A 57,671-nucleotide genomic window follows, 5' to 3' on the forward strand; every position below is an offset into this window, starting at 1 on the left:
AGGGAGAGATTGAGCCGGTTAAAGGTCAAACTGTTACCAATGGTGGATAAGTCATGTTGAACGGCAGGCGAGAAGATGCGGACATTCACGACCGCATCCTTTTGCCACCTATCCAATACGCTTGAATTTGAAAAAAGATTATTGTAAAAAATCATCTAACAATGAATAAATAAATTAAAATGAATACTTACTTGAGTTACCGTAAGATTTTGAGAGGAAATGAAATGATGAGAAAATTATTAAAGTTTATGCTAATTGCTATAGCGACGATCGCGCTGCTCATTGTCATTTTCGTTGCTACGGTATATACCGTTAACGTCGTAGCCAGTAATTCCGAACAAAAGCAAATCCAGCCGTACGGTCAGACGGTTATGGTAGACGGTAAGAAGATGAATGTTCTTATACAAGGCTCCGGTACGCAGACGATTGTATTGTTGCCTGGCTTTGGTACAGCCGCGCCTGCGCTTGATTTTCAGCCATTGATCGCGCAATTGTCTCCGTATTACCGGGTGGTTGTGGTGGAACCGTTTGGTTATGGATTAAGCGATGTGACAGACAAGCCACGTACGGTGGAACAGATTACAAATGAGATTCATGCAGCGTTATCACAGTTGAAGATTCGTAAATATGTACTGATGGGTCATTCGATTGCTGGTATTTATGGATTGGATTATGTGAATAAGTATCCGAAGGAAGTGATAGCATTTGCAGGGATTGATACCAGCTTCCCGACACAACCGACGGACGTGATGGACACCCAAACGTTAAGCTTATTGCAGACATCCGGCTTTTACCGCTTCATCGTCAAGCTGAACCCTGCTCAGATCATGACACCGAATGTAGATGAGTCGACAAAACAACAGATTAAAATGATTACTCTGAAAAATATGATGAATGCAAATATTCAAAGTGAAGCACAGCTACTACCTACAAATTTCAAATCGGTACAAAGTCTACAATTCCCTCAAAACTTGCCAGTGATCTTCTTCCTCGTCCAAAATGATCCAGAGATCAAAGACTGGATTCCACAGCATGAAGCACAGATTCAATCTTCCAAGTATGCGAAGATTGTCCCACTGGAAGGAACGCATTATTTGCACTATACGCAGTCGAAGACGATTGCAGCGGATTTGAGAGATTTTTTGAATGGAATTCATCTGCATTTTTAAATAAAATCAAATATTTAGCATAAGGGCATTTGTGAAATAAAAAAATGAATACAAGGAAGACATGTTATACTATCATGCATTCTCCTTATATTCATTCATTTAGATCAAAAGTTATTTTACAGCATAAGGTTTAACAATAATGTAACTCAGATTAGCATTACCTATCAATTTTCTTGTTTTGTTAATAGATTCACCTGAATTAACTTGATGATGTTTGTCTCTTCCATCATTATATATTTCTGCCTGAGAATTTCCATTCGCAAGCATATATACAGAATGAACATCTTCTTTTCCTTGTTTAATTGAATGACCTGTAGTGTTTTTAGCAGTATAAGTCAAGCTACCCTTCCAAATATTATTTTTAGGATCAACAGAAGAAATATTTATTTTATAGGACGTAACTGCAAAAGCGCTCTGATCTTCTTCTAGATTGGCTCTATCCTGTGTTTCTTGAGTTAATTGTGGAGTGCTTTTCATATAATTTGAACCTTTTAATTCAATTAACTTAGTATTCGAATTGTAATTTCCAGTTACATCTAGATATTGAAGTATTACTTTGAGAGGTACAAATAGAGAATTCATTTTTTGTACAGGAACCGTATCCATTTTTTTAGAGTTTTTATCTACGACTATATTTTTTGAGTTGGCAGTAACCATTAGATTGTGTCCATTTAAATTAATAGTTGCTGTTTTGGAACTGCCATCATATGATACATCAGCTCCAAGCAAGTCACTTAATGAACGCAATGGAACAAGCAAGCGGCTATTTTCATCAACATATGGAGAAGTAGGATAGGTAAACAGAATGTAATATTGATTTATTTTCAGTATAGGTGGCGATGAGATGTTTACTGTAGCTTGAGCATGACCTTCTTTAGGAAAACTAAATACTGTTAATAAAAAAATTAAGACTAAAAGTCTGAGTACTTTCATGAAGTCATCTCCTTAGAAGTTTTATTTTATAACGCGATAGACAATACAAATGTTACATTATGAAATGTCATTGTTGAGCTTATAGCTGAATGTTTACTGTTTCCTCACCTTGATTTACATAGGATGTTTGTACCTTTGTACTATGTATTGCTAGTCTATTTAAAACAAAATAGTATTGTGAAAGAGTGATAAATATCCTTATACTATATCGTTTTCGAATTTACCGGACGACTTAAAAAAGTTATTAATTCTCTATTCAGTTGCTTATTATAATAGATACAATTGAGCCAAGCGCAAAGTTCATCAGCACCAATAATTATATCTACAAGCTTGGCGGTGCTCGTCTGGCAGAATACGAGTTATAGTCCACTCGTTAGTATGCAATCGGTTCCTTTATTTGTATGAAAATATAAATATACAGCAACAATGTATTGTACTTGAAATGAGAATATGCAATATTTAGAGAGACACGTTTGGCTTGCAAAATCCCTGTCATATCAAGGAACGGGACAGTCCGGATATCAAACTATTCAAAGGGAGTTATGCAATGAGAAAATGGCATCACAAAATCCTGTCCCTGGTTCTCGCAGCAGGTCTGCTAGCAACCTCTGCTCCAGCGCTGGCATCCGCAGCCCAGCCGCTGACAGTCAAAGTAAATGACAAAAAAGTAGAGTATCGTACCGGTAGCGGCGCACCGACGGTTCAGCAGAAAACAACGCTTGTACCGCTGCGCTCCACGCTGAAAGCGATGGGCATCACCCTGTCCAGCGCATCCGGCAATAGCATCACTGCCATCGTTAATGGCAAAAGCGTCACCGTCAAAAGCAAGCTGACGAAGATCAACGGCGTCGTCTATGTGCCCATCCGTACATTTGGCGAATTGACGGGCTATACGGTTAGCTGGAATGCCAAGACGCGTACGATTCAGCTGACGTCTGCTCCAGCTGTGCCTGTAACGACTGAACCAATCACGACACAGCCGGTAGACAGCGCAACGACCGCACCGACTGACAGTACAGCGACACCAACTACACCAGCAGCTTCCACAGCGCCGACAGACAGCAGCTCCGCTCCGGCAGCTACAACCGAAACAGCGGATACGGGTGGACGCGGCTTCATGTGGGAAGTGCAAGCGAATGGTAACACCGTCTATCTTGTCGGTTCCATGCACATCGCTAATGATAGCTTTTACCCGCTGCGCAAAGAATACGAAGAAGCATTCTCGCAAGCGGATTATCTCGGCGTCGAAGTGGATGTGACGAAGACGACAGACGAGCAATTTTTCGAGCAAATTAGACAGATGGGCACGTATCAGGATGGCAGCACGCTCCCTAATCATATCGCTGCGGATACATACGCCAAACTCGGCAAATACCTTCAGGCAAACGGCATCAAGTCCGGTGACATGGATCGCTTCAAGCCATGGGTCGTGGAAATGTTCATCGACTCTGCGGCGACAGCCAACTCCAGCTACGAAGCCGCAAGCGGCATTGATCGGTACTTCCTCAAGCAGGCGGCAGAACGCAACGTACCGGTGATTGAGCTAGAATCCGGTGAATCGCAACTGAGTATGCTGAACAACTTCTCTCCTGAATTGCAGGATGCTCTGCTGTATTTTGCCCTTCGCGATCTCGAGGAGAACGACAACGGCAAGCAGGACGAAGCGATCGACAACATGGCAGAAACGTGGAAAACTGGTAATGAAGCGGAACTGTTGAAGATGACAACCAGCTCCGCCGATATTCCCGAATACCACAAAGCGATGCTGGTTGACCGCAATATCGGCATGGCAAACAAAATCGACGGCTATCTGAAAAGCGGCGGCAACAAGCAATACTTTATCGTTGTCGGTGCTGCTCACTATCTGAGCGATGACGGTATTCTCCACCTGTTGGAGAAAAAGGGCTATACCGTCGTACGCAAATAGAACCAGCTTTTCCCCTCAGAATGATAACCCTATACTGTGTTAACCTACACAAAGATAACAATTGGTATTCCTAACAAAACAACAATAGTCCGTACCCACCATACTGCGATGCTGCTGTCAGCAAGCCACTAACGTGATCACAAAAAACCGCCTGTCTCTTTTGGAGAACAGGCGGTTTTTGTATGATGTACATACTATAACAGAACGTTGATCGGAGATCTCAGATTCATTGGCATGAGATCAGGAAGAGGTATTGCCGTTGACTCGATCTAGTAGCTGGGCAAGTTGTGCTTGATCGTAGGCGTCATTGATGACTTTCCATTCGCCGCTAACCTGTTGCAGTTGCAGCGTGCCCTTGGATGGAATCTTCTCCTTATCACCGACAGCAATATTCATCTCGTAGGCGATTTCCATAATACCCTTAACCTTGAATACCGGATCGGCAGTCAATTTCAGATCGGTAGTAGTCACATTGGATTGGGACTGTGTAGCGAGTCGTTGTGGCAAAATAAGCACCCGGCTCATTGCTTGTTTACTCAGGAATTCTGCTGAAGCATACGGCTCCAACCGATCGTATTGCTGTTGAAAAACTTCTGGTAGTGATGCTTCGTTCACACTTTCCTCATTGTTGGTATCAAGATTCAGCTTGCTATAGTCAGTGACTTGATACTCGGCTTGTTTGTACTGCTTGGCAACATCTGTAGCTGCTTGAACCTGCTCGTCAGTAGCTGTTTCCCCCTGTTTGGCTGTCGGTGTTGTTTGCTCAGTCTGTCCGGCTTCATTATTCGTGGTGGCTGCGGCATTTGTCTCCGCGGTAGTAGGACTGGATGTTTCATTGGTGCTGGCTGGACTGCTTTGTTGGCTGCATCCGAGCAAGGAACCGCTCATGACCAGTGTCAGCAGCAGCAGAGTATATTTCTTCATATGTAGATAACCTCCTTTGATGTTGTGACAGGGTAGTGATGTTAAATTTACCATTAAAAGGCTTAGTTATGCAAATTTGAACATGCAAAAGGCGCCATTTTCCTTATGCTGCAAGGAAAATGCGCCTTTGAGAGGAGAGCTATTCTAGACTGAACTGATCGACGTATTTGTATATGCTTTGATTGTACTGTGTAATGATTTTGGTCGCCAGTTTGATCTTAGTATTGATCGTATATTTTTGTTTGGCGGTTGGGGTAGCTGTGTTCAAATAGTTGGCGAATAGTTTGAAGCCTTCTAGCTGAATGTTGGCGCCTTTGAGAAATTTCTCGTGTAGCGCAATCAGTTCAGGTTGCTGAGGCTTGGCTTTTTTGATCATGTTGATAAATTTGGTGTAATTGGGGATAGCGATAGTTTTGATATTTTTGTACGCTTGTTTACGGGTAGCTTGGGTGAAGGCGGTATTTTCGTTGTAGGTTGATAGTCCGATTTCACCGTATGCTGTGGCTTTGTTGGTCACTTTAAAATAAGCTACATAGTCGTCATAGGCATCCAGTAATTCTGGATCGACTACCGTGCGGAAGTCTTCCAAGTATTCATACACGTCGGCTTCTGACTCGAATACTTCGTCAGCAGAATAGACTTCTGCATGAGCGTTCTGCGGCATAGCGGGCAGCAAGGCAGCTAGCAGCAATAGACTGCATAGCAGGGACAGGACAGATTTGGAATTCATGTGTTTTCGCTCCTTTGAATCGTATGTAAAATAACATGCTTTATCTTTATCGGCAATCCAAGTCGAAATTGGAATATTTCTGGTATATTTTCTGTGGTGGTCATTCTGTCAGCAGGCGGATACAATGGAGACAGAGACTGTCCATGCGTATGTATCCCATGCACAAGAAGCGGGCAGTATATGTTATTACGAACAGGGAGAATGAATAATTGTGTATCGGACAATCGCCAAAACGCTGAAACGGCAAACGTATGACCGGATTGCCGTGCAGGATGACGTTTCCAAAATTGAATTGATGAAAGACATTGATATTACGAGCAGTAGCTTGAACCGGGTACTGGATGAGTTGCTGCATGAAGGCTGGATTGTAGAATCTGGTTTAGGGCAATCGACTGGCGGGCGTAAGCCTGTGTTGTACCGGATTCAGCCGCATAACCGCTATCTGTTCGGACTGGACATTTCGCGCAAATATTCAGTGCTCGGACTGTACGATCTGCGGATGAATCCGCTATTCAGTCATCGCTGGCTCATGGATGAGCAGATGACGCCAGAGCAGCTGGTGGAGGAAGTAGCAGGGCAGATTCAGCAGGTGCTAGCAGAGCGACATCTATCCAAGCGCCGTATTCTCGGTATCGGCATTGGCGCTGTCGGACCGCTAGATTATGAGCAAGGGATGATTCGCAATCCGCTGTATTTTACCGCTTCAGGCTGGCAAGATGTTCCGATCTGTCACCTGCTTACGGAGAAGACCGAGATTCCGGCGCTGCTGGACAATGGGATCAATACCGCACTGCTCGGTGAATACTGGGCGACTCGTGAGGATTCTCCGCAGCATTTGTTATATGTGAATGCTGGCGTTGGGATTCGCGCGGCATATCTGTCGGATGGGCGTATCATGCGAGGTGCTTCCGACAAGGAAGGCTCCATCGGGCAAATGGTTGTGCAAGCAGGCGGTGCAAGGCTGCATGAGCGCGGTAATTATGGCGCACTGGAAGCTTATGCTTCGATTCAAGCATTAGAGCAGCAGACTCGCCAGCGCGCTCGTATGGGGCTGGAATGGTCGGCTTTTGCCGATGTGGATGTAGATGAAGCTGCCGAGGGCAAGAACGATCTGCCGTTTGACCAGATGGTTCGTCAGTTGCAGGAAGGGGAACCCTTTTTACAGGAATTGTTCCACCGTTCAGCAGGGTATATGGGCATCGGGTTAGGCAATCTGATCAATACGTTGCAGCCAGAGCGAGTCATTGTAGGCGGTGCGCTGATTCATGCAGCACCAGGTTATTACGAAACGGCAATCGCTGTTGCTAGAAAACAAATCTACGGCGAATCAGCAACACATCCGCAATTCTCGCGTGGACATTTACAAGATAAAGCGGTGTCTGTAGGCGCAGCAGTGATGGTATTGGAACGGATGGAGATGTAAGTAGCATCTATATTGCATGTATCGCATAGGAAAAATCGTACAGGAAAAAAACAGCCCGGTATCGGCGTTCATCTTCACTGGAGATTGGAGAGATGTGCGCCTGATACCGGGCTGTTATGCTGTTAATATTCAATATTTCATAGCTATTAATATTCAGTATTTCATATTGGATATGCTATTACTGTTCGAATTTGGCAGAATATTTCTCTACGGCAGCTTTGTAGGCGTTCAGTTCATTCATGCCTGCGGTGATTTTCTGATTCGCCTGACTCAATACGGATACATTCAGCTTGCTGCTGGATACGTATTTTTTGAATAGATTCAGTGCTTCCAGTTGCAGCGTAGCAGCTTTGATGTATTTGTTATGGATTTTTGCCAGCTCGGCGTTCGCAGGCTTGATCTGCTTCAGACCTGCGACGAATTTGGTATAGCTTGGAATGACAGTATACGTCATCGCGGCGTATGCTTGTTTGCGGTTAGCGGACGTAATGTAGCGATAGTCGTTGTATGTATCAACGGCTTTGTCTTCGTAAGTCGCGATCGCCGTCAGGGCATCGCCGTAATCCAGCAAGCCCTGTGCTTCTGCGCGCAGTGCCGGAGCGACCTCGCTCAGCAGATCTTCTGTATCTTCGCTAACATCTTCACTGGCATTGTCTGTACTTGGCGCAGTTGTACTGCTATTGGATGCCGCGTAAGTGGAAGCAGCATGGAACGGTGTAGCTGCACCAAATAGACAAGTCAGGGCAAGCGTAAGCAATAATTTCTTTTTCATAATAAGACTAAGCTCCTTTGCAATTCTATTGAATTTCTTTAGATGAAATCATCGCTTACATCGCTGCTGGAATCGTCGCTCGTGCTGGAATCTAAGCTGCTATCGTCCAGTACGTCAAAGCGGGTAATATAATCATCCAGCTCACTGTAAAATTGGTCGATCAATGCGCCGCCGCTATCAAGCTTCGCTTCGGCTTTTTTGAGCAGGGTTTTGTTCAGTGTGGTGCTGGATACGTACTTTTTGTACAGCATGAATCCTTCCAGCTCGGCATAAGCACCTTTGACATATTTGGCATGCATGGCAGCCAGCTTGGCATTTTGCGGTTTGACTTGTTTCAGACCGGCGACGAATTTGGTGTAGTTGGGTACGACAGTGTACGTCATCAGGCGGTATTCTTCCTTACGGTTGGCGGCGCTAACATAGTCGTTTTTGTTATATGCGCTCCATGCTTTGTCTTCATACGTCAGCAGCGGGTCCATGGCATCAGCATAATTTACAAATTCATTTGCTTCCGCTTCCAGTGCCGGATCGATCGTATCCAGACTGCCGTCATCGCTATACGTATCGTCTTCCACATCGCCGGATGTGCTATCGTCGTTGTTCAGATCCATAGAATACGAACCGTCTGGCGACTCATCGGTGGATGCGGCTGCGACCGTACCGACAGGCAACGCGGCGAAGCCTACCAATACAGCAGTTAGTAGCAAAGTTAACCATGGTTTTTGTTTCATTGTTCATAACCCCTCTATTATGTATTTAATAGATTTTTTTTACAATTTAACACGGGAAGCAAGTAAAGGAAAGAACTAAAAACAGACGACTCTGATAAAATGGCAAATACATTTTATCTTCCACTACACTTTAATTGCGATTTGATGAATTTTCTTGACCGTTCTTCGACTACATCCATGTCATGAAGGCGTCATAGCGATTGTGGTATATATTTAACCCGTCATAGAAGGATTGCACCGTATCATTCACGGTTAATGGTACAGAGAGCTTCTTACCAAATTATACAGAGAATGAGGCGATACTCTATGACATCAAGCTTCGATCTGATTGTAATCGGAACAGGCAGTGCAGGCGCTTCGGTAGCGCAAGCATGCCGCCAAGAGGGCTGGAACGTAGCCATCGTGGATGAACGTGAATATGGCGGCACCTGTGCCCTGCGTGGCTGTGATCCCAAAAAAGTACTAGTAGGTGCCGCGGAACTAGTTGACCGCACCGCCCGACTACAAGGCAAGGGCATGACTGATAGAGCCAATATAAACTGGAATGACCTGATGGCGTTCAAGCGTACATTCACCGACCACATTCCCGGTGCTCATGAGCAAAAGCTCCAAGATGCTGGCATCCATACATGGCACGGACAGGCGCATTTTGCCGGTGAGGATCTGATTGAGATCAACGGTGAGACGTTTCAAGCAAAGCATATTCTGATCGCTACCGGTGCAGCACCCGCACCACTGGATGTAGAAGGGGAAGAGCATCTGGCGAATAGCGATGATTTTCTGAATCTGGAGCAATTACCGGAGAGCATCGTTTTTGTTGGTGGCGGTTACATTTCGTTTGAATTTGCCCATATTGCTGCTCGTGCAGGAGCAGAAGTACACATCATACACAATAATCATCACCCTCTCAAAGGCTTTGATCCTGATCTAGTTGACGAGTTAGTTGAACATTCGCGAACAGTGGGCATCCATATTCATCTGAATGTATCCTTGCAACAGATCAAGCTGCTAGCAGATGAGGCAGACAAGAAGCGCTATCAACTCACTGCTGCTTACAAACAGGAAGATGGGCAGATCGACGACAAGCGTTCGCTGTTGGAGCTGGAATGCGGTCTGAGCGTACATGGTGCTGGACGTGCGCCGAATATCCAGCAGCTACAGTTGGAACAGGGCGGTGTTGATTATAGTAAAAAGGGCATCGCAGTGAATGAATATCTACAGAGTACGAGTAATCCGCGCGTCTATGCAGCAGGAGACTGTGCTGATTCGCCCGGCTTGCCGTTAACGCCACTTGCCGGATTGGAAGCGAAGACGGTTGCTCATAATCTGCTAAATGGCAACAGTCAGACGACAGACTATACGGAGATGCCAAGTGTAGCTTTTACGATTCCAAGCATTGCGGCAGTCGGTCTGTCGGAAGAAGAAGCCCGTAAACAGATCAGCCATGTGGAAGTCCGTCATATGGATATGTCTTCATGGTATACGTACAAGCGGACGAATGAACAGGCAGCTAGTGTAAAACTCATTCTGGATACGGAGCAACGTACTATTCTTGGTGCGCATGTACTTAGCGGGGAAGCCGGCGATCTGATCAACCATTTTGCAGTCGCGATTCGGCTCAAGCTAACAGTAGACGATCTGAAAAAAGTCACCTTTGCATATCCAACCATCGCTTCGGATCTTGGATATATGCTGAAGCTGTAGATTGAATCATAAGTAGATTGAGTAGTAAATCGTCATTTGGATTTTGTAGCTGCATATAGAGCGGAGCAGTACAATTGTAAGCATGTCGGTGTATCTAAATCTATAGCTATCCGTATGTATCCATGTATAAAAGTATATGCCCGGCAAAACTACATGACGCAACATCCAGATGATGCAAGATCCATAGAATGCAACATCATAACAATACAAATCACCCCCAGCCTCTATGGTTGGGGGTGATTGGATTACATACTATTCAACTGATCGTTGTGCATACCTTTGGCGAATACATAGTATTCACGTTCCATCATACACAGTCTATTCAGAGCGACCGCCTGTTTTTACTTTGCGGTTTTGCATACGGTTGATAATAATACCCAGTGCGATCAGTGCCGCACCACTCAGCCAGTATGGCATACTGCTTGATTCACCCGTTTGCGGCAACATTGGTTGCTGCTGCGGTGTCGGATTTGGCTCCGTTGTTCCCGTCGGAATCGGTTCATCCGGTACAGGAACTTCCGGTGTTGTATCTGGGTTGCCAGACGGAGTCGGCGTTGTATCCGGCGGTGTTGTACCTTGCGGTACAGGTTCGTCTGGAATCGACACATCCGGTGTACCACCAGTATTCGTCGGCTGCTCCGGCTGGGACGGTGGTGTCGTACCCTGCGGAATTGGCTCATCATCTACCGGAACAGGCTGCTCCGTTGTAGGTGGCGTATTGCTGCTCGGTGGTGTTGTGCCTGGGTTAGATGGTGTATTCCCCGGTGTATCATCATCGTCATCCGGGTTGGATGGATTAGATGGTGTACCTGGATTACTTGGATTTTCTGGATTGCTTGGTGTTCCCGGTGTACCAGGATTCTCTGGCGTACCCGGTGTCGTTTGTTTTGTATTCGTAATCGTTACAAGCGGAACATTGCCGGATTGTTGATTGTCTGCATTAATCGTTACCGCATGGATCGTATCATCTGCGGTATATCCTTCAGGTGCTTGAATCTCTTGCAAATTGTACTTGCCATACAACAGGCGAGTAAACAGAGCGCGACCTTGGGAGTCAGTCGTAATCGTAATCGCTGGACGACTGCCCGCTGCATCTTGCAAACGGAACACAGCGCCTGCGAGTGAGACGGTATCGTCGGACGCATCGACTTTGTGAACGATCAGATTACCGACAACCCCGGTTCCTGTACCGGAAGCACTGGATGTACGTACGATAATGTCTTTGCTCGTTTCTACTGTGCCAGTCGTAATGCCATCACCGACAAATTGAACGCTATTGCTCAGCTTATCACGGTCATTAGCATTGATCAGCGTAGAGTACTCCAGAATATAAGCGGACGAGATCGGTTTCAGGAATGCCAGTTCGAACTTCTCTGGTGTACCGGAAGTGACAGTCAGTTTATAATCCGTACCTTCTACGAGTTCGGTACTCTTGGTCAGCTTACCATCCTCAGAAGGAACGGTGCTGAACAGGTGGAAGGAATCGGTCATCAGAATCTGATTGGCGGTCGGCTGGTCGATGATTTTGGCGTTTTCCACATAGGATTGACCACGGTTGATCTGAACCGTCCAGTTGACCTTATCGTTATCTTGAACACCGGTTTTGTATACATATTCGCCGCCGTTGGGAATGCTCACAACGGAAGCCCACGGATAACTGTTCTCGTTCGCCTTCAATACCGCATCATTGCGTACAGTCGGTGGAATGACTTTACCAGTGAGCGTAGTTTTGAACGTAATCCAGTAAGCGGAATTGATCGGATTGTTGAATTTGACTTGCAACGCTCCGCCATCGCTTCCTGATGCTGGCGTAGTAGCTGTATAAGCGGAAGGATCAACGGCAACGCCGCGACTTACGCCATTCCAATAGCCCAGCACATTCATGTGATACACACCCAGCGAACCGTCCACATACGTTTGACCGGCTCCGAGCGTATCATTCAAAATAGCATTGGTTAATGTTTTGTTGTTGTAATTAGCTTTGATTGTCCAAGTGATTTCTTTGGTCACTGGATTGTAGACGCCCTCTTTGGCACCATTATTCACAGTCAGATTATCCGGCCAGAAACGAGCTTCAGCTGCAATCGTACGGTATTTACCGTTTTCCAGCCAATAGAGCGCACCGATATTCTGGTAGGATACTTCGGATTTGTTTTTCTTCCAATCCGCATCAAAAGTCGTGCGGTAGACGATGATCAGTTGTTCTTTGACGGATTCTTTGAAATCAATTCGGAAGCCAGCACGCGCATCATTCACAGTCAGCGTGTACAGACTCGACGGATATACACTGCCATCCGCGCGGGTGATTTTCAAAGTATCCGGCAGGAATTGCAGACCGCCGTTCGGGAATTGATCCTCAATCAGCGCACCTTCCAACGGCTGATCTTTCGTGTTCAGCGTCAGTTTCCATGTTGCATCTTTGCGAACGTAGTTGGCATCAGTCAACGCTTTGGTGAACAAGGCACCTTGTACACGCTGGTTAACACCGACACTTACACCACCTGCTGTTACAATATTGCTAATATTCTCGTTGCGTACGACCTGATCGACCGGACGGGTCTGATACTTGATCGTATACGAGGAGTTGATATCGCTTAGGAATTGCAGATCAAAGCCGGTACGTCCGTTTGTCGGTGTAATCGTCTTGATCTTGTAATCTTTGTCGAGTGTGAGCAGATTGCCTTGATTGTCGTATACTTTGAGCGAACCATCGACTACCTGTTGACTGCTGTTGAAGCGGTCTTTAACGATAGCATTGCTTTGCGTAATCGTCTGGTTGTTCAGATTGTACCCAATTGCCCAATCGATTGTTCCTGTGGCAGGATCGTAATTTTCTACCTTTTTGCTCAAAAATTGCTGTTCTACCGTAACCTGTGCTTGCGCTTCGGCATCGCCTTTGCTACTAGTCAGCGTTGCCGTGTTGGAAAAGACCGTGCGTGCATTATCCGTCATATCGGTTACGTATATAATGCGGTAAGCGGAATAGATCGTATTGTCAAAAGACAGCTTAAACTGGGACTCATCCGCACTGAGCGTATAACCGGATGTGATGCGATCTCCGAGTGTAGTCGTACCGTCTACATTCACATTCAGTCCATATACTTGAACGGATACCGTATCGAGCTTCATACCAGCGCCGGTCGGGTCAGTGATAACGGCATTTTCCAGCTTTTCTTTTGTCGTATTCAGATCGATAGTCCAACGAATCTGGGAACTGCTGATGGCTTCACCGCGTTTGCCAATATTGCTGCCTTTATCCGGTTTCAGGTAAACGACAACAAACTGCGAGCTTTCGCCCAGAGGAATGGCAATCTTCACTTCGGTGCTGCCTGTTACTGTTTCCTTGCTAAGTGAGGTACGGAATTGCATCGTACCGTGGATATCGGAATATTCATCTACAGTGGAGTTAAATGTTACAGTTACATGCCCCGACTTGGTTGCATCAAAGCTACCGACTGTCGTATCGCCAAATTGCAGCGGAACATTGTTAATGTCGTTGTACAATTGAAAAGCGGACGGCAGATCGAATTCGAATGTCGAACCGCTAGTGTAGGAACCGTCATTTGGCAATGCCCATTCGTAATTCAGATTGATCGCTTCATCTGGATCAATCGGATCTCCGGGATTGGCTTCACCATCAATTACTTTACCATTTGCATCTGTCAAATACGCGTTGGTCAGGATGTTCTGCTTGGCAGCAGGTGTAGCAGGTTCTGTACCAGTTGTATCTGTAGGTGTCGTTTCGGTTGAACCGTCTGTTGAACCAGCATCGGTTCCACCATACGTATCGGATTGAACCGTCGTAGACGTTGTAGAAGCGGTGCTGTCATCCGTACTGGCGGATGTACTATTTGCAGATGGAGCTGTGCTGCTTTCATCGGCAGCATGAGTAATTCCCGGCATAAAAAGACAGTTCAAAATCAACATGAGTGCGACTGCTAATACACTCACTTTCTTAAATACATTCATACGTAACCTCTTTTCGTATGTAGTTATTCGTACCTAGCGACCGAGCAACAATGAATTTCCATATGGAACGCTGGAAATGGATAATTAAGGAGAGAACGACAATTATATGTACAAGGACTGTATTGATTATACATGATTGTACAAGATAAAATACCGAACTTATTAACGAATTTAATGATTAATTTTATAAAAAGTCATTCTATTCGCATAAGTCCAAAGGACTATACAGACTTAGTATGCCGTATGTACTAATAAAACGGTAGCCTGCTAAGTGAAACATGGTAAAAATTGTTTGGAATCTGCTTGAATGCAAGATAAGCAGCTCCGATTTCGTCTAACTTCGCCCATGACGTTGTTTGGGGAAGAATGATGACTATGAAAGGATGAAACAGGGATGACCACATTATCGATTCTGGATTATTCACCAGTGGACGAGGGCAGTAATGATCAAGAAGCGTTACGTCAAACGGTACAAATGGCGATTGCTGCCGAACAGCTGGGCTATCATCGCTTCTGGGTATCCGAGCATCATCATTTGCCACCGCTTGCCGGCAGCAATCCAGAGATGCTTATGATGCATCTGGCAGACCGTACCCACTCCATTCGTATCGGCTCCGGTGGAGTGATGTTGCCCAATTACAGTGCGTACAAAGTCGCCGAAAATTTCCGTATGCTGGAAGCACTGCATCCCGGTCGCATCGATCTGGGAGCGGGACGGGCTGCTGGAGCTGGTCGAATTGGACGAACTGCATTGAACGAAGGACGGAATGAATCTGTATCGTACGAGCAACAATTGGCTGATCTGATTCACTATTTGCATCAAGACGCAAATGGAGTGGATCGCTTCCCCGGTCTGATCGCAACGCCGCAGATTGATACGCAACCGGAACTATGGCTGCTCGGTACAGGGAATGGCAGTGCAGAGCTGGCAGCAACATATGGCACGGCACTCGCGTTTGCCCATTTCATCCATGCTTCCGATGTTGGACCGCAGGCGGCAAAGCGATATCGACGAGAATTTCAGCCGAGCGAGGTACGCAAGCAACCGTATACGATGGTTGGCATCTTCATCAGTGTGGCAGATACAGAGGAAGAGGCACAGCTTCAGGCGCTCAGCTGGGATTACTGGTTACTGATGTCTGAAAATAAAGGGCTGCGCAAGCCCGGTCTCCTACCTCCAGAGCAGCTGCAATCCCATGTATATACGGAAGAAGAGCAGAATCAGATCACTGCTCGCCGGGAACGTATTCTTATCGGTACGCCGCATAAGGTGCGTGCGCGCATCGAACGTCTGGCAGCGCGTTATGAAGCAGACGAGGTGCTGATCCTGCCGCTTGTCTACGGATTCCATAACCGAATGCGTATGATTCAGCAGCTGGCAAAGGTGTTTGAAATGGGTGAGAATGCAGAGAAGGAGCGGGATTTGCAGGATTTGCTATGAATCAAGTTTGGAGAGCACCGTGTTTGGGGTAAAAGGATCATGTGAGAGGTTCATAAACGATCCCAACAACCAACGGACACTATAGCGAAAGGGGCTTTTCCCAATGATGAATCCATTAAAAATGAGTGCCGCGGCGGCATTGCTATTATCGGGTGTGATTGCAGGTTGCAGCAATGGTAGTCAACCTGATCCGACAGCGCCTGTTCAAAGCGTAAGTGAAGCGGAAACGGATCAAGCTGGTCAAGATAATACAACCGCGCAAACGCTGGAGGGAGACTTCCGTCAGTATTCTAGCGATCCCAACAAATCCGATGCCAGTGCCGATTATAATGTAGTTGGTAAATATGTAGCCGAAAATGGCGATACAATGACACTGGACGTGAATGGGAAGCAACTTAATATTCCGAAAAGCAATTCCTACGAAGCAGCAGCTGACTTGCCCAAATCGACCGATCTGCCGGGTCAAGAAGTGAGTGTGACGCTGAATGCACAAGATAGCACGATTGCGACAGCTCAACTTGCCAAAGATGCGGATGATATGGACAATTCACAGCCTGATATTGTCGGTCAATTCGTCTCTGAGACAGATACTAACGTCGTTATCAAGCAAGGTACTGAAGAGAAATCGTACCAGAAAGCGGCTGACTTTGAAGGTACAGACGGTCCATCCAATGAGCGTACCGTAGGTACAACTGTCAGTCTGGATCTGGACAAAGATGGCAAAGTCATTCGCGTTCGTGGCGAATATCAGGATGGTAGCTCGGTTGGCGATGGCAATTCGGTCAACAACTAACTATTAGCTATGTATATTCTGTTTGCGGAATCGATTCGCGATGCTTGTTTTCACATTTGGATATATGAGATGACAGATCGTAACGAGGCAAAGAAGAATAGATATACGCATATTAAAAAGCTTCGGACAGCAGCATTATAACTGGCTGTCCGAAGCTTTTTTGACGTGCTGTTATAGAATCACGTACCCATCTTTACAAGGCATGCATCCTTATCACTTAGTAGAATCAAGACATAGGGAATGAGCAATGGATTGCTTATTTGTACACTTTCACACGTTCTTCAACAGGTTGGAATGTTTTCTCGCCAGCTGGGGCAGCGGGTGTACCGAATGGCAATTGTGCTACCAGCTGCCATTGTGCCGGAATGTTCCACGTGGATTTTACTTCTTCGTCGATCACTGGATTGTAATGTTGCAGAGTGGCGCCCAGACCTTCGGCTTCCAGTGCAGTCCATACAACCAGTTGCAGCATACCGTTCGCTTGTTGTCCCCACAGTGGGAAGTTGTCTTTGTATGCTTCGAATTGGTTTTGCAGGTTAGTGATAATATCGGTATCTTCGAAGAACAATACAGTACCATAGCCATTTTTGAACAGACCCATTTTTTCTTCGGTCGCTTTGAATACTTCCTCGTTATTCACGATACCGCGCAGTGTTTCGGTTGTGATGTTCCACAGTTTGTCGTGCTGCTCACCGAGCAGTACAACCGCGCGAGCGCTTTGGGAGTTGAAGGAAGACGGTGTATGTTTGATCGCTTCTTCTACGATATGTTGGATCTTGTTATCGTCGATAGGCGACTCTTTACTGATTACATAAACGGAACGACGGTTTTCCAGAGCTTTGAAAAATTCAGCAGACATGAAAAAATCCTCCTCTTTGATATGTAAATGTTTGTTACTTACTTTTTTAATGATACTACATAATTGTTGTGAGTCAAGCACTTTTTGAAAAAGAATAAGTAGGTGTGGTAGTAATCAGACTGACAATATACTGTACAGCAGATTTGGCGGTATGATATAGCAGCCGATCCAGTATTATGGCAAACGTGCTGAAGTTGTAGTGATCGATCCAGTATTGTTGCAAATGTGCTGAAGCTATAGCGACCGATCCAGTGTTGCGGCAAATCTACTGAAGCTATGGCAACTTATTTTCCCGCCAAATAAAAACCTGCTTCTACAGACATATTGTCCGTTAGAAGCAGGTTTCAGTTTGCAGGGAGCTTAGTTGTGTTTATTGTGTTTGCTGTGAGATGTCTTGGCTGATCACACGATTATTCGTACAGTGATTCCAATTCTGCGATCAAGGAGCCGACATAATCGGCGGCGGATTGGATTGGTTCAGGTCCCGACATATCGACACCGGCAAGCTTCATTAACTCCAGCGGGTCTTGTGAACCTCCTGCTTGAAGTGCCTTTAACCAGCGATCAATTGCCGGTTGCCCTTCCTGACGAATGAGCTGCATCGCAGCGGTGGAAGCGGTCAATCCAGCAGCATAAGTATACGGATACAAGCCCATATAATAATGCGGCTGACGCATCCATGTGAGCGTAGCGCCTTCGTCCAATTCCAACGTCTCACCCCAGAACGATTGTAAAATCTGACCCTTGGTAGTCGATAGCCAGTCAGCGGTTAGCGCTTGACCTTGCTCGGCAGCCGCATACACCTGTCGTTGTAGCTCCGCTTCCAGCAGATGAGTAATGAAGTTATGGTAATACGTGCTGAGTAGCTGCTGAATGACCCAACTGCGCAGACGCTTGTCATCTGATCCTTGTAGCAGATGATCTGCAAGCAGCAGCTCGTTCATCGTGGACGGCGCTTCAACGAAGTATGTGGAGCACCAATAGTTGCTGAATGGCTGATGCTCTGCCGCCAGCGCAAAGTGCGCGGCATGTCCTAGCTCATGCGCGAGTGTAAAGGCATTGCGCATATTGTCTGACCATGCCATCAGAATGTACGGATGTTCTCCGTATACCGGCGAGCAGAATGCACCAGTCGATTTGCCGTCATTATCGGCATAGTCGATCCAGCGTCCGGCAAAGGCATCGCGGATGATAGTACTATAATTTTCGCCCATCGGAGCTAGTGCCTGCTGAATCATATCGCTGGCTTCCTCATACGATACAGATGGATTGTACGATGGATCAAGCGGCGCTTTCAGATCGCAGAAGTATAACTTGTCCAGTCCGAGTTTGCGTTTTTTCAGAGCGGCATAGCGCTGCATATGCGGAGACAGTTGTTCCAGCAGCACGTTGTGAATGTTGTGATACATATCCACATTGACTTGTTGAGGTTGCAGCAGCATTTCGGTCACGGAAGTGTACTTGCGCAGACCGGAGAGTACGATCTGCTTTTTCACCTCGGTCGCATACGTTTCAGCAAAGGTGTTGCGGTATTGCTTGAGCGTTTTGGTAAAAGAAGTAAAAGCATTGCGGCGTAGCGTAGTATCAGCGGACACTTCATACGCATTTTCATATAAACGGAACGACACTGGGATGATATTGCCCTCACTGTCCGTGCAATCGTCAAAAGTCATATCGGTCAGCTTGCTGCGCACATAAATGCGATACGGCGCGCCGGTGACTTCACCTAGTGCAGCCAGTGCATTTTCCGTTTCTGGCGCAAGGCGATGCGGACGTGTCTCATCCAGTTGCTGTAACATACGCTCGTACGGTTGCAGTCCAGCTTCTTGTTGTCTGAAGTTTGCAATGACGTCCTGCGGCAAATCCAGTATTTCCGAATCGATCCATGTGATAGCGGCTTGCACGCGGGAGTACAGATCACCTGCTTTGGCAGAACGGGCGATATTGGCAGAGTCGCTACCGTCAGTGGATTGCTGTAGACTGGCATAGCTGTACGCTTTCGAGAGCGCAAGCTCTAGTACCGTTTGCTGCTCCAGACATTGCAGCAGGGTAGCTGCGCTCTCGCCAAGGCGACCGCGGAATTGTTGAATCTGCTTCGTTTGCTGTTCAATCTCGGCTAGAGCATCGTTCCAATCTTGTTCAGTGGCGTATAGATCATTCACATTCCACGTAGCGGGAATCGGCACTTCGGAGCGGCTGAGCGTTTTGGACATGATCGTATTCCTCCTTGAATGATGGTATGTAGGTAAGCATTCATTTGATTCATAGGGCAGGAGCTGGCTTTATCATTGTATGACTGTCTAACTGTTTATAGTCAATTCTATCATGAAAACGTGGCAGCATAATCCTTTTTGTAGTTGCCATGTTACAGCATGATGTCTCATCTCATTAGCTTTTTCTTTTATCGTTACTCATTTCAGCAAGGATGATAAACACAATCCCAGCGATCAAAAAGATCCACGCTCCAACCGTTAGAGGGGTAAGAGAAGTGTCATAAATAGGTAACAATGTACCTGCTCCCAAAATGGAAGCACATATAAAATAAGTGGAATAAAGGAATGCTGCAATGAAACAAAATACACCACCCAGAGTTCTTCTTGACATTTTTGGCACCTCCTTACTGAAAATTGAAATGAACTAATTACACAGTATATATCAAAAATACACGTGTTCAAAATGTGTAGTATGTAAGAAGTAATCATCAGAAGGGAGTGAAGAAATCAAAGAAAGCCGCTCACAGGAGCGGCTAACAAGGGATTGTTTATATGCGTTTACGATTCAAAAGTCATTAGATCGCCTGTACCAAAATCTCGGCAAAGCGTTCCAAAAACTGCTGATCCTGCTCGTCAAAGCGGTTTTTGAGCGGACTGTCGATGTCGATGACACCAAGTAGCTCGCCATCGCGTACTAGCGGCACAACGATCTCACTATTGGAGGCGGCATCGCAGGCGATGTGACCAGGGAATTCGTGCACATCGGCAACTAGCAATGTGCGACGTTCGGATGCGGACGTACCACACACGCCTTTGCCCAGCGGAATACGAATGCAGGCGGGCAATCCTTGGAATGGTCCAAGCACCAGTTCCTTGCCATCATACAGATAGAAGCCTGTCCAGTTCGTATCCTGCAAACATTGCTTCAATAGCGCGGAAGCGTTGGACAGATTGGCGACGCGATCCGGTTCGTCATGGATCAGACTTTTGAGCTGGCTTAGCGCCGTCTCGTATTGCTCCTCACGGGAGCCAGTATATGCTATATTTTCAAACATGAAAGTCACCTTTTTCGGATAGATTTACAGACCTTTCAGCTGTACCCGTGCCAGATTCGACATCTACACCCAGTATACAATTGTTGCCCCTATTTGCAAATGAACATTGCCTAAAATGAAAGGTATCCGTTCAAGCGGTACAGCGTTACTTCAAATGTAAGGTAAAAATTGGTATAAATTTAGCAAACCTGTTTACGTAATAGGCAAGCAGGGTAAGTACAGCTTGAATCATAACGGTTTACAGGGCTAATCTGTTAACAGCGATTACAGTTTGCTTACGCTCTTAGCCAGAACGGCGTACGACCTTTATACATCATTTCATCGACTGGAAGGGGAGAAGGGTATATGCATGCGGAGGTACAAAATTTGTTTATTCGAATCCATATGCTGCATCAGGCGAATCAGCACATGCTGACGATTGCCGATATGCAGCCTATTCTGGAGAACCGTGGGTATCGTGTTGGAGATCGTGAGATCAAGCAGGAGCTTGTGCATCTCACAGCCGAGAATATGCTGACTGTCAGTGGTGATGAGTATCGGATTACCGGCACGGGTATTAGCGAATTGAGGGAAATCCGCAAGCGGTTATCGCTGCTGTGCGGCGAAGTCGTTTCACCTACAGCTCCCGGCAACCTTCCAGAGCGTACGATGTCCAAGCAGGCATCTTCCGCAATCGTTTAATTGTATAAGTACAGTCGGCAAAAAGCCGGTATCCGCTATGATGAGCGAATACCGGCTTTTTGCCGTATACCCATACGCCCAACACGGTATCCCAGACACAATATTCAACATATACATGTGCGCGATATGTATAAATGTAGAGGAATGATTTCTATACAGAACGTCAATCTTGCAGTTGCACAATGGAGACGTGCAGGTTATTCTAAGACGGTTCTAGCATATCGTGAAGCATAATGGAGGAAACGAAATTGAATCAGAAGAAAAAGCCGTTCCTATACCGGATCGACCCGCTGACGAAGATCTTCATGCTGCTGTGCATTTCGATTCTGGCAGTTCATATGAAGCATGCTCTGCCACAGCTGATTTTGTTCGGATTCGTGTGGACGACGGTTGTGATCGGTACAGGGCAGATGGTGAGTCGCCCGCTTGTGCAATTACTGGCAGGCATCGGGATTCCGTACTTTGGATTATCGCTATTGTCGGTACGTGAAGGCGAAGTATGGTGGCAGTGGGGCGCTTTGCAGTTGACGAGTGGCGGACTGGAATATGGCGCGGTGATGACGCTGCGTATATTTATCTTTTGCCTGACTTCGGTGGCACTATCGGTAACGACCGATTATCGTGAGCTGGTCGGTGCGCTCGTATTGAAGTTGAAGGTGCCGTATCGGTTTGCTTATGGGTTAGCGCTGGCATTGACCTTTTTGCCATTGTTGCGAGAGGAAGGCAGATTGGCACTGGCGGCAAGGCGTTTGCGCGGACAACGTATCTCGCGTGGACCGGCAGGATTACTGCATGCACGGGATTATTTGGCAGCTGTATTTACCGGTTCGGTGCGCCGTATTCAATATATTGCTGGTGCAATGGATGGCAAAGGATTTGGCGCATCCGCACATCGTACGTTTTACCGTCCGTTTGTACTGCCATCCTATGCATTGCCACTCATGCTGACCAGCGCAGGAGTTACACTGGCGCTCTGCCTGCTGGTGTAACTTCGGTCTGAAGATGTCGCACTGGCGACTACAATGTAAGAAAAAGATTGACTTATCCATATTGTTAACCTAAATTATATTTTGTGGTTAACAATTAATGAGCAGTAATGAATTAACATTATTGCATCATTGTAAACTGCTGAATACCAACACATAGGGAGCGAAATCATGAGTACAAATGTAAATAGCAATTCATCCAACAGCAAAATGAGCCGTACCTTCCAAGCGTTTACGACGATGGATATCGTGCTGATGGCGCTGCTGGCGACTGCCAATGCGGTCATGACGATGTATCTGGGCGCAGTGAATCAGCTGCTTAGCAGTATTGGCGGTCCGATTCTCACTTCTACAATTGTCGGTCTGTATATGATCTATGGACTGCTGGCTTGTTATATTATCCGTAAACCGGGCACAGCCGTAATTACATATGCGCTGGGCGCGCTAGTACAGAGCTTTGTCGGCGTATCATACGGTATTGCTTCCGCTTTTGCCGCAGCGATCTGTTATATGCTCGTTGCTGAACTGCTGATGGCGATTACTCGTTATCGTCGCTGGTCGACTGGCTGGATGATGCTCATCGGTGGCGCGATGGTGCCAATCTGGTTCGTAGTGGCAGTGCAAATGTTCGGCTATGCCAAATGGGGAATGACCATTCTGTCCATTGCACTCGTCGTGCGTATTCTGAGTGGTGTGCTGTTGTGCGGTCTGTTAACGGTAGTCTTTGCCAAAGCGATTGGTAAAACAGGTCTGCTACGCCGATTCGCCGGATTCAACGGACAACGCTAATGAGCAATAACGACATGGACATGGCGAAACCGGCAGTTGTACTGCGGCAGGTGTCGTATGTGTATGACGGCAGCGAACAAGCGGCGGTGCAACAAATTGATTTGCAAATACAACAGGCACAATGGATTGCGATTGTCGGTGCAAGTGGTAGCGGCAAATCGACCTTGTGTCGCCTGATCAATGGTCAACTGCCACGGCTGGCTGGTGGACAGCGGCAGGGAGAGGTGTGTATTCAGGGTATCGACCCTGCGGAAGCACCGATTGGAGAACTGGCAGCTGCTATAGGTTCGCTTGGACAAGACCCGGATGCTGAGCTGGTCGTCGGTACAGTAGAGGATGAGATCGCATTTGGACCGGAAAATCTCTGTTTGCCGCCGGCGGAGATCGGCTCGCGCATAGAGCGGTTGACGACAACACTGGCATTGGAGCATGTGCGTCATCGCCGTGTTCATCAGCTCTCCGGCGGACAACGCCAGCGTACTGCATTGGCGGCTGTACTGGCGCTGGAACCGCAAATGTTGCTGCTGGATGAACCGGCAGCAAGTCTCGACCCCGCAGGTCGTCAGCAAGTACTTCGTATGATTGGTGATTGGCACGCTGCTGGTGGTACGCTAATTACGGCATCCGCTCGCTGGGATGATAGTGTACAGCGAGCAGATCGTGTCATTGTGCTGGAAAAGGGCAGGATCGTTCTGGAAGGTACACCGACGGAGCTGCTACAACTGCACGGAGAGGATCTGCGTCAGCTGTACATTTTGCCAGCGCTATTAGAAATGGAAGCTGAAAAGGCGGATAAGTCATCTGGCTTCTTCGCGTCTAAATCCGTATCTCCATCGTCGCAACAGTCGTCAGTTCCTTCAGCATATAAGTCGCCAGCGTCACTGCAATCAGAACCGAGTCAACAGCAGCAAGCACCATTAGTATCATCTGAGAAACAACGTTCCTCATCAACTATGTTGCAGCCGATTGTAGATATTCGTCAGCTGGATTACACGTATGCAGGTTCATCCGTGCCAGCATTGCACCATATTTCGCTATCGTTGTATCCGGGGGAAATGGTGCTACTATGTGGCGCCAACGGCTCTGGTAAAACAACACTAACCCGTCTGCTAACAGGTTTACTGACGCCACCGAGCGGACATGTTTTCCGTCATGAGCGAGATAGCGGACGCGAGTTCATTGATACGCGCGCGCAAGATACAGGATATTTGTTTCAGCACCCGGATCATCAGTGGGTAGCGCCAACGGTATGGGACGAATGCATATTCGGCATTCGAGCACAGTTGAATTTGCGTCGTCGGCAACCACTGCCACAGCTATGGGTGGAGCAGGTAGAGCAGAAGTTAGCGCAAGTTGGATTACTGGCAGAACGCGACGCTTCGCCATACAGCCTGAGTGCTGGGCAAAAGCGACTGTTGTCCGCTACCGCTCAATTTTTGCTGGAGCGTCCGTTGTATATTTTGGATGAACCGGGAGCAGCAGTAGACTATTTTACGGTACAGCACATATTGCAGCAGTGCCGTACTGCTATGAAGCGTGGTGCAGCGCTGCTGATTGTTACTCATGAACCGGAATTGTTCAGTAGAGACGCCACACGTATCATTACGCTAGCAGAAGGACGCATCCAGTCTGAACAGCATCTGCATCCAGCAAGCGACTCCTGAAGCAGGGATCACCACCAATATGAAAAGGAAGTACATCTGTCAAGGAACGGCAACGATACACGTGGTAACTCAAGAGAATAACAATATATCGGTACAAACAAAATGCAGTTCCTCTCCGACGAAACGATGTCGCCGTGAGAGGAACTGCATTTTGAGTTATATTCAGACTGATCTTATTTTCGCATAGATGGAGACAAGCGCTCTGCTTCCATACCTAGCTTTTTGAGCAAATAGATCAGTTGTTCTTTTTCCTGCATATTCAGACCGCCCAGTGCGAAGTTCAGGCGTTCTTCGTATTTTGGATAAATCTCGTCCATCATCGCACGACCTTGATCAGTCAGCTCGGCGTAGATGACGCGGCGGTCGGTTGGGCAAGGGTGACGGCGCAGCAGACCACCATGCTCTAGCTTGTCGATGACATACGTAACGTTGCCGCTTTGCAGCAGCAATTTGGCTCCAATTTGTTGAATCGGCTGAGCGCCTTTAAAGTAGAGCACTTCCATGACAGAAAATGCGGTAGAGTTGAAGCCTTCGATTTTGCTTCCGGCAACAGCATGTTCGTTCAGGCTTTTAAAAGCTTTGGCGAAGACGCGGTACAGATGCATGGATTGCTCAGTGTTATTCATAGACATGTTAATCATGATACAGTCATCCTTTCCGGGTGTGGGATACGTAACATCTATGCAAAAGAGTTATAAGAAGTAATCTGGAATCTAATTCAATCTTACCTGCAATTAAAATTAAAAAATGTATCATTTGTCACAATGTCAGCCATTTTAAATATTAAATTTAAGGATTAAATTGCGTTTAAAAAGGTACTTATCTGTTCTAATTTTCACAAGAATAGAAATTGTGGATAAAATGTATACACTGACGGCAATTTCTTTATAATCGTAATATTCATCTGGAATTGTACAAATGAAAAATGATTTCATCTTCATTTGGTAGTGTTCAAATGTAGAAATGGAAAAAAGTCTGTGCGCAAGATGTGTATGACCTGTGGAAAAGTGGATAAATATTGTGGATAAGCATGTGCATAATTTCTCTTTTATCAAAAAGCGGAGATTACAATGCATAAAAAATAGTTGTTATACATAGACAATCAGCAAAAAGGCGAATTATCAGCATTTTATACACATGTTGTTCTGTATAATGTGGTGAACCTGTGTATAGAGTGGAATAATTTTACTGAAATCTATCCTCAGGCTGTGGATAAGGTGTTTATAACTTGTGTGTAAACACTTAATATCTGGTACTAATTTGTGTATAGCATGTTGGTAACTGAAGTTGGTCTTTTACAAAACGTTTACGCAAATATTGCACAAATATCCATTCCTTTTAATACTCCCACGTTAAAGTGGATAAAAAGAAAAGGCAGTCATTAGCGACTGCTCAACAATAAGGAAGTGGAGAAACGATAGTGATGAGAGATAAGTCATTGACCTTGGGAGCAGAGCCGTATCGCAGTCATTTACAACAGATTATCGCCAGCTTTCACGATCATCGCGGGCGTGTACTGATCGCTGCACATCGCGGCGATTGGCGGTTAGCACCGGAAAATTCACTGGCAGCTATTCAGTATTCCATCGTGGCAGGCGCTGATCTGATCGAGATTGATGTACAGCGCACCGCCGACGGACAGCTCGTACTGATGCACGATGAGACGGTGGATCGGATGACGAACGGTAGCGGCAGAGTGGCGGAGATGACGCTGGAACAGCTACGGGCATTGCGCTTGCGTCAGCATCAGGGCGGGCATGATCAGCGGCTGACCAATTATATGATCCCGACGCTGGAAGAGGTGATGATTCTTGCACGCGACAAGGTCATGATCAATCTGGACAAATGCTGGGCATGGCGCGACGATGTATACGCTGTGCTGCTGCGTACAGACACCGTGGCACAGACGGTATTCAAAAGTACGGCTGAACCAGAAGAAGTCCATTCTTTTCTGAATCATAAACCACAGAAGCCGCTGTATATGCACATATTGGACGATAGTAATGAACATCATGTGGAGCGGATCGGAGAATGTTGTGAAATGGTACGCCTGGAAGCGGTAGAGATTTGTTTTGAACAGGAGAACAGTAGGTTACTTCAGCCATCACTGCTGCAAAGGATACAGCAATATGGTTGCCGACTGTGGGTAAATACGATGTGGGATTCATTATGTGGTGGTCACTCTGAGCTACATGGAGCGGAAGGCTGGGAGTGGCAGCTACAGCATGGATTCAATATGATCCAGACTGACAATGCGGTTATGCTGCGTCGTTATTTGGATGAGCAATGACGGCACTCGCTAGTATTTCAAAAGGATCTGAGGCGGAAGTACGCAAGAGAATGATGCGCTGAAGAAAATGGTAGGCAAGCAGCTTCTCTGTTCGGTGTCATACTGCGAGACACATATACTAACAGACGAATATGCTGCCAGCTATCAAGAAGATTGCTGGACCCATACACCAAAATCCCCGGCATTCTGAGTCATCAGTTTGCACGAGGGTTTTGGTGTATGGGTGTATTTCTATATCAATAGACGATCGTCTATCTCCATATTGATAGACAACAAAGCATATGTTTTAACTTGGACGATTATCAATCCAAGGCAACAATAGATAAGATTCTACAATCATCCAACGCTACGATCATCTAACGCTACCATCATTCGATAGTTGGAATCATTTGGCTCTCATTCACTCTTATCGTTAGACTGGTTCAGATTCACTCCGACCAACTGCTTCCGCCGCGTTGCTGCCTGCCGCATGACCAGTTGTAAAGGCAGCCGTAATATTGTAACCGCCCGTATATCCGTGAATATCCAGCACTTCACCGCAGAAGTACAAATGATTCATCAGCTTGGATTCCATCGTCTGCGGATGAATCTCTTTTAGATTCACACCGCCGCCAGTTACAAATGCTTCCTTGATCGACAGCGTACCGTTGATCGCCACTGGGAATGCCTTGATCAGCCGTGCCAGCTCCAGCCATTGCTGCTTCGGAATATTGTGATACGTGATATCCTCAGCGATGTGCGCTTTTTGCAGCAGTAGCGGAATCATGCGCTCTGGTAGATAGCCTTTGAGCACATTTTTGACCGCTTTGCGCGATTCTTGCTCAGCCATCTGCAATGTTTCCCGGTAAATGTCGTCTGCACTCTGCTCCGGTAGCAGATCAATCGTCAATTGCACCGAAGTGACCGGGAACTTTTTGAGCGCTTTGACCACATACTGGCTGCAACGTAGCGCGGCAGGACCAGAAATGCCAAAGTGTGTGAACAGCATATCGCCATCGTGCATGATCAGTTTTTTCCCTTTGGGATTCCAGACAGTCAGCTGCACATTGCGTAGGGACAAGCCTTGCAATTCTTTACTCTGGATAAACGATTCCGGTGATGTGAGCGGCACCTCGGTTGGATACAGCTCGGTAATCGTATGACCTGCCTTTTCCGCCCATGGATAACCGTCGCCTTCGGAACCTGTTTGTGGCACGGATTTGCCGCCAACCGCGATAATGACTGCCCGGCTGCGAATGACTTCACCAGCACGCAGCTTTACGCCGCAGGCAGTGCCTTCATCATATAACACTTCCGCGACCGGGCTATTCACCCGGATATCAACCCCCTGCGCGCGCACTCGGTTCACGAGCGCATCTACTACAGATTTCGCTTTATCGGTGACCGGGAACATGCGCCCATTATCTTCTTCCTTCAGCGCAATTCCTATATTCTCGAAAAATGCCATAATATCGCGGTTGCTGAAGTTTGCCAGCGCGCTGTGCAGAAAGCGTCCGTTGCCCGGAATATATTTGATTAATTCATCGACTTCTTTGGCATTGGTGACATTGCAGCGTCCGCCGCCGGAGATGCCCAGCTTGCGTCCTAATTTGTTTCCTTTATCAATCAGCAGTACGCGCGCGCCATGTTCGCTGGCTGCCACACTCGCCATCAGACCCGCTGATCCGCCGCCGATCACAATAATATCGTATTTCAAACGTAATCGTTCCTTTATATAAAGTAGTAAAATGTATATCTCAGACTACTATACCATGAATCGTGACCGATCGACCGCTGCATTGCAAAAGCAGTACAATAGATTGCAGATTACAACGGATTGAGTAAACTCATCTGATTGCAGTGTTTATAGTTTGGAGAAACAGGGGTATTGTATAGGTGATTTGAAAATGGTGGCACAAAGAACCATATATTGTAATGCTATCCGTGCTGTGCTTTAATCGAAGTACGACAGAGACAGGGGGAGGGGCGCGTCATTATTATTGCGGTCAAGGAAATCCTGCTGCAAATGCTTGCTGTAGGCGCTTCTGTTTTCGTATTCTCCGGTGTGGTGGAACGCAGTGGTGACGATTCTCTGCATCATGGACGGTTGGCATGGCGCGGATACGCTCCAGTGCTCGTCATCTCCTTTGCGCTCAGTATTGTGATCGGCTGGATTCTGGCGGCTTATAGCGCGATTGATAGCCGAATTCCACTCAGTGTGGTGTCGTTGATTGTCGGTGTATTGTACATAGGCGCATGGCGTGGGTTGTGGCTACTGCTGCTCAGTGTATTTATGTATATATTATTTAGTGATAACGTTAACATTAGTGATTTAATGATTCAGACCGGGTTGCTATTGTATCCGATTGCAGGTTTGTGTTATCCGCTCTTTCAGCACTCCACTCTTCGCCGCAAACGGTTGATTGTGATGGTGCTTGTCTTGCTGAGTACGTTTCTGGCGTTGGTTGTTATTGCCCTGCAAATACCGCTATTCCAGCTTGGTATAGGTATCTGGATGTTGATTACGCTCATTGTCGTCGCGGCGGTCATTGCAGGCGATTACTGTACTACCGCGATTGAACAAATTATTGAGAAAAAGCAGTTAAGTCGTCAGATGCTGGATCTATCCAATCGCGTCATTACGGAAGCGGAGAAGCTGCGCCAGATTATGAATGTGGCGCCGATGATGATCACCTCCATTGATGCCAAAGGACAGATCACAGCAATCAATGAAGCGGCATTCACCTTATTGCGCCATTCAGTGCCTGGCTTACAACGTGAGCAAGTGAATGATATTTCGTTTTTTGCATTGGAAGGCGGCGATATTCGAAGCGGGCTGAAAGGCACGATTCGTCTCATTCGGCGGGTTCAACAGAGTCGCAGTAATGAGAGCGAGATTCTGCGGCTGGAATACGGCGTCTTTTATCTGAATGTGGCACCTTTGTTTCATAAGCCGGGTGGCGAATTGAGCGGCTTCGTCATTGTCGGTCAAGATGTTACCGAAGTGGAGCGGCTACGTAATGAGCTGAGTCATGTGGAACAGCTCAGTCTTGTCGGCAAAATGGCTGCCAGCATCACCCACGAGATTCGTAATCCGATGGCTGTCGTACGCGGATTCCTGCAATTGATGCATGAGAAAAGTCCATCGTCGTTAGATCACTATTATATGATCGTTCTCGACGAATTGGATCGCGCCAATAGCATCATTAACGACTTCCTGTCGCTAGCGCAGAACCGAATTGTGGAAAAAGAACCGTTCAGTCTGCACGCGATCATCGAAGAATTGTTACCGCTATTATGGGCAGATGCCAATCTACGCGGACAGACGATTACATTTATACCGGGACAGGATATTCCCCTGCTAGAACTGAACTCCAAGGAGATCAAGCAGTTGGTTCTCAATCTGGCACGTAACGGCATGGAGGCGATGGAGGACAAAGGGGAGTTGACGATTGAAACGGAAGTGACGGATGCCGAAGTGATCATGCATATCCGCGATACCGGACCGGGCATTGCACCGGATAAGATGGACAAGCTGTTTGAGCCATTTTATACGACCAAGACCAAAGGAACAGGCTTGGGGCTGTCGCTCTGTCTTAGCATTGTCGAACGTCACAATGGGCGTATTACCGTCTATTCTGCGGAAGGACGCGGCACGACCTTTTCTGTCATTTTCCTCAGAGCTTCCGAAGAATCACTGCCTTCAGAACCAACTCCGATACCGGATATGGGGTAAAGCGTTGATCCTCTCATTATCGCGGCTCGAACCAAGTCGATAGGGGTAAAATAAACCTGTATTTTCCATGAAATCTACCGGGATACGGTGGTATTCTGATATAACCTGTGTATAATAGAGGTAATGCTTATGAAAAGTAAGGAGTGAACCAATATGTCAATGTCATTTGATCAATATATGAGAGATATGGTACAGCCGATGCGTGATGAGCTGACTAGTATCGGTATCCAAGAACTGCGTACACCGGAAGAAGTGCAAGAGCAACTGGATAATTCCAAAGGTACTGCACTGATCGTTGTGAACTCGGTATGCGGATGCGCAGCCGGTCAATGCCGTCCGGGCGTAGCTCATGCACTGCAAAGCGATGTAAAACCGGATCACCTGTTCACCGTATTCGCTGGTCAGGACAAAGAAGCAACTGCCAAAGCGCGTGAATACTTCGCGCCGTACCAACCGTCTTCCCCATCGATCGCTCTGCTGAAAGATGGCGAGCTGGTGCATTTTATCGAGCGTCACCAGATTGAGAACCATTCCGCTGAGGATATCGCGATTGCACTCAACGACGCATTCGAGAAATATTGCCTGTAATCTCATACGAGAACACAACATCCTGCGCTGTCACATTCATGTGACGGTTGCAGGATGTCCTTGTTTATGGGTATATATAAAGAGAGCAACTTCTGCGTCGGCGATGTTCGGATGCAGAAGGAAGGAAATACGCATATCGGTTGTAGTCCGATCATGTATATTTGAGACTAGTCGAAGGAGTGAATGATGAGTATGAGTCTTCAACAGGACATTATTAACGATTTGAAAGTACAACCAACGATTGAACCGGAAGCTGAAATCCGCAAACGGGTGGATTTTCTAAAAGGATATATTGAGAAATCCGGTTCCCAAGGTCTGCTAATCGCCATTAGCGGCGGGATCGATAGTGCAGTAGCCACCGGTCTGTGCAAACAGGCAACGGATGAACTGACACAATCGACCGGACGCGAATACAAAACCGTCGGCGTCTTCCAGCCGTACGACACCCAATCCGATATCGACGATAGCTACGCGGTCGCACAGGCATTTGACCTGAAATATAAAGTCGAAACCAATGTGCACAAAGCAGTCGATGCGATCGAGCAAACGGTAAACAGCGTAATGCCACAGCTGGAACAAGACCCACTCAGCCCGCAGGCAAAAGGCAATGTCAAAGCGAGAACCCGCATGGTCGTACAATACGCGATTGCCAACTCGCTCAACCTGCTCGTCGTTGGTACAGATCACGCATCCGAAGCGATCACTGGCTTCTTTACCAAATACGGCGATGGCGCGGTCGATATTACACCGCTCAGCTCGCTCGACAAACGTCAGGTTCGTCAATTGGCTTCCCATCTGAATATCCCGCAATCCATTCTCGACAAAGCACCAAGCGCTGGTCTGTGGGAAAATCAAACTGACGAAACCGAACTCGGCATCACCTACGCTGACAACTCCGACTACCTGGAAGGCAAATCGATCGCTCCCGAAGTAGCAGAACGTTTGGAGACGTACTACAAACGTACCGCACACAAACGTGATCCGATCCCAGGTATTTAATGTAAAGCAAGTACAACATCTGACTTAGATGTAATGAAACAAGCGACTTATATCCGATGATGGATTGAGTCGCTTTTTTATAGTGTAAAAAAGAACCTATTCGATAAGCCGAGTAGGTTCTTTTGGTAGGTGGATGTATTTTTGTGTGTAGTGGATTTATGTATAAGGCAAGCCCTGTAAAAGGTACGGTTCAATAGCTACAAAGGCATCTTGCAAATTACGCACAGTGTAGTTATCTCTTCGTGCAGCTCGATGAAATGGAATATGATGCTGATGATGCGGTTCGGTTTGCACACGCAACTCCGGTGGTGTATCAGGATCATCATGCGGATCATTTCCCCAGCTAGTAATGTGCTTGGAGGAAATACCCATACGTGGATACATGATAAACCATTCGTAATTATATCTTTTTATGTAGCCCTGCTCGTTATACGTTTCCACTGCATGCAGGGCGGTAATACCATAAATAGGATGTGGCTTGAGTGGATAATAAGCTTCGATGCGTTTGGGGCGCCTTTTTTCATATGGAACAGGATATGCAATTGCCGGATCGCTATACTGATGAAGCAGATGCTCAAACTGTTCAATCGCGATAGTAAAATCGCTAGGGTTTAAATGCTCCATTTACGTTCGCTCCTGTTTCAATGTAAGCAGTAATTCTTCTTTTTCTTCCAGCAAATCTTTCCAAAGGTTATAATCATTCGCTTCATCCCAATCTTCCAGATCATCGCCATGACAATGCCCAAACTTGGTTATAAAATCCCCATATTTCAATTCCAATTCGGTGATTTCGCTGGATACCTCTTTGAAGCGATCCTGTACGCTCATATTTCTGAGCTGACGTATTTGAAAATTACGTTGCATTTTCAGCATATATAGCGGTTCATGCTTCCATAACTCAACAGCAAATCGTGGGATTTTTTTCTGATTGGATGTATCCAGACATTCTAATCCGTTCTGAATATACTTGTATAATGTGGGCTTGGATACACCAAGCAATTCGCATGTCTCCGCAATGTTAAGCAAATAGGCTTGCTCATAACCAATCATCAATTGCTGTCCGCCTACTTTGTAATACCATTCTTCCAAATCCAGCTTAAGCTTGCCAAAATTACTATCCGTCAATGCTTCCGGTGAATCTAGACGCTGTAGCCATTGCTGCAATTGATCTGCATGATCCTTAGAAAGAATATATTGCGGATCAAGGCGAAGCACATCCAGATCGCCTTTGATATACTGAATATGATCAGCAAATGTCCGCATAAACACTTGAAAAATCGTAAAAAATACCAACGTTGTCTCATTCTCGATCACTGACAGATTTTTGGCTTCAATGGCTTGCTCCAAGCTTGAAGAAAGCTGTTGAAATTGAACACTCATACGACTCACTCCTTTCATACGATTACTCGAAATTCAAATAATCTATGCATACTTTTATAATACATTATTATACTACTTCGATAAATAGTAAATTTACTTTTTTATAAAAGTGTAAATATATATTTACTTCAATTCATAAAATAGGTACGATAAAATATCGAGTCCTGTTTACCGATTTTGGTTTAATACAATACAGGGACATTAGGCAGGAGGACACTTACTTGATTTACGGAATAGGGCATGATGTGCTGGAGATCGCCAGAATGATCAGCTTGCTGCAAGGCAAACAAAAAGACCGCTTCCTCAAACGCGTTCTGACACCCGCCGAGCAAACACTGGCTGAGCAGCGTGGTCCCAGACTATCTGAATTCACTGCCGGTCGCTTCGCCGCCAAAGAAGCCATCACCAAAGCCTTCGGCTGCGGCATCGGCAAAATCATAAGCTTCACCGACATCGAAATTCTACCTAACGCATCCGGCAAACCTCAGGTCACCCTGTCCACCGGAGCATGGCAGCGATTGGACCTACAACAAGATTCCAACACCTACCAGATCCACCTAAGCATCACCCACCAACCCACCCTGGCATCCGCATTCGCCATCGTGGAAAAAACCAACTAGACGTTCAAGCAAAAGTTGAACAAGCAGACCCAACATATAACACGCAACATCTCATATAAAACGATCTGCTGAAATAATCATCTCAAATAATTACTACTCAAAAAGTCAAAAAGACATGTAAGATGTCAAAAGTCTCTAAAGTCTCTAAAGTCTCTAAAATCTCTAAAGTCTCTAAAGTCTTTGAATTTTTTAAAGTATCGCAACTTCTCAAAACACCAAATCAAACACCAAATTCACTACTGCTTCGCACAAAAAGAATGTTGCGCGTTGCACCAAGCGGAGGGGAGGGAATAAGGCATAAGGGCGACTTACAGTGTTTGTGGTTTTCAAACACGAGGTTCAATGAAAAGTGATTTTTGCGTAAGCAAAATATCTTGCCTCTTTGGAGGTGCGGGAATCTTCATGTACTCATAATCCAAAGATTCCCGCGGCTCCACCGGAGTCCGTTCCCTTATCCCTTCCCGGAGCGCTATGTTGCACCAAAGCCCACATTCAAATAAAGGGCGTTCGATGGGAAACACGCCCCCAAAGGAGATTGATGATGTCCAACATAACACCACAACACGAAGCCAAACGTTATTTCAGCCGCGAACTGCTGGCATGGTATGACGAACATAAACGAGACCTGCCATGGCGACGCAGCCGCAATCCGTACCATATCTGGATTTCCGAGATTATGTTGCAACAAACGCGTGTTGCAGCCGTGATTCCGTATTTTCAGCGATTTATCGAGCGCTTTCCAACTGTCGAGTCGCTTGCCGAAGCGCCAGAAGAAGACGTGCTCAAATGCTGGGAAGGACTTGGCTACTACTCGCGCGCCCGTAACATTCAAGCAGCGGCGAAGCAGGTCGTTGAACGCCATAGCGGGATCGTGCCAGATACGCCAGAAGAGATTTCCGCATTAAAAGGAATCGGTCCATACACCGCTGGAGCCGTCCTGAGCATCGCCTACAACGTTCCTGAACCAGCGGTGGACGGGAATGTCATGCGCGTCCTGTCCCGTTATTTTTGCTTGAGTGACGATATTGCCAAAGCATCCACCCGTGTCAAAATGGAAAAGCTCGCTCGCGAATTGATCCCGACCGGACGCGCATCCGACTTTAACCAGGCGCTCATGGAGCTAGGCGCGCTCGTCTGTACGCCCAAGTCACCGCATTGTCTCACCTGCTCGGTCATGAAGCATTGTGAAGGGCGAATCAACGGCATGGAAGAACAATTGCCGATCAAAACCAAAGCCAAACCACCACGCCCAGAGCATCGTCTGATGGCAGTAGTCGAAGGACGCGGCGAGCATGCAGGCAAAGTGCTGATTCGTCAGCGTCCAGCAACCGGTCTGCTGGCACGGATGTGGGAATTGCCCCATGTCCTGTCTTCCGACGCCAAAAAAGCCGGTGCTGGCTCCGATCTGACACAGCCTGCCGCGATGGAACGACTTAACCATGTACTTAAAAATGAAGGCATCGACGTTCGTCCAGATGAGGAATGGATGAGCGCCGAGCATACATTTAGTCATATTCAGTGGTATATGCGCGTCTTCCGCTGTACGGAAGCAGGGCAAATTGATGTGCCGGTAGATGGCAAGGATTGGCACGGTATGGGAGTCATGTCTGGCGAGCAAGTGGAGCAGGGTACACTGGACATCCGTCTGCCGGGTTCGACACCGGAAGTGCGCAGTGCTATTCGTCAACAGCTTGCCACAGGCACCCTTACCGACACATCAGAGCCGCTAGAGCAGGCACAGGTGGCTGAACAGTCTGCCAATTACGATGTTGTACCTAGCACATTGCTAGGCGAAGCAGTGGCATATGATTACCGCTGGATCGGACGCGACGATATGGAAAAGTATGCGTTCCCGAATCTGTTCCTGAAAATTTTGCAGCAGCATTTTGGCATTTCAAAATAGTCCGGCACAACGGTTCGAGGAGCCAATTATCCAAGCGATTCCATACCTAAAGCTAATCATGTCAGCAAGTAAGCAGCCAAGCGAGGCAACCAGATTCGTACGAAATCTATTGAAGCTGAATCCTGAATCCAATCATGCGGAGGGATAAACATGTCGAGAACGATTGCTATGGTCAAAGGCACGATATGGGCGCCGGAGTGGAGTACGTACACCGACCGTCGTACCGGGTTAAAGGTACACCAGCTGACAGATTATCGTGGTCATAGTCGATTGCCGTATTTTACCGAACATCCATTGTATGACGATGGCAAACGGCTGCTGTTTATTTCCGACCGGGATAATAGTGCGAATCTGTTCTCGATACAGCTGGAAACCGGTGAAATGACCCAGTTAACCACGTATGCCAACAACGACGATCTGGACGTAGCGCTCACGCCGGATGAGCAGTATGCGCTCGTATCGGACAAGCGGGTGATTCGTGCGCTGCATTTGACCCATTTTCGCGAAAAAATCAAGTACCGCTGTCCAGAAGGCTATGTGCTGGGCAATGTAACTTGTACTGCTGACAGTCGCACGCTGCTGACGTGTATTACCGAGGATTTGTCACAGCGGATCGATACCGATCTGGGCAACGGGTATGTCGGACATCGCGAGTGGATGGATGCGCAGCCGAACAGCATCATCATTGCAGTCGATCTGAAAAGTGGCATATCACGCGAGGTGTTCCATACCCGTCATTTTGTGACTCATATCAATGCGTCGGCGACTCTGCCGTGGCTAATAACCTTTTGCCATGAAGGACCTTGGCATCTGGTGGATCACCGGATATGGGGATTGGATCTGCGCAGCGGTGACGTTTGGACTATCCGTGAGCGTCATGAACAGGGAGAATCGGTTGGTCATGAGTGCTTTTTGCCGGATGGAGAGCAGATTGGATATCATGGGATTGCAGCGGATGGAACGTGCTTTTTTGGACGTATTCGATACGATAATACTGGCCTGGAGGAGCAGAAGATTCCTTTTTCAACTTGGCACTTGTACCAGAATGAAAGGTTAGTAATAGCGGATGGGCAGGGGGAAGTGGATACGCTGCATTTATGGGAGCGCGATGAAAAGGGGCGCTATGCTGGTTCGTATGAAGTATGCGAGCTGCGATGCAGCTTTCACTCACAAAAGCTGCATGCCCACCCTCGTCTGAGCGATGACGGACGACGATTGTTTTTCAACAGTGATCGTAGCGGATATGGCAACGTATATATGGTGGAGTTACCGGAGGATGTACAGCGATTGCCGCGTTTTGAACCTCTGGATCACTTAGACTAACCATTACATCTGATCATTGTGACCATTCGTGATGGAGAATAGCAATGAATGCGTACAATAGTAGAATATAACAATACAAAAAGACGACCTGCACTATGCAGATCGTCTTTTCTGTATGCGCTGTGCGCGTTATCTATGCTGGAATTACTTCGCAGCAGTGTAACGTGCGTTTACAGCATCCCAGTTTACTACATTCCAGAAAGCACCGATGTAGTCAGGGCGTTTGTTTTGATATTTCAGGTAGTATGCGTGTTCCCATACGTCCAGACCCAGCAGTGGAGTCAGACCTTCGAATACAGGGCTGTCTTGGTTTGGTGTGCTAGTGATTGCCAGTTTGCCGTCTTTGCCGACAACAAGCCATGCCCAACCACTACCAAAACGAGTTGTAGCCGCTTTTGCGAAGTCTTCTTTGAATTTGTCGAAGCCGCCCAGCTCGCTGTCAATAGCAGCTGCCAGTTCGCCTGTTGGTGCGCCGCCAGCGTCAGGACCGATTACTTCCCAGAACAGACTGTGGTTATGGTGACCACCGCCGTTGTTGCGAACCGCTGTGCGGATGCTTTCTGGAACGCTGTCCAGATCGGAGATCAGCTCTTCCAGGCTTTTGCCTTGCAGTTCAGGAGCGCTTTCCAGAGCGGTATTCAAATTGGTTACGTATGTGTTATGGTGACGATCGTGGTGAATCAGCATCGTTTGCTCGTCAATATGTGGTTCCAGAGCGTTATTTGCATAAGGTAGTGCCGGTAATTCAAATGCCATCGTAAAATACCTCCTGAGATTTTGAATTTGAAGCGGAAGTTCCACTCCATATGTAGATAAACATCTTACCCTATATATTAAACCGTATATTTTTGACTAAATCAACATTTATGTTTAGAAAGTCCTAGCCATGCGGAAAAGGCAAGAAAATTTTTTTTATCGGTCTGATGGATATTTATTCAAAACGGAATGAACAGAAGAAGGATCGTATGTTCGTTTATTGACCAAATATAAATATAGGCGAAATCACGTCATTTTCCTTATGGAATGGGTAAATCAGGAAGTTGCGTCATAGATGACTCGCTTTTGTATAGCGCTTTCATAAAGAGATCATGTAATTTTATGGTAAAAGAAAACCTGACGTCATTATGATAAAAAGTATAGTGACAGCCAGAAACTAGTGATATAATCGTTTTTGTCGCTCCTGTGATTTCATATTAAGATATTTGGTTTTGGAGGAATATTTATAATTGGAGCTTTATATTCATAGACATAAGCCCATGTTGCCAGAACTATTCCTGATGAACTGGATATTTGGAATCATTTTTGCTGAAAAACGGAGTTATGAAGCGCTTTCATGAGAAAAGTGATGTAATTGTCAGAAAATTATGGTTTAATTAACACTGAGATTATATTGTGCGATAATATGAGGTTTTTTGCCGAAATTTGGGTACAATATAACAGGGGATTTTACACAAACATCGATGTAGGGCTTGTGGCTGGTATATGCAGATGTCCTTCTTTTTTGTGCTTCCCATATGTAGTGTTAAGGGGTATGTTTGCAAACGTTGCTTGATTAAGCTGATAAAGAGGGAGTTTGGATGATGAATATTCGTTCCTTTAAGCTGAGTGATTTGAACCTTGTCCAGGAGCTGCTCCAGGTAGCTCTGTCCGAAGAGTGTTACGAACACACGATGGGACCTTTTGCCAGACAATTGTCCTGGGATTCCGAACTGATTATTGTTGCGGAGCAGGGAGAAGAGATTATTGGCTTGTTAATTGGTACGATTGATCGCAACTTCGGTTGCTACTACCGTATCGCCGTTCATCCTGATATGAGAGGCAGAGGTATTGGTACCGCGCTGATCACTTCCATGGAGAAACGCTTCGAGCAGCGCAACGTCAGCGGCATTATGGTTGCCGGCGACGAACACAACGAAGTGGTTATGCCACTGTACGCCGCTCTGGGATATGATGAGAGCAAAGTGCTGCGCACATATGAAAAGTTGAGCATTGTTGCGGCAAACGCCTGATTTTCTGAATGTAAACAAGAGATAACAGAACAGAAACCATACTTGAATATACACGCTTGCACGAGCGGCCCGCTATCCTGTGACGGATAACGGTGCTGCCGGACATTGCGGTGCGGACGATCGTCGGGAGGGATGATTGTCAGTATGCATCGTAGTGATCCGGTTGTGAGGCTTCGGCTGCGTATGCTTTGTTAATGTAACACATTTTGTTTTCCGACGAGGATCGGATAAACGGATGTGTTTTTCTATTTTTTAGACGTTTTTCCATTCGGATGCAGTATAATGGGAGAGAAGTTTTGTGATGAATTGTAGGAGGACTGTGTGTCTTTGAACGTATATATACAACATGACTGGCAGCAGAGGATACAGGTTTGTCGCTTATCTAGCAGGATGCAGGCGAATCAGCAATACGGATGTTTGGAAAGGAGAGCCGCTTCATGACACAGCAGAGTGATACCGGAATTGCCGGTACAGAGTCCAACCGCTGGGAGTGGCTGAAGCAGGAAATCAAGCATGCAGGTCCGGAACTTGGTATCGACGATATCGGCTTTACGACCGCCGATCCTTTTTTATATTTGCGTGAAGTATTGGAAGAGAATCGGCGCAAAGGGTATGAGTCAGGATTTGAAGAACCGGATCTGGACAAGCGGATCGATCCGTCGCTGACACTTGGTGGCGCGCGTTCGATTATCGCCATTGCGGTTACGTATCATTCCAAAATGGAGAATCCGCCGAAGTCCGCACCCGGTGAGTATCGCGGCATTATGGCGCGGTCAGCATGGGGGCTAGATTATCATACGGTGCTGCGCAATCGGATGCAGCGGTTGGAAGATTTTATCCGCGAAAAGGTGCCGGAGGCGCGTATCGAGAGCATGGTCGATACAGGGGCATTGTCCGACCGCGCGGTTGCTCATCGAGCGGGGATTGGCTTTTACGGGCATAATTGTGCGATCATCTCGCCCAAGCTCGGTTCGTGGATTTTCCTTGGTGATATGATTACCGATATTCCATTTGCCCCGGATACGCCGGTAACGGAGGATTGCGGCACCTGTACCAAATGTATTGATGCGTGTCCAACCGGCGCGCTCGTGAATCCGGGTCAGTTGAATGCGCAAATCTGCGTTTCCTTTTTGACCCAGACGAAGGGTATGTTGTCCGATGAGCATATGCGCAAGATCGGGAATCGGCTGTATGGCTGCGACACCTGTCAGATCGTTTGTCCGAAAAACAAGGGCAAAAGCTGGAATCACCAGCAGGAGCTACGTCCTGATCCAGAAAAAGCGAAGCCGCTATTGCTGCCGATACTGGAACTGAGCAACAAGCAGTTCAAGCAGGAATTTGGCGATACGTCATCAGCATGGCGCGGGAAGAATCCGATTCAGCGTAATGCGATTATCGCGCTCGGTAATTTTAAAGATAAAAGCGCAGTACCAAAGCTTGCAGAGATGCTGATCAAAGATGTGCGTCCGGTCATTCGCGGTACGATTGCCTGGGCGTTAAGCCGAATTGGCGGTGAGGAAGCGTTGACAGCGGTGCAAAAAGGGCTGGAGCGTGAGCAAGAGCATGAAGTGATCGAACGCCTGCTGACCGCGCAGCATCTATTGGAGGAGGCATTGGCGAATGAGCAGCAAGCAGGAGAACCATCTGGCGCCACACAACAAGTCTGACCAGACAGTGCATCATCTGTACTACGATGAGTTGGATACACCGCTTGGCACACTGACACTTGTTCATTCCGGTGCTGGATTGTGTCATATCAAATTCCGCTCTTATGAGCAGGCTGCCGAACGTTTGGTAGTCTGGTGTCAGCGCTGGTACGGCGATCATGTGCTGGAGCATTCGCCAGACATGCTGGCAGAAGCGACTGCGCAGCTCAAGCAGTATTTTGCCGGGGAACGTCAGGAATTTGACCTGCCGCTGGATATGCAAGGAACGGACTTTCAACTGCGTGTCTGGGAAGCGCTGCGTCAGATACCTTATGGACAGGCGGTTTCGTACAAGCATATCGCCACTGAGATCGGTGTTCCGGCTGCGGTGCGTGCGGTTGGTGGTGCGAATAACCGCAATCCCGTTTCCATTATTGTGCCGTGTCACCGGGTGATCGGGATGAATGGCAAGCTGGTCGGATATGGCGGCGGTCTGAACAACAAGGAATGGCTGCTCGGACTGGAAGGGTACAGCAATCTACAAAATGAGCCGGTATTGTTCTGAGAAATCCCAACGCATATGATCCAAATTGCTACATGCGGCGAATCATGTAACGGAGCTGTAATCGTAATCCCAATTCATGTTGTGAATAAAGGGGGATGTTGAATGAGATATGTAAGTATCGAAAATGTGGAAACCGGTCAATATCTGGCAAAATCCGTCTACTCCGGCAATGGCACCATTCTGCTGTCGGTCGGCGTTCAGCTTACTGTCTTTATGATCAACACGCTCAACCGAATCGGGGTTACGATGCTGTATATCCGGGACGAAAATTATGCCGATGTCGAGCCAGAAGAAATTCTGAGCGAGCAGACGAAGCAGCAAATGATCCGCGAGATGAGCGATACATTCGATGCGCTGCGCTCCGGTAAGGAATGGCATCCGCTGCGGATTGCGCTTAGTGTGGACGCGTTGCTGGAGGATGTGGTCGGTGCGCGTGAAGTACAAGTGCAATTGACCGAGATTCGTACGGCGGATAATGCCGCTTATGTGCATGCGATGAATGTGTGCCTGTTATCGGCGATTATCGGCATGAATATCGGACTCAATCAAGCACAGCTTCGTGAATTGGCGATTGGTGCACTGCTGCACGATATTGGCAAGCTGGGTGGTTCGGGGATGCTGGATAGTATTCCCGGCTCACGTATGCATCATACGTGGCGCGGCTTTGAACTTTTAAAATCCAAACGCGAATTCAATCTGATGATCGCTCACGTTGCTCTTCAGCATCATGAACGGATGGATGGTAGCGGTCAGCCGCGTGGATTGCCGGAAGAAGAGATTCATCGGTACGCCCGTATCGTGGCAATTGCCAATACGTACGACAATCTGATCGCCGATAAGGAACAAGGTGGCAAAGGCTTGTTGCCACATGAAGCGTGCGAGGAGATGATGGCATTGTCGGAGAGCGGGCTTGACCGTCAACTGCTGATCGAGTTCAACCGGATTGTGTCGGTGTATCCAAATGGGACAGGCGTCCGACTATCTACGCGCGAATCTGGTGTAGTCGTGCGTCAGCACCGTGGATTGCCGGGTCGTCCGGTCGTTCGCATCGTTAACGGCAGCGGCGATGCGCTGGAGATTAAGGAGATTGATCTAGCCAGCGCTACGACCGTATTTGTCGAAGCGGTCATGAATTAACATAACAGATGAAACCGTTCCGAAAATGTTTGCCTGTCCCTATCTGAAAATGGTATGATAATTGCTGTTCATGCCTGAATTGGCAGGGAAAGTGAAGGCGCTTTTCCGTGAACGAACGACAATGAATATACAGGGGTGGCTTTATGATGTGGTGGAACTGGGTCATACCGATTGTGACTCTGATTGTAGGTCTTGTCGGGGGATTCTTTATCGGTGCGTACTATTTGCGCAAACAGCTTGAGAAAATGCAAGGCGATCCGCAAATGCTGCAAAAAATGGCGAAGCAAATGGGCTACAACCTGAATGCCAAGCAAATGCAGCAAGCACAGCAAATGATGAAAAACGGCGGCACTCCACAAAAAGGCGGCAAGCCACAAATGCCTCCAATGGGACGCGGCAATCAAGGCAAACGCAGAAGATAATCAACATGACAGGCGTCAGTACATGAAGACCCTGAGTGTGGAAGGAGGTCAGCATGGCTGGCATTAAGGACTATACCAATCTGAATGTTGGTGAACACCGCGAACAGATTGAATACCATATCAAAGAAATCCTGAACCTGATCGGTGAGGATACAGAGCGTGAAGGGTTGCTAGAGACACCGGCACGGGTTACACGTATGTATGAGGAGATTTTTGCTGGATACAGCGTAGATCCGCGTGAGGCGTTAGGCGTTACGTTTGACGAGAATCACCAGGAAATGGTCATTGTGAAGGATATTGTGTATTACAGCCAGTGCGAACACCATATGGCGCCGTTCTTCGGAAAAGTGCATATCGGTTACGTACCAAGCGGGAAGATCGCTGGTCTGAGTAAATTCGCCCGTCTGGTAGAGGCGGTTAGCCGTCGTCTGCAAGTACAGGAGCGAATTACATCGCAGATCGCTGATATTCTTGATGAAGTGCTGCATCCGACCGGCGTCATGGTCGTCGTGGAAGGCGAACATCTGTGCATGTGCGCGCGCGGCGTCAAAAAGCCGGGCAGCAAAACGATCACTTCCGCTGTTCGTGGCGGCTTCCGCAATGATGCTCCGCTACGTGCAGAATTTCTATCGCTCATCAAAGAACACTAATGACAACGTGACGGCTGCTTGAATCAAGTAATATATATTCAGGTAGTTGAACCGGTGCAGAAGTGAACGATACTAAGCGATGATTCGCAAGCCCAGAGAACGATCCGTTATGGATCGTTCTTTTTTTTATTGTTAGCATCGGAAACAGAAACAAGAGCGGCTACACCGCTTTTGGCGCAATACGATGAATGTCAATGGCAAATATAGTTGCTTCCTTATGCCACATTGTATTAGACTTTTCTGAAAGAAGACTTTTTATCATCTGATCCAAGGCTATACCCGATCAGAAAATTAACGTACGGAGGGGAAGCACATGGATATTCGTGAAAAGCTTGATCAACGTCTGCTGGAAATGACGGACGAGAACAAAAGCGAGTTTATTAAGCAAGTTTGCCTCGTGATGAACAACCGCAACAATTCGGATCTGATCGTTCGTGCGAAAATCAACGAGCTGGTTCAGCGTTTTGGTCTGTACGACTGAAGCGATATGCGATGGAATAACAGATGTAGCTGCATCCGGCGATGATTCATCTTTGGAATGACATCTAACACAACAAAAAGGGCAGTCCTACGAAATCGTGGGACTGCCCTTTTTGTTCAACACTCAACATTCAACACTCCGCATTCGGCATGAAGCATATAATATTCCACATGAAGTGCATCATGATCAACGTTTGCTTTTGCGTACGATATTACGGCTCTTCTCTAAATAGGTGACGGATTGTTCGTAGTCACGGCTGGCGACGGCAAGGTACAGAATATCGATCACATTCAATTGAGTGATGCGTGAGGACGTAGCGCCGCTGCGAATTTCATTTTCGGTGGAGGAGATGTGCAGCGGGATATCTGCTAGATTGCCGACTGGTGTATTGCCATAGCGGGTAATGGAGATCGTGCGTGCGCCCGCTTCCCGAGCGATCTTCATACACTCTACCGTTACAGGCGTTTTACCGGAATAGGAGATGCCTACGACGGTATCATCCGGGGTGAGCATGACTGAGGAGATCAATTGCAGATCCGCATCGGCAAAGGCGAAGCAGGTTTTATTAATCCGTAGAAACTTATGCTGGGCATCGGTAGCAATCAGATTGGAAGCACCAATGCCAAAGAAGAAAATGCGCTTCGCATCCAGCAATGCCTGAACTGCTTGCTCAATGCTGGCAGGATTGAGGATTTTCACTGTATCGCGGATGGACTGAATGTTGTTGGCAGATACATTCTCGATAATACGCTCAATCGAATCATCCGGGTTGATCTCCTGATATCCGCTCTGCGACTGGCTCTGTTCCTGCAAATCACCGGCGACTTTGAGCATTAGCTCCTGATATCCTTTGAAGCCAGCAGATTTGCATAGCCGGATGACGGCTGCCTGACTGCCGCCGCTCTGCTCTGCAAGCTGTGCGACTGACATGCCGACGAGCCGCTGCGGTTGCTCCAAAATAAAGCTTGCGACTTTGCGCTCGGATGGGGTGATCGTATGAATAATTTCCCGTAATCGAACTAATCCGCCATTCATAATCATTGCTCCTTTGCCGGAGAGGATAGGTGAAGCGCCTTCATGTACAAGCCTTCATATACGATATGCACATGTGCAGCAAGTTATACCAAGGAGGATAGCTGATCCAGTACGCTGACAAGCGTGCTATGGAAATCACGGCGTAACTGCTGGATGGAACGCTGCCGACCGTAATGGACACGATTGGTGAGCAGGACAACTACAAGTTCGCACTCTGGATCGATATACAGGCTGGTGCCGGTAAAACCGGTATGCCCGTAAGCAGACGATGACAAAGCTCCACCGGATACATCCATCTCATCGCCATCCAGCACCCAGCCAAGTCCACGGTGTACATGAGGCAACTGGGGCGTTTGCCGCTGAATGGCGGCGTGCTTGATTTCGCGACAATCAGCATCGTGTGATGCATGCAGCCATGCAAGCCCATAGGTTAATACATCATCCGCAGTAGCGAAGAGACCAGCATGCCCGACGATACCGCCGAGTTGGCGTGCATTCTCATCGTGAACGATGCCCTGCAAATACGCGGCAGTTACAGCATCGTACTCCGTTGCAGCGATGCGCGGTATCCGTGACGGTTCAGGGCGGAAGCAGCTATTTGGCATATGGAGAGGCTGGAAAATATACTGCGCTGCGCCTTCCTCCAACGACATTCCAGTGATCACTGTGAAGAGGTGCCCCAGCAGCATAAAGCCCGGATCGCTGTAGATCCGCTGTGTTCCCGGCTTATATTGCAGCTTCATCTGCCCAATTTGTTGAATTGCATCTTGTACTGTCCATGGACGCTGGGCGAAATCTGCGATCGCTGGCAGCCCGGATGAGTGTGACAGGAGTTGCCGGATCGTGATCATATGATGCGGCGGATGATTCATTTCTGGCAGATAGCGGGAAATGGAATCATCTGGATCTAACTGCCCTTTGTACCATAAATGTAAAATCAATGGTAGCGTAATCATCACTTTGGTTAGCGAGGCGCAATCGTACAGAGTATGTATATCTGTGCGAATATGTTGATCTGGCGTATCGATTGCCCAGCCACCGGCATAATGCAGTTGATGTCCGCGATAGCTAATGGCGACAGACGCACCCGGAATTAGCTTATCCTGCATACCATGCCGTAGCGGTTCCCAGATCTGATCCAGCTCGGCAGTGTTCATAGATGATTCAAGCAGCTCGCTATAATGAATGTATTCGTGGTGCGACTGATGTTGAGACATGGGAGGCTCCTTTCTGGTGAGATCAGAATGAGGATGAACGAGATCGGATCATGATGTTGGTTATATGTGATGTAAATTTACGTTTTGACATTATATTTTATCGTATTAAACGTATGATACGTCATGAAGGGGATATCTGGATAGACAGATCATGAACTTTTTGCAGAAAAAAGCGAATTTTTTAGAAGGAATGTATGAATTTCGGCATAATTTCGGCAAAGGTAAGTAGGTGAGATTATAGGCTGAACAATAGGTGGGATGTAAATAGGCGTATTGCGAGTAGCGGGATTAAGTGGCTGTTAGTGTTAGATACATAGAATATTCAGTGTGTTTTTGAAATAAAATTTCAAGATATATAGTTATTATAATAGATATACATGCAGTCTAATAGAAGAATTGATTATAGAATGGGAAAGGTAGAGGATGGAGAGAGAGAAATGTTGACACTGTTTAAAATAGAGCTGTACATATCGTATCAAAATAGAGCAATATACATAAAATTTTATTTTACAAACAGCAAGTCGTGCACTAAAATATAAGCAATTATTCGAATCTGGAAATATGCTGGTATCTGTAAAATGAATGAACGAGTGAGCAACGTTATTTTAGTTTACATATACGGAGAGGATGAGGATATGCAGTTCGTGCTGGGCGTGGATAGCGGTGGAACGAGGACGGAAGTCATGGCTTGGCAGACGGACGGTCAATTGATTGGCAGCATGCACGGTGCGGCAGGTAATCCGAAGTCCGTTCTGCATGGAAATGAAGCAGATGCTGTGATGGATACGATCTTTCGTTTGCTGACAGCGTACGGTCTGGAACAGCATCATTGTATCGGAATTGGTGCTGGCATCGCTGGAGTGTATACAGCGGAAGAATGCGAGAGAGCGGCAGCGGCGATTCGTTCACGTTGGTGTGAGCATTATGAGCCAATAGCTAGACTGCATCATGATGCGGCTGTATTCCCGATTCAGGTCATAAATGATGCGGAGATTGCACTGCTGGCGTCGAATCGTACACGACACGGAATCATTGCGATTGCTGGAACCGGCTCCATTGTACTGGGTATCATGCCGTCAGGGGAACGGGTGCGCATCGGCGGCTGGGGTCATATTCTTGGTGATCAGGGCAGTGGGTATGCCATCGGGCTGCGCTGTCTGCAAACGGTTATGCTGAGCTATGACGGCATATTGCCATCCACCCGACTTACGGCGGAGGTGCTGGCTCATTATAGTGTAGACGTTCCATCGCAACTGCGCGACATTGTGTACAACCTAGATATAGGAAAGCAGCATATCGCAGCAGTGGCTCATTGTTGTCTGCATGCCGCAGAGCAATGCGATCCGCTGGCGCAGCAGATTGTGACGGATGCGGCTCACGATATGGCGCGATTCATTATGACGTTGTACAACCAACATAAGCAATTGCAGCAGAGCGCTGTTACGGTGAGCGGGTCGATGTTCACTCGCTCTGACTGGTATCGCAATACGTGTTTGCACTATCTGCATAGTGAATATCCTGACATGCAGGTTGTTTCATTGCATCAATCGCCATGTTACGGAGCAGCCTTGTTGGTAGCACCGCAGTTATTTTTGTAAATGTGTGCGAATGTAATATTCCATTCGTTGATCATATTGGAATCGATCTGATTGAAGCTGATGTCATTGAACATATAGTATTCCCAATCCCAAAGGAGTTGAATGCCATGAAACCGCCTATCGGACAACTGGTAACAGAGCAGCAAAATCCACGTACGATCCATATTGATGAACAATCCACTGAAGGTATTTTGCATATGATTAATCGGGAAGATCGGCTCGTTCCAGCAGCGGTGGAGGCATGTATTCCGCATATTGCTGCTGCTGTCGATTTGATTGTGGAGCGGTTTGCACAAGGTGGACGACTGTTATATGTAGGTGCAGGTTCCAGCGGTAGATTGGGTATACTGGATGCTGCCGAATGTCCGCCGACGTATGGAACCGATCCGCAGCAGGTAGTCGGTCTTATCGCTGGCGGACAACGAGCAATCCAATCGGCAGTGGAAGGGGCGGAGGACAATGTATCGCTCGGTCGCAGCGACTTGCTTGCGGCACAGATTCGCTCCAACGATACACTGGTCGGTATTGCCGCCAGCGGACGTACGCCGTATGTCATCGGAGCGATGATGGAAGCGCGCGAACAAGGCGCAGCAGTCGTTGGCATTAGCAACAATCCGGGCAGCGAAATGGGTTCTTATGCCGATGTGATGATCGAAGCGGTCACAGGTCCCGAAGTGGTACTCGGCTCCACGCGTATGAAAGCAGGTACCTCGCAAAAGATGATTCTCAATATGCTGACAACTGCCAGTATGATTCGTAGCGGCAAAGTGTATCGCAACCTGATGATCGACATGCAGCCCACTAATGAAAAGCTGGTGAATCGAGCGAAGCGGCTGATTATGCTGGCAACAGATGCGAATGAGCAGACAGTAGAGCGCGTATATGTAGAAGCAGGCGGGCATATGAAAACGGCAATTGTGATGATTTTGCTGGACGTGGCTGCGGAGGAAGCGACACAACTGCTGGCGCAAACGAATGGTAATATCGGCAAAGCAGTACAGCGGATTACGTAATCTATAGGTGTCAGCAAGCGCATGAACGTTATGTAGTAACTTTGATCACACTTGTTATGAATAAAGGATAGGAAGCAACACCAATAAGCTCACCAATCATCATCTGGCATAAGACCTCGATGTTCGCAGTCCCTGCGGATCAAGCGGTCTTTTTTGTTATACTTTGCCCATGTGTCTTAATGAGATGCAACCATTCTCATCCGTGGAGAGGTTACAGAATATGTGCTGTATTGTAAAAACATCATTGTAAAAACTGGTATAATGAACAGATCAACTCAGCGAAAAAAGTGCAGCATACAGCAGACATCATGCCGCCAAAGACAGGAGGAAACAGCGTAATGGATGAACAGCAGTATAAGCAGCAGGGAGAGGAACGGTACAGACTATCGACCGTGCCGGAAGGATTGGAGCAAGCGATCTGGTACAAAACACCGCTGCTGGGCAGCGATGTATCCATATTGGAGCCGATGGCATGGGAGGAGCTAATGTGCCGCAAGGTCGGACTTGGTCATCCGCCTGTTATTCATATGTGGACACACAGCGATGCGATGACGATCGGCTTGCGCGATCGCCGCTTGAGCGGAGCGGTACAGGCAATGGAGCAATTCCGGCAGGAAGGTACATCGGTAGCAGTGCGGGCATCCGGTGGCGCAGCTGTTCCGCTGCATCGTGGTATTCTCAATCTGTCGATTATGCTGCCAAATCCGCGTAGCCGAATTAATATTCATGATGATTTTCGTTTTATGGCAGAGTGGATCAGTCGGGCGGTGCATCCGTGGACAACGAACGTGCAGACTGGCGAGGTAGAAGGTGCCTTTTGCCCGGGGGATTATGATATTGGTATTCATGGACGCAAGTTTTGCGGTATTGCGCAGCGTCGCCAATCCAAGGCGTATATGATTACTGCCTTTGTGATTGTAAATGGGCATGGCGATGAGCTGGCAGCGCAGATTCGCCGCTTCTATGATCTGGCAGCGGGACCGGAAGATGCGGACAAACAGTATCCGATCGTTCGTTCTGGCACAATGGGCGGCTTGGACGAATTGGCAGGTGTGCCATCAGTGGAGAGTTATATGGAGGAACTGCAAAAGCTGTTGAATCACGGTCAACTGGCGAAACTACAATCGACGAACGGCGTATTGGATGTGCAAGAAGTACAGCAAACGATGCAAGAGCTGCGTAGTCGGTATGACGATTAGGCGAAACCTGTTTTGTATATGTAGATAGAGAACAACATGGACAGAGAGAACATACACACAAATAGACAAGTATTTTATAGATTTGAGGGATCATTATGCAGCATCGAAAAGTAAAGATCTTGGGTACAGGCAAATATATGCCATCCACGGCAGTTACAGATGAACAGGTTGATCTTCGTCTTGGGGTGCAGGCTGGCTGGGCAGCCAAAGCGGGTGGTGTTGGAACGCGCTATTATGTGAGCGAAGGCGAGACGGCTTCGTACATGGGAGCGGAAGCGGCGAAGGCGGCACTGCAAGCGGCAGGGCTGACATTTGACGATATCGATTGCCTTGTGTGTACGAGCGGCACGAAGGAGCAGCCGCTACCGAGCACAGCGTCGTTTATCCAGCAGGCGTTAGGGCAGCAGGACTCTGGTGTACCGGCGTTTGATATCGACGGCACCTGTCTGAGCTTCGTATTCGGATTGGATACCTTATCGTATATGGTTGCAGCCGGACGTTATCGTCATGTATTGCTAGTGGCGACTGAAGTGGCATCGGCAGGCTTGGATTGGAGTCATAAGGAAAGCGCTGTATTGTTTGGTGATGGAGCCGCAGCGGTCGTTATCGGTCCATCAGCACCGGATGAGACGTCCGGTATTGTGCATACATCGCTGCATACGTACAGTCGTGGCGCGCGGTATTCGGAAATTCCGGGCGGCGGTACACGGTTCCCGCCGGGCGATGAACGCAATGCGTCTGATGCGTATCTGTTTCAGATGGACGGGCATGGTATTTTCAAAATGGCATCCAAGCTACTGCCAAACTTCATGAACGAATTGCTGACTGGTGCGCAAACGAAAATGGATGACTTCAAGCTGGTCATTCCACATCAGGGTAGTGCGATGGCAATGCGTCTGATGCGCAAGAAATTAGGCATCGGTGAGGAACAATTTATGAATATTACGCCGAACCACGGCAATACGATTGCAGCTTCGATTCCGATGGGACTGCATGAGGCAATTGTACAAAATCGAATTCGTCGCGGGGATCGCATATTGCTGATTGGCACCGCCGCTGGTCTGTCGCTGGGGGGCATGGTGCTTGATTACTGATCATGCTTCTGCTCAGACACCACGAACTATTTTGCTAACTGGGGGACGTGCTCCTGTCACACTGGAGCTGGCGCGTTTGCTACATCAGGCAGGGCATACAGTGGATGTTGCCGAAAGCTTGCCACAGCAGCTCTGCGCCCGTTCAAAAGCGGTACGTCAAAGCTTCGTTGTACCACCGCCACGCCAACAGCCGCAGGCGTATATACAAGAGCTGATGCGGATTGTGAAGCAGCAGCGGATCGATATACTGGTGCCGACATGTGAGGAGATTTTCTATGTGGCGCATGGGTTGGAGCAGTTGCGTCAGGTGTGCGAGGTGCTAGTTCCACCAGCAACGATGCTACAGTCTCTGCATCACAAGGGCGAGTTTATTCGGCTCGTTCATGCTGCTGGATTGGATGCACCAGATACGATGGTGATCCACAATAGACAGCAGTGGGAAAAGGTACAGCATGGTGAGTGGAGCAGTCTGTTGGCGGCATCCTGCTCCGTCCAAGATTTGAATGCAGCGTCGGATCTACCATCTGTGTATACGTCTCGTTCGCTTGTATTCAAGCCTGCGTATTCGCGCTTCGCTTCCAAAGTGATCATGCCTGCACAGGATATGACAGATGATCCAGCAAGTGCAGGTGAGCAGAACGAACGGTCGCCATCCGCTGTTATTGCAGCGCCAGACGGTCTGTCGGAACAGGAACCGTGGATCGCGCAGGCTTACGTGCCGGGAGAGCAGTTATGTACATACAGTATCGTATATGAAGGAACCATTGTAGCGCACGCGACCTACCAGAGTCGTTATCGTAGCAGCGAAGCGGGAGCAAGCGTGCATTTTGAAGCGTTAGATCGACCAGATACGCTGGTATGGGTACAGCAGTTGGTGCAGCAGTGGAATAAGGAAGCTTGTTCGGTTGATTCGTCATCTGTCCCTCATCAAACGAATAACGCGGACGCATCCATAGCAAGCGAATCACCAATTCGTACTTTGTCAGCACGTACATTTAGCGGGCAACTGAGCTTTGATCTGATTCAGGAGCGACAGACAGGCAAGCTTTACCCGATCGAATGCAATCCGCGGGCGACCAGTGGTATTCACCTGTTTACTGGCGCAGATGGATTGGATATGGCGATTGTAGCGCCGCAGCTGTTAGTGGAGCAAGGGAAGGTAATCACGCCGCAGCCGGGCAGACGGGTGATGCTAACGTTGCCGATGCTGACAAGCGGCTGGGGACGGCGCTGGAGCGGCAGGCAATGGAAGGAATGGCTCAAGGCGATGAAAGGCGCACAGGATGCGGTATTTCGCTGGCAGGATATGATGCCATTTTTCGGACAGTTTGCTTTGGTATTGGCGGTGGTTCGCATTAGCAGACGAGAACAGATTACGGTGACGCAAGCGCTGACGCATGATATTGAATGGAATGGGCAGCCACCGGAAAGGAGCGACGTATGACCAAGGCACTTGTAACAGGCGCCACTGGATTTCTCGGTAGTCATCTGGCATATCGTCTGGCGCGTATCGGTTGGGACGTTACAGCGACGGGACGCAATGAACAGGTCGGGCAGCAGTTGGCGGCGGCAGGCATTCATTTTGTAGCAGCCGATCTGCGGGATCGTCAGCGGATGATAGATGCGTGTCGCGGGCAGGAGTATGTATTCCATTGTGGCGCGTTGTCGTCGCCGTGGGGCAAATATCGTGATTTTTACGGTAGCAATGTAGAAGGCACAGCACATGTAGCAGATGGGTGTATCTCTGCCGGAGTGAAGCGGCTAGTGCATGTATCGACGCCAAGTGTGTATTTTGACTATCGTGAGCGTCAGATGATCTCGGAAGTCGATCCGCTGCCAGAGCAGTCTGCCAATCATTATGCGGCGACCAAGCTGGAAGCGGAGCAATTGTTGAAACGATATCGTCGTGAGCAGGAATTGCCGGTCATTATGTTGCGACCGCGCGCGATCTTCGGACCGGGTGAGCAGGCATTATTGCCGCGTTTGCTGCGTACGAATGCGCAATCTGGTGTGCCGCTGCTCAATGGTGGGCAAGCGGAGATTGATCTGACGTATGTAGATAATCTGCTGGATGTGATGCTGCTCTGTTGCGATTCTCCAACATCCACGCTAGGACAGGTGTACAACATTTCCAATGGCGAAGCGATGCCTTTTGAACAATTGGTAAAGCGGTTATTTGCCCTGCTGGATATTCCACTACGTACGAAAAAAGTTCCTTACAAAGTCGCCTACGGTGTAGCGGCGATGCTAGAGACGATGTATCGGATCTTGCCACTGTCTGGTGAACCGGCACTCACACGGTATACAGTCGGCTCGATTGCAGTGCCGCATACGCTGGATATTAGCCGGGCGCAACAAGAACTGGGCTATGCACCGACAGTTAGCGTAGACGAGGGGTTGCAGCGATATGCAGATTGGTGGAAACGTAACTCTCAATCGTAATAGCGAGAGCAATAAGAGCAACAATAGCAGCGAGAGCAACAATAGTAAGAACAGCAAGAACAGCAACAGTAAAAATAACACCAGCAGCAACAACAAGAACAGTAAGAGTAGCACAGTCATACCGAGAAAAAACATAGTTGTACACAGACATGGAAGTCTAAATTGAGTCATCTATTCAACGATGGCATGCAAGCAGATGAATACAGACGGAGCGATTATTCCAATGGAGAGCGAGGTGCAGTTTCCATGAAGCATAGCAATGTGTCCCTGTGGCTTGGTGCTGCGGGTTATTGCACACATCCAGAGATCTTGACGATTCGTGGTGGAACATGGCGTCCGACGGCATTTCCGGCAGGCTTTGCCTGTATTCGGCATCCACAGCATGGCATGATTTTGTTCGATACCGGGTACAGTATGCGCTTTTTCGAGGAGACACGCAGGTTGCCGCAGGCGTTGTATCGTTATTTGACTCCGGTTGTGTATACCGAGCAGGATCATAGTAGCGTGCAGCTTGAGCAGGAAGCTGGTGTGTGTACGGACGAGATTCGGTATGTGATTTTGTCGCATTTTCACGGGGATCATATTGCGGCGGCACGAGACTTTCCGAATGCGCAATTTATATATTTGCATGAATCGTATGCGGCGGTGAAACGGCTGAATACGTGGAAGGCGGTCAAAGCAGGATTTTTGGCAGGATTGCTGCCAGATGATTTTGAACAGCGATCCTTGCCGTTTACTCGCAGCGATCTGCAATACGATCATGAGCGACCGTTGGAGGAACGGAACCATGCTGCCAATATACTGGACATTTCTCCACTGACTACTCCGTTTGGTGTGGCGGCTTCTGTGCTGCCGGATCTTGGTGTGCCGTATTATGATGTGTTCGGCGACGGCAGCATTCGTGCGTTAGAGTTGTCTGGGCATGCGGAGGGAATGATCGGTCTGCTGCTGCATGCGGGCGGTGAGCCGTACTTGCTCTGTGCAGATACGGTCTGGAGCAGTCGCGCGTTTGCTGAGAATCGTCGTCCGCATCTGCTGGCGGGCTTGATCATGTCCAATCGTCAGCAGTTCCGCAGCAATATGGATCGTCTGCGTCGCTGGCATCTGAAATATCCACAGCTGCGGATCGTACCAACCCATTGCCGGGAAGCGCTGGCAACATGGGGAGGGAGATGGCTGAAATGAGTGTGCTGCGCATTGTGTATCATTACTGGCAAACGAGACAACGGAGTAAGCGCTGGAACAGCCGTGAGGCGCTAGAGCGCTGGCAAGAGCGGCAGGTACAGCGCCATATTCAGTGGGTGCGAGCACATTCTCCTTTTTATCGGCGGCTCTGGAATGGGATGAGCGATGGAGAGTGGCGCGACTTCCCATTGATTGACAAACGTAGTATGATGGAGCATTTCGATCTGCTGAATACGATTGGCATTACGCGTGAGCAGGCGCTGCATACGGCGCAGCAAGCGGAGCAAACGCGGGATTTTGCACCGGTGTGGAACGGGGTGACGATTGGGCTGTCTTCCGGTACATCGGGCAATCGCGGCATCTTTCTCGTGAGTCCACAGGAGCAGGATGCGTGGACAGGTAATGTGCTGGCGCGTCTGCTACCGGGCAGCTTGCGGGAGCGGCATCGAATTGCCTTTTTCCTGCGGGCGAATAGTAATCTGTATGAATCGGTACAACGGGGGAGCTTGCAGTTTCGCTACTTCGATCTGACGCTACCGATGGAGCGGCATATTGCGGATATGCAGCAGTATGGTGCGGACATCTGGGTTGCGCCGCCTTCACTGCTGCGGATGCTGGCAGAAGCGGCACAGGATGGCAAGCTGACTGTTCAGCCGTCCAAGCTGATCTCGGTTGCCGAGGTGTTGGACCCGCTGGATCGCCAGTACATCCAACAGACCTTCCGGCAAAAGGTACATCAGGTGTATCAATGTACCGAAGGTTTTCTCGGCACGAGCTGCGAGCATGGCACCATTCATCTGAACGAGGACGTGGTGCATATCGAGAAGGAGTATATCGACGATGAGCAGCGGCGTTTTATGCCGATTATTACGGACTTTTCGCGGAGAGCGCAGCCGATTGTGCGTTACCGGTTGAATGATATTTTGACCGAAGCGGCGGAGGCGTGTGCGTGTGGATCGGTATATACGGCAATTGAGAGGATTGAAGGGCGGTATGATGATATTTTGTATATTCGTCCTTTGCCGCAACGACATTCAGATAGACAGGCAGATGAAACGGGGGCGGATGAGAAGTATATCCCGTTATTTCCTGATCTGGTGACAAGGGCGATTATTGCGGCGTCGCCGGATATTCAGCATTATCGGGCGGTACAGCATGATGTGGATCGGCTGGAAATCTCGTATGTGTTGCCGCAGGGGATGGATGGCAAGGTAGAGCAAACGATCCGGCAGCGGATAGAGCAGCTATGTACAGGGCTTGGCGGACAGGTGCCGCAGTTGATGTTCAGCGAGTATGATTTTGTACCTGGACCGGTCAAATTACGCAGGGTAGAGAGAGGCTGGCATATATGAACGCTTCGAGAACAACGATGGATCATCGTTCTGACGATCGATGTGCATGCTCGGATGAAGTCAGTGTAGATATTCGCTGGTATGATCGGGACAGTCGCCACGAAATCGTCTGGCAGGATAACGAATATGGTGAATATTCACGTAGCTATCTACTGCCGCTACTGGAACACGGTACGCTGTCCATGTTCGCCAATGTGCAGACAGAGCTGCTTATTGTGACGGTAGATGGCATTCCTCTGCCGGTTACAGTCAATGATGCACAATACGACAATTCCTACGTCTGCTCTCCGTATACGCATTACGCCAGCTATGCAAGGCAGGAGCTGAGTATGTTAAAGAAGCCATGGCTGGAAAAGGGGTTGTCCCTGCTGCTACGTGGTCTTGGCACATGCTTGCGGGCAGTGCATATGAACAGAGTGGTGCAGATCAACAACTGGCTACTATCCACCAATCTGTATCCGACACTTAACCAAGTGCAGATTGAAAAAGTACAACAGGCAGTTAACGAACGTTATCCGCGTCATGTGATCATCTGGCGCTCGCTCAATGAAGTGACTACGCCTACACTCTGGCATACGCTGCACAATATGGGCAGCCGTTTCATTCCAAGCCGTCAGATTTATTTGCTACATCCTGCGACCATTCCTTCCAAGGCGCGCTGGATCATCAAGCGCGACCGCAAGCTGATGGACACTTTCCATTACACCGTTGTGCGCCCGGATGAATGGAATGCAGATGATATTCCGCGGATGCTAGAGTTGTACCAGATGTTATACATTGAGAAATACTCGATACATAATCCGCAATTTACAACGGATTTTCTACAACTTGCGCTGGAGCAGGGGACGTTGCAATTGTATGGATTGCGCACAGAAGGTCGGCTGGACGCGATTCTAGGCTTTTTTGCCCGGGATGGCGTGATGACGACGCCCCTGTTCGGTTACGATACGTTGCTACCAGCGGAAACCGGGCTGTATCGGATGCTGTCGGTGCTGCTGATCGAATTGGCAACAGAGCGCGGCGATCTGCTGCATGAAAGCTCCGG

The 57,671-nt window shown here is 47.8% G+C and carries 49 protein-coding genes and 1 pseudogene (2 of these 50 running past the window's edge); 33 read left to right on the forward strand and 17 right to left on the reverse strand.

All coding sequences use genetic code 11. The features are described from left to right. Positions 1–50, forward strand: the final stretch of a protein-coding gene (locus ACDE64_RS02385; protein WP_411348896.1) for a M23 family metallopeptidase. Its footprint begins 1,111 nt before the window's first position; the window shows 50 of its 1,161 coding nt (coding positions 1,112–1,161); its start codon lies off the left edge, out of view; it ends in the stop codon at positions 48–50. Between the two features lie 177 nt (positions 51–227). Continuing rightward, positions 228–1,169: an alpha/beta fold hydrolase gene (locus ACDE64_RS02390; RefSeq protein WP_411350214.1), complete on the forward strand. Its 942-nt coding sequence runs from the start codon at positions 228–230 to the stop codon at positions 1,167–1,169. Positions 1,170–1,280: 111 nt separating this feature from the next. On the opposite strand, the gene ACDE64_RS02395 is transcribed toward ACDE64_RS02390, so the two are convergent. Next, positions 1,281–2,102: a copper amine oxidase N-terminal domain-containing protein gene (locus ACDE64_RS02395; RefSeq protein ID WP_411348897.1), complete on the reverse strand. Its 822-nt coding sequence runs from the start codon at positions 2,100–2,102 to the stop codon at positions 1,281–1,283. A gap of 547 nt (positions 2,103–2,649) precedes the next feature. Here ACDE64_RS02395 and ACDE64_RS02400 point away from each other — a divergent pair. After that, positions 2,650–4,029, forward strand: a complete 1,380-nt coding sequence (locus ACDE64_RS02400) for a TraB/GumN family protein (RefSeq protein ID WP_411348899.1) — start codon at positions 2,650–2,652, stop codon at positions 4,027–4,029. 240 nt (positions 4,030–4,269) lie between these two features. Here ACDE64_RS02400 and ACDE64_RS02405 read toward each other — a convergent pair whose 3' ends face one another. Both ACDE64_RS02405 and ACDE64_RS02410 read right to left on the reverse strand, forming a co-directional pair. Further along, the gene (locus ACDE64_RS02405; protein WP_411348900.1) at positions 4,270–4,953 is read right to left on the reverse strand and encodes a hypothetical protein; all 684 of its coding nucleotides are present in this window, start codon (positions 4,951–4,953) and stop codon (positions 4,270–4,272) included. 139 nt (positions 4,954–5,092) lie between these two features. After that, positions 5,093–5,683 carry a hypothetical protein gene (locus ACDE64_RS02410; protein ID WP_411348901.1) on the reverse strand — a complete coding sequence of 197 codons (591 nt, stop codon included), beginning with the start codon at positions 5,681–5,683 and terminating at the stop codon, positions 5,093–5,095. Between the two features lie 211 nt (positions 5,684–5,894). Here ACDE64_RS02410 and ACDE64_RS02415 point away from each other — a divergent pair, with 211 nt between their 5' ends. Next, entirely contained in the window at positions 5,895–7,106 is a 1,212-nt protein-coding gene (locus ACDE64_RS02415) for an ROK family protein (protein ID WP_411348902.1), read from the forward strand. A 178-nt stretch (positions 7,107–7,284) separates the two neighbouring features. Here the strand turns inward: ACDE64_RS02415 and ACDE64_RS02420 are convergent, their stop codons facing one another. Continuing rightward, entirely contained in the window at positions 7,285–7,878 is a 594-nt protein-coding gene (locus ACDE64_RS02420) for a hypothetical protein (protein WP_411348903.1), read from the reverse strand. A 38-nt stretch (positions 7,879–7,916) separates the two neighbouring features. Beyond that, positions 7,917–8,609 (reverse strand): hypothetical protein, encoded by a 693-nt coding sequence (locus ACDE64_RS02425; protein WP_411344977.1) that lies wholly within the window; start codon positions 8,607–8,609, stop codon positions 7,917–7,919. Positions 8,610–8,915: 306 nt separating this feature from the next. Between ACDE64_RS02425 and ACDE64_RS02430 the strand changes: the two genes are divergently transcribed. Then, positions 8,916–10,313 (forward strand): dihydrolipoyl dehydrogenase family protein, encoded by a 1,398-nt coding sequence (locus tag ACDE64_RS02430; RefSeq protein ID WP_411348904.1) that lies wholly within the window; start codon positions 8,916–8,918, stop codon positions 10,311–10,313. Between the two features lie 318 nt (positions 10,314–10,631). Here ACDE64_RS02430 and ACDE64_RS02435 read toward each other — a convergent pair whose 3' ends face one another. Then, positions 10,632–14,282, reverse strand: a complete 3,651-nt coding sequence (locus ACDE64_RS02435) for a collagen binding domain-containing protein (RefSeq protein WP_411348905.1) — start codon at positions 14,280–14,282, stop codon at positions 10,632–10,634. A gap of 394 nt (positions 14,283–14,676) precedes the next feature. Here ACDE64_RS02435 and ACDE64_RS02440 point away from each other — a divergent pair, with 394 nt between their 5' ends. Further along, on the forward strand, positions 14,677–15,723 hold the full coding sequence (locus ACDE64_RS02440; protein WP_411348906.1) for an LLM class flavin-dependent oxidoreductase: 1,047 nt from the start codon (positions 14,677–14,679) through the stop codon (positions 15,721–15,723). A gap of 103 nt (positions 15,724–15,826) precedes the next feature. Beyond that, a complete protein-coding gene (locus ACDE64_RS02445; protein WP_411344981.1) occupies positions 15,827–16,516 on the forward strand; it encodes a hypothetical protein in 690 nt (229 codons plus the stop codon). Positions 16,517–16,772: 256 nt separating this feature from the next. On the opposite strand, the gene ACDE64_RS02450 is transcribed toward ACDE64_RS02445, so the two are convergent. From ACDE64_RS02450 to ACDE64_RS02465, 4 genes are all read right to left on the reverse strand, one after another. Beyond that, entirely contained in the window at positions 16,773–17,375 is a 603-nt protein-coding gene (locus ACDE64_RS02450) for a nitroreductase family protein (RefSeq protein WP_411344982.1), read from the reverse strand. A gap of 410 nt (positions 17,376–17,785) precedes the next feature. Further along, positions 17,786–19,588: an oligoendopeptidase F gene (gene pepF, locus ACDE64_RS02455; RefSeq protein WP_411348907.1), complete on the reverse strand. Its 1,803-nt coding sequence runs from the start codon at positions 19,586–19,588 to the stop codon at positions 17,786–17,788. Positions 19,589–19,763: 175 nt separating this feature from the next. Beyond that, positions 19,764–19,979 carry a hypothetical protein gene (locus ACDE64_RS02460; protein ID WP_411348908.1) on the reverse strand — a complete coding sequence of 72 codons (216 nt, stop codon included), beginning with the start codon at positions 19,977–19,979 and terminating at the stop codon, positions 19,764–19,766. A gap of 184 nt (positions 19,980–20,163) precedes the next feature. Continuing rightward, the gene (locus ACDE64_RS02465) at positions 20,164–20,643 is read right to left on the reverse strand and encodes a GAF domain-containing protein (protein ID WP_411344985.1); all 480 of its coding nucleotides are present in this window, start codon (positions 20,641–20,643) and stop codon (positions 20,164–20,166) included. Between the two features lie 345 nt (positions 20,644–20,988). Here ACDE64_RS02465 and ACDE64_RS02470 point away from each other — a divergent pair, with 345 nt between their 5' ends. From ACDE64_RS02470 to ACDE64_RS02485, 4 genes are all read left to right on the forward strand, one after another. After that, on the forward strand, positions 20,989–21,324 hold the full coding sequence (locus ACDE64_RS02470; RefSeq protein ID WP_411344986.1) for a hypothetical protein: 336 nt from the start codon (positions 20,989–20,991) through the stop codon (positions 21,322–21,324). A gap of 248 nt (positions 21,325–21,572) precedes the next feature. Then, a complete protein-coding gene (locus ACDE64_RS02475) occupies positions 21,573–22,313 on the forward strand; it encodes an energy-coupling factor transporter transmembrane component T family protein (protein WP_411348909.1) in 741 nt (246 codons plus the stop codon). A gap of 168 nt (positions 22,314–22,481) precedes the next feature. Continuing rightward, complete coding sequence (locus ACDE64_RS02480) at positions 22,482–23,099, forward strand: ECF transporter S component (RefSeq protein WP_411344988.1); 618 nt, start codon at positions 22,482–22,484, stop codon at positions 23,097–23,099. A 14-nt stretch (positions 23,100–23,113) separates the two neighbouring features. Next, positions 23,114–24,763 carry an ABC transporter ATP-binding protein gene (locus tag ACDE64_RS02485; RefSeq protein ID WP_411348910.1) on the forward strand — a complete coding sequence of 550 codons (1,650 nt, stop codon included), beginning with the start codon at positions 23,114–23,116 and terminating at the stop codon, positions 24,761–24,763. A 173-nt stretch (positions 24,764–24,936) separates the two neighbouring features. On the opposite strand, the gene ACDE64_RS02490 is transcribed toward ACDE64_RS02485, so the two are convergent. Continuing rightward, positions 24,937–25,404 (reverse strand): MarR family winged helix-turn-helix transcriptional regulator, encoded by a 468-nt coding sequence (locus ACDE64_RS02490; RefSeq protein WP_411344990.1) that lies wholly within the window; start codon positions 25,402–25,404, stop codon positions 24,937–24,939. Positions 25,405–26,186: 782 nt separating this feature from the next. On the opposite strand from ACDE64_RS02490, the gene ACDE64_RS02495 reads away from it, so the two are divergent. Beyond that, positions 26,187–27,053 (forward strand): glycerophosphodiester phosphodiesterase family protein, encoded by an 867-nt coding sequence (locus ACDE64_RS02495; protein ID WP_411348911.1) that lies wholly within the window; start codon positions 26,187–26,189, stop codon positions 27,051–27,053. Between the two features lie 412 nt (positions 27,054–27,465). On the opposite strand, the gene ACDE64_RS02500 is transcribed toward ACDE64_RS02495, so the two are convergent. Further along, on the reverse strand, positions 27,466–28,749 hold the full coding sequence (locus ACDE64_RS02500; RefSeq protein WP_411348912.1) for an NAD(P)/FAD-dependent oxidoreductase: 1,284 nt from the start codon (positions 28,747–28,749) through the stop codon (positions 27,466–27,468). Between the two features lie 309 nt (positions 28,750–29,058). Here ACDE64_RS02500 and ACDE64_RS02505 point away from each other — a divergent pair, with 309 nt between their 5' ends. From ACDE64_RS02505 to nadE, 3 genes are all read left to right on the forward strand, one after another. Then, on the forward strand, positions 29,059–30,768 hold the full coding sequence (locus ACDE64_RS02505; protein WP_411348913.1) for an ATP-binding protein: 1,710 nt from the start codon (positions 29,059–29,061) through the stop codon (positions 30,766–30,768). Positions 30,769–30,921: 153 nt separating this feature from the next. Next, a complete protein-coding gene (locus ACDE64_RS02510; protein ID WP_411344994.1) occupies positions 30,922–31,356 on the forward strand; it encodes a BrxA/BrxB family bacilliredoxin in 435 nt (144 codons plus the stop codon). Positions 31,357–31,548: 192 nt separating this feature from the next. Next, positions 31,549–32,355: an ammonia-dependent NAD(+) synthetase gene (nadE, locus tag ACDE64_RS02515; protein WP_411344995.1), complete on the forward strand. Its 807-nt coding sequence runs from the start codon at positions 31,549–31,551 to the stop codon at positions 32,353–32,355. A gap of 156 nt (positions 32,356–32,511) precedes the next feature. Here the strand turns inward: nadE and ACDE64_RS02520 are convergent, their stop codons facing one another. Further along, complete coding sequence (locus ACDE64_RS02520) at positions 32,512–32,979, reverse strand: hypothetical protein (protein ID WP_411348914.1); 468 nt, start codon at positions 32,977–32,979, stop codon at positions 32,512–32,514. Next, positions 32,980–33,735: a helix-turn-helix domain-containing protein gene (locus tag ACDE64_RS02525; RefSeq protein ID WP_411348915.1), complete on the reverse strand. Its 756-nt coding sequence runs from the start codon at positions 33,733–33,735 to the stop codon at positions 32,980–32,982. 221 nt (positions 33,736–33,956) lie between these two features. Here ACDE64_RS02525 and acpS point away from each other — a divergent pair, with 221 nt between their 5' ends. From acpS to ACDE64_RS02540, 3 genes are all read left to right on the forward strand, one after another. Next, a complete protein-coding gene (gene acpS / locus ACDE64_RS02530) occupies positions 33,957–34,355 on the forward strand; it encodes a holo-ACP synthase (protein WP_411348916.1) in 399 nt (132 codons plus the stop codon). A 541-nt stretch (positions 34,356–34,896) separates the two neighbouring features. Beyond that, a complete protein-coding gene (gene mutY / locus ACDE64_RS02535; RefSeq protein WP_411350215.1) occupies positions 34,897–36,258 on the forward strand; it encodes an A/G-specific adenine glycosylase in 1,362 nt (453 codons plus the stop codon). A 150-nt stretch (positions 36,259–36,408) separates the two neighbouring features. Next, entirely contained in the window at positions 36,409–37,581 is a 1,173-nt protein-coding gene (locus ACDE64_RS02540) for an oligogalacturonate lyase family protein (protein WP_411348917.1), read from the forward strand. A 144-nt stretch (positions 37,582–37,725) separates the two neighbouring features. On the opposite strand, the gene ACDE64_RS02545 is transcribed toward ACDE64_RS02540, so the two are convergent. After that, positions 37,726–38,337 (reverse strand): superoxide dismutase, encoded by a 612-nt coding sequence (locus ACDE64_RS02545; protein ID WP_411344997.1) that lies wholly within the window; start codon positions 38,335–38,337, stop codon positions 37,726–37,728. Between the two features lie 824 nt (positions 38,338–39,161). On the opposite strand from ACDE64_RS02545, the gene ACDE64_RS02550 reads away from it, so the two are divergent. The 6 genes and pseudogenes from ACDE64_RS02550 (at position 39,162) to ACDE64_RS02575 (ending at position 44,491) form a co-directional block, all read left to right on the forward strand. Next, positions 39,162–39,590 carry a GNAT family N-acetyltransferase gene (locus ACDE64_RS02550; RefSeq protein WP_411346674.1) on the forward strand — a complete coding sequence of 143 codons (429 nt, stop codon included), beginning with the start codon at positions 39,162–39,164 and terminating at the stop codon, positions 39,588–39,590. A 437-nt stretch (positions 39,591–40,027) separates the two neighbouring features. Beyond that, positions 40,028–41,801, forward strand: a pseudogene (gene queG / locus ACDE64_RS02555) (tRNA epoxyqueuosine(34) reductase QueG). A 102-nt stretch (positions 41,802–41,903) separates the two neighbouring features. Beyond that, positions 41,904–42,938 carry an HD-GYP domain-containing protein gene (locus ACDE64_RS02560; protein ID WP_411344998.1) on the forward strand — a complete coding sequence of 345 codons (1,035 nt, stop codon included), beginning with the start codon at positions 41,904–41,906 and terminating at the stop codon, positions 42,936–42,938. 146 nt (positions 42,939–43,084) lie between these two features. Continuing rightward, positions 43,085–43,360, forward strand: coding sequence for a YneF family protein (locus ACDE64_RS02565; protein ID WP_411350216.1), 276 nt, complete (start codon positions 43,085–43,087; stop codon positions 43,358–43,360). A gap of 53 nt (positions 43,361–43,413) precedes the next feature. Beyond that, positions 43,414–44,010 (forward strand): GTP cyclohydrolase I FolE, encoded by a 597-nt coding sequence (gene folE, locus ACDE64_RS02570; protein ID WP_411344999.1) that lies wholly within the window; start codon positions 43,414–43,416, stop codon positions 44,008–44,010. A gap of 313 nt (positions 44,011–44,323) precedes the next feature. Beyond that, positions 44,324–44,491, forward strand: coding sequence for a hypothetical protein (locus ACDE64_RS02575; protein WP_411345000.1), 168 nt, complete (start codon positions 44,324–44,326; stop codon positions 44,489–44,491). Between the two features lie 186 nt (positions 44,492–44,677). Here ACDE64_RS02575 and ACDE64_RS02580 read toward each other — a convergent pair whose 3' ends face one another. Next, the gene (locus ACDE64_RS02580) at positions 44,678–45,526 is read right to left on the reverse strand and encodes a MurR/RpiR family transcriptional regulator (RefSeq protein ID WP_411348918.1); all 849 of its coding nucleotides are present in this window, start codon (positions 45,524–45,526) and stop codon (positions 44,678–44,680) included. Positions 45,527–45,609: 83 nt separating this feature from the next. Further along, complete coding sequence (locus ACDE64_RS02585; protein ID WP_411348919.1) at positions 45,610–46,743, reverse strand: serine hydrolase domain-containing protein; 1,134 nt, start codon at positions 46,741–46,743, stop codon at positions 45,610–45,612. Between the two features lie 635 nt (positions 46,744–47,378). Between ACDE64_RS02585 and ACDE64_RS02590 the strand changes: the two genes are divergently transcribed. From ACDE64_RS02590 to ACDE64_RS02630, 9 genes are all read left to right on the forward strand, one after another. Next, positions 47,379–48,341: an ROK family protein gene (locus tag ACDE64_RS02590; RefSeq protein WP_411348920.1), complete on the forward strand. Its 963-nt coding sequence runs from the start codon at positions 47,379–47,381 to the stop codon at positions 48,339–48,341. A 107-nt stretch (positions 48,342–48,448) separates the two neighbouring features. Beyond that, positions 48,449–49,354: an N-acetylmuramic acid 6-phosphate etherase gene (gene murQ, locus ACDE64_RS02595; RefSeq protein ID WP_411348922.1), complete on the forward strand. Its 906-nt coding sequence runs from the start codon at positions 48,449–48,451 to the stop codon at positions 49,352–49,354. Positions 49,355–49,692: 338 nt separating this feature from the next. Further along, entirely contained in the window at positions 49,693–50,553 is an 861-nt protein-coding gene (locus ACDE64_RS02600; RefSeq protein ID WP_411345005.1) for a biotin/lipoate A/B protein ligase family protein, read from the forward strand. A gap of 95 nt (positions 50,554–50,648) precedes the next feature. Beyond that, entirely contained in the window at positions 50,649–51,647 is a 999-nt protein-coding gene (locus tag ACDE64_RS02605) for a beta-ketoacyl-ACP synthase III (RefSeq protein ID WP_411348923.1), read from the forward strand. Beyond that, entirely contained in the window at positions 51,637–53,091 is a 1,455-nt protein-coding gene (locus ACDE64_RS02610) for an ATP-grasp domain-containing protein (protein WP_411348924.1), read from the forward strand. Before ACDE64_RS02605 ends, ACDE64_RS02610 begins: the two co-directional genes overlap by 11 nt. Beyond that, positions 53,088–54,089 (forward strand): NAD-dependent epimerase/dehydratase family protein, encoded by a 1,002-nt coding sequence (locus ACDE64_RS02615; RefSeq protein WP_411348926.1) that lies wholly within the window; start codon positions 53,088–53,090, stop codon positions 54,087–54,089. Before ACDE64_RS02610 ends, ACDE64_RS02615 begins: the two co-directional genes overlap by 4 nt. A gap of 246 nt (positions 54,090–54,335) precedes the next feature. Further along, positions 54,336–55,274 carry an MBL fold metallo-hydrolase gene (locus ACDE64_RS02620; RefSeq protein ID WP_411348927.1) on the forward strand — a complete coding sequence of 313 codons (939 nt, stop codon included), beginning with the start codon at positions 54,336–54,338 and terminating at the stop codon, positions 55,272–55,274. Then, positions 55,262–56,626 (forward strand): F390 synthetase-related protein, encoded by a 1,365-nt coding sequence (locus ACDE64_RS02625; RefSeq protein ID WP_411348928.1) that lies wholly within the window; start codon positions 55,262–55,264, stop codon positions 56,624–56,626. The genes ACDE64_RS02620 and ACDE64_RS02625 overlap by 13 nt, the downstream gene beginning before the upstream one ends. Further along, a protein-coding gene (locus ACDE64_RS02630; protein ID WP_411348930.1) for a GNAT family N-acetyltransferase crosses the window boundary here: on the forward strand, positions 56,623–57,671 show its 5' portion. The gene runs 160 nt beyond the window's last position; 1,049 of the gene's 1,209 nt are visible here — the first part of the coding sequence; it begins with the start codon at positions 56,623–56,625; its stop codon lies off the right edge, out of view. Before ACDE64_RS02625 ends, ACDE64_RS02630 begins: the two co-directional genes overlap by 4 nt.

It is taken from the genome of Paenibacillus sp. WLX2291 (assembly GCF_046603665.1).
Taxonomy (GTDB): Bacteria; Bacillota; Bacilli; order Paenibacillales; family Paenibacillaceae; genus Saccharibacillus.

Bases quoted from the DNA above. Each gene is read 5' to 3' on its own strand.
- ACDE64_RS02390 (WP_411350214.1), top strand. From the start codon at position 228: ATGAGAAAATTATTAAAGTTTATGCTAATTGCTATAGCGACGATCGCG.
- ACDE64_RS02395 (WP_411348897.1), bottom strand. From the start codon at position 2,102: ATGAAAGTACTCAGACTTTTAGTCTTAATTTTTTTATTAACAGTATTT.
- ACDE64_RS02400 (WP_411348899.1), top strand. From the start codon at position 2,650: ATGAGAAAATGGCATCACAAAATCCTGTCCCTGGTTCTCGCAGCAGGT.
- ACDE64_RS02405 (WP_411348900.1), bottom strand. From the start codon at position 4,953: ATGAAGAAATATACTCTGCTGCTGCTGACACTGGTCATGAGCGGTTCC.
- ACDE64_RS02410 (WP_411348901.1), bottom strand. From the start codon at position 5,683: ATGAATTCCAAATCTGTCCTGTCCCTGCTATGCAGTCTATTGCTGCTA.
- ACDE64_RS02420 (WP_411348903.1), bottom strand. From the start codon at position 7,878: ATGAAAAAGAAATTATTGCTTACGCTTGCCCTGACTTGTCTATTTGGT.
- ACDE64_RS02425 (WP_411344977.1), bottom strand. From the start codon at position 8,609: ATGAAACAAAAACCATGGTTAACTTTGCTACTAACTGCTGTATTGGTA.
- ACDE64_RS02430 (WP_411348904.1), top strand. From the start codon at position 8,916: ATGACATCAAGCTTCGATCTGATTGTAATCGGAACAGGCAGTGCAGGC.
- ACDE64_RS02435 (WP_411348905.1), bottom strand. From the start codon at position 14,282: ATGAATGTATTTAAGAAAGTGAGTGTATTAGCAGTCGCACTCATGTTG.
- ACDE64_RS02440 (WP_411348906.1), top strand. From the start codon at position 14,677: ATGACCACATTATCGATTCTGGATTATTCACCAGTGGACGAGGGCAGT.
- ACDE64_RS02445 (WP_411344981.1), top strand. From the start codon at position 15,827: ATGATGAATCCATTAAAAATGAGTGCCGCGGCGGCATTGCTATTATCG.
- ACDE64_RS02450 (WP_411344982.1), bottom strand. From the start codon at position 17,375: ATGTCTGCTGAATTTTTCAAAGCTCTGGAAAACCGTCGTTCCGTTTAT.
- pepF (WP_411348907.1), bottom strand. From the start codon at position 19,588: ATGTCCAAAACGCTCAGCCGCTCCGAAGTGCCGATTCCCGCTACGTGG.
- ACDE64_RS02460 (WP_411348908.1), bottom strand. From the start codon at position 19,979: ATGTCAAGAAGAACTCTGGGTGGTGTATTTTGTTTCATTGCAGCATTC.
- ACDE64_RS02465 (WP_411344985.1), bottom strand. From the start codon at position 20,643: ATGTTTGAAAATATAGCATATACTGGCTCCCGTGAGGAGCAATACGAG.
- ACDE64_RS02470 (WP_411344986.1), top strand. From the start codon at position 20,989: ATGCATGCGGAGGTACAAAATTTGTTTATTCGAATCCATATGCTGCAT.
- ACDE64_RS02480 (WP_411344988.1), top strand. From the start codon at position 22,482: ATGAGTACAAATGTAAATAGCAATTCATCCAACAGCAAAATGAGCCGT.
- ACDE64_RS02485 (WP_411348910.1), top strand. From the start codon at position 23,114: ATGGACATGGCGAAACCGGCAGTTGTACTGCGGCAGGTGTCGTATGTG.
- ACDE64_RS02490 (WP_411344990.1), bottom strand. From the start codon at position 25,404: ATGATTAACATGTCTATGAATAACACTGAGCAATCCATGCATCTGTAC.
- ACDE64_RS02495 (WP_411348911.1), top strand. From the start codon at position 26,187: ATGAGAGATAAGTCATTGACCTTGGGAGCAGAGCCGTATCGCAGTCAT.
- ACDE64_RS02505 (WP_411348913.1), top strand. From the start codon at position 29,059: ATGCTTGCTGTAGGCGCTTCTGTTTTCGTATTCTCCGGTGTGGTGGAA.
- ACDE64_RS02510 (WP_411344994.1), top strand. From the start codon at position 30,922: ATGTCAATGTCATTTGATCAATATATGAGAGATATGGTACAGCCGATG.
- nadE (WP_411344995.1), top strand. From the start codon at position 31,549: ATGAGTCTTCAACAGGACATTATTAACGATTTGAAAGTACAACCAACG.
- ACDE64_RS02520 (WP_411348914.1), bottom strand. From the start codon at position 32,979: ATGGAGCATTTAAACCCTAGCGATTTTACTATCGCGATTGAACAGTTT.
- ACDE64_RS02525 (WP_411348915.1), bottom strand. From the start codon at position 33,735: ATGAGTGTTCAATTTCAACAGCTTTCTTCAAGCTTGGAGCAAGCCATT.
- mutY (WP_411350215.1), top strand. From the start codon at position 34,897: ATGTCCAACATAACACCACAACACGAAGCCAAACGTTATTTCAGCCGC.
- ACDE64_RS02540 (WP_411348917.1), top strand. From the start codon at position 36,409: ATGTCGAGAACGATTGCTATGGTCAAAGGCACGATATGGGCGCCGGAG.
- ACDE64_RS02545 (WP_411344997.1), bottom strand. From the start codon at position 38,337: ATGGCATTTGAATTACCGGCACTACCTTATGCAAATAACGCTCTGGAA.
- ACDE64_RS02550 (WP_411346674.1), top strand. From the start codon at position 39,162: ATGAATATTCGTTCCTTTAAGCTGAGTGATTTGAACCTTGTCCAGGAG.
- ACDE64_RS02560 (WP_411344998.1), top strand. From the start codon at position 41,904: ATGAGATATGTAAGTATCGAAAATGTGGAAACCGGTCAATATCTGGCA.
- ACDE64_RS02565 (WP_411350216.1), top strand. From the start codon at position 43,085: ATGTGGTGGAACTGGGTCATACCGATTGTGACTCTGATTGTAGGTCTT.
- folE (WP_411344999.1), top strand. From the start codon at position 43,414: ATGGCTGGCATTAAGGACTATACCAATCTGAATGTTGGTGAACACCGC.
- ACDE64_RS02575 (WP_411345000.1), top strand. From the start codon at position 44,324: ATGGATATTCGTGAAAAGCTTGATCAACGTCTGCTGGAAATGACGGAC.
- ACDE64_RS02580 (WP_411348918.1), bottom strand. From the start codon at position 45,526: ATGAATGGCGGATTAGTTCGATTACGGGAAATTATTCATACGATCACC.
- ACDE64_RS02585 (WP_411348919.1), bottom strand. From the start codon at position 46,743: ATGTCTCAACATCAGTCGCACCACGAATACATTCATTATAGCGAGCTG.
- ACDE64_RS02590 (WP_411348920.1), top strand. From the start codon at position 47,379: ATGCAGTTCGTGCTGGGCGTGGATAGCGGTGGAACGAGGACGGAAGTC.
- murQ (WP_411348922.1), top strand. From the start codon at position 48,449: ATGAAACCGCCTATCGGACAACTGGTAACAGAGCAGCAAAATCCACGT.
- ACDE64_RS02600 (WP_411345005.1), top strand. From the start codon at position 49,693: ATGGATGAACAGCAGTATAAGCAGCAGGGAGAGGAACGGTACAGACTA.
- ACDE64_RS02605 (WP_411348923.1), top strand. From the start codon at position 50,649: ATGCAGCATCGAAAAGTAAAGATCTTGGGTACAGGCAAATATATGCCA.
- ACDE64_RS02615 (WP_411348926.1), top strand. From the start codon at position 53,088: ATGACCAAGGCACTTGTAACAGGCGCCACTGGATTTCTCGGTAGTCAT.
- ACDE64_RS02620 (WP_411348927.1), top strand. From the start codon at position 54,336: ATGAAGCATAGCAATGTGTCCCTGTGGCTTGGTGCTGCGGGTTATTGC.
- ACDE64_RS02625 (WP_411348928.1), top strand. From the start codon at position 55,262: ATGGCTGAAATGAGTGTGCTGCGCATTGTGTATCATTACTGGCAAACG.